Origin of the sequence: Dactylosporangium sp. NPDC049742 (assembly GCF_040674675.1) — a bacterium.
GTDB lineage: Bacteria > Actinomycetota > Actinomycetes > Mycobacteriales > Micromonosporaceae > Dactylosporangium > Dactylosporangium maewongense.
This window is the reverse complement of record NZ_JBFANF010000012.1, coordinates 1-57671: the sequence shown is the minus strand read 5'-3', so window position 1 is coordinate 57671 and position 57671 is coordinate 1. Positions and strand designations below refer to the sequence as shown.

Below are 57671 nucleotides of genomic sequence, written 5' to 3'. Positions count from 1 at the left end.
CGCACCCAAGGAAGGCCCGCGCCGCGACCTGAACACCGACAACGCCGCGGTCGGCGCCTTCCGCCGTGGCGGCGTCCTCGGCGCGATCGGCTTCCTCATCGGCGTGGCGCTGCTGCTCTGGCACGCCCTGCGCGGGCTCTGGCAGGCGGTCGTCCTGCGCCGCCCCGGCGTCCGCCACCCCGCGACCTGGTTCACCGTGGCCGCGGCCGCCGCCGTACCGACGATCATGACCGAGGACTGGGTCATCGGCGGCACCAACGGCGCGATCTGGCTCGTCCTGCTCGCCGGCGAGGTCCGCTCCAAGCACCTCGCCGAGCCCTCCGCGGTCGTCCCGGTCCAGACCCCGTCATCCGCCCCTGCCGAGACTGCGCCGTCGGCCGACAGCGGTCGCGACACGTCCCGGGCCTGATCCGTTCCCGACGGACCGCATCAGCGCGCCGGGACTCTTCATCGCGGTCGTCCCGGCCCGGAACGTTGCAGTCCGCGGACCCGCCGGGTCAGGGGGAACGGTCGCGGCGCATTCAGCGTCCGATCCCGTTTTTCGGTCCAATCCCGGCATTGTGGGGCATTGACCGGCGTCTGTGCAGTGTGAGCGGCCCGGAGGATGCGACATTGCATTCCTCCGGGCCGCAGACGCTTGCGGACGGTGACGGTTACTCGGCGAGCGCGGTCAGCTCGGACCGGAGGGTGCGCAGCGCGCCCGCGAGAAGGCGGGACACGTGCATCTGGGAGATTCCGAGCTGGGCGGCGATCTGCGACTGGGTCAGATTGCCGTGGAACCGCATCGCGATGATCTTCTGCTCGCGCTCGGGCAGCTTGGCCAGGATGGGGCGCAGGGCCTCGCGGTTCTCGACGTTGACCATGTCGGGGTCCTCGCCGCCGAGCAGGTCGCCGAGGCCGTTGGCGCCGGCGTCCGTGTTGTCGCCGGCGGGGGCGTCCAGCGACAGCGCGCGGTACGCCTGCCCGCAGTCCAGGCCCTCGATGATCTCCTCTTCGCTGACGTTGAGGCGGGCGGCGAGGTCAGCGACCGTGGGGGAGCGGCCCAGGTCCTGGGCGAGGTCGCCGGAGACCTTCGAGATCTCCAGGCGCAGCTCCTGCAGGCGGCGGGGCACGCGGACGTCCCAACCCTTGTCCCGGAAGTGGCGCTTGAGCTCGCCGACGATCATCGGGATGGCGTAGCTGGTGAACGCGGCGCCGCGGCCCGGGTCGTAACCGTCGACCGACTTGATCAGGCCCAGGTTGGCGACCTGGACGAGGTCGTCGAACTGCTCGCCACGGTTGCGGAAGCGCCGGGCCAGGTACTCGGCGAGGGGGATGTACAGCTCGATGAGGCGGGCCCGGACGCGGTCGCGGTCGGCGCCGGCCGGCAGGTCGCCGAGCAGGGACAGCAGGGCCTTGGCCTGGGCGTCGTTGGCCCGCGTGCTGCTGCTCTCGGTCGGGGTCTCGTGGCTCTGGGCGATGGCGCGGCTGACGTCCCGGGAGGCGGGGACGGACGGCGCGGACACGGCGGCGGTGCTGGAGACAGAGATCGTCATCGGGATGACCTTTCGGGGCGTTTGACCGGAGCAACGGTGACGGCACGGTCGTCAGAGCCGTGCGGGAAGGGGTTGCGTCACCGTGCCGGGCAGGCGCTGAGCGCACTGAAGCCGGCGCCGGTCGGGAATCGCTCTCGACACCCGTTGTTTGAGTGCCGGTGCAAGACCTGCGAGGTCAGCCGAAGGACCGGCCCGCCGCTGCTGGACGGGAGCCCTAAATCGTCCGTTCGGACGAGGTGACCGAGCCCGACTGTACTAGAGCGATGCGCCAAATGCGAGATGAGCGCTCCCACGGGGGGCGGATAGGGCACATTGTCACTGAATGTGGAGTCTGTCAATACTCTGTGTGTACATTTGGAATGGTTGTGCATTTCAATTCGGTAGTCGATCGGGTCCGTATGCCGATACCGGGGCTGCGTTTTTGCAGCGCGCAAGCTACCGTCTCACCCGTGGCGTGCACCTGATTCAACATTGATCCGTGAGGTGCGGGTCGGGGTGTCGTCGCTAAGGAGTTACACGTGGCATCAGGCACGGTGAAGTGGTTCAACTCGGAGAAGGGCTACGGCTTCATCTCGCAGGACAACGGTGGACCCGATGTGTTCGCGCACTACTCGGCGATCCAGGCCACCGGCTACCGCGAGCTGACCGAGGGTCAGAAGGTCGAGTTCGAGATCACTCAGGGCCAGAAGGGTCCGCAGGCCGACAACATCCGTCCGGTCTGACACACCCTTAGTCGTAGGCCGAGACCCGCTTCACGGCCGAAGGAGTATGCAAGCCCCCGTCCGGTGCGTCCGGCGGGGGCTTTGCGGTTCCTGGACAGGATCGCGGCGGTTCGTGGACACCTGCGGCGGGCGGTTCGTGCGCGGCTGCGGCGGTTCCTGGACGCCGCTGGGTGGTCCGTAGACGCCGCTGGGGCGGTTCCTGGAGGCCGCCGCGGCGCTCCTCGGGCGCCGCGGCGGAAGAAAATTTCAGGCCAGCGCGGTCGGGCGGGCGAAGACCTCGGGAGTGCACGAGTGGGCGTACGCCTGCCGGATCATCCGCAGCGCCCAGTTCATCCTGGGCGAGGCGGTCTCCGGGTGATCACCGAACTCCGTGGCGACCGTCGCGACGCAGCCCTGCACACCGATCTGCCGGAGCGTGGTCGTCACCGCTGCGCGCACGTCAGCCTCCGCCGGAACCTGGGATATCTGCAGCGTGGAGGCGAAGAGTGCTTCAGCGCGGACCGCTTCGAACGTCGACTCCATGGTGGTGACCTCCTGCTCTGTGCTCCCCTGCTGTGGTCCAGCTAACTCCTGACCGGGTGCCGGGATGCTTCGAGTTCGGTTGCTAAACGGTTAGGCCGAACGTCTCCAGCAGCCCGGTGAGCTCTAGCAGCCTGTGGACGGCGGGGCTGGTGCCGATGATGCGCAGATCGCCGTCGACGTCCGACTGGGCGGCGACGAGGACCTGAATACCGGTCGAGTCCATGAACGGCACGCCGGTGAGGTCGAGATCGACCCGGGAGGGCGCGTACGCACGGATGGCGTCGCGCAGCGACTCGATGAGGGTGGGGGCGCTCGTCATGTCGAGCTCGCCGGTGGCGGTCACGAGGACCGCGCCGTCGCCGGCGGGAGAGACCAGTGCGGCGAATGCGGTCACAGTTGCTTCACCACCCTGAGCAGCAGGCCGTCGCCGCCGACGTCGACCGTGTCGGCCAGGCTCGAGACGACCTGGAGGGACGGTTGCGATGGCAAAAGCGCGTCAGGGGCATCCGGCGGAGACGTGACTTCGATCACGCACGCCTTCTCATTGACAGTAGCGCGGACCTGGAAGGCGACGCCCACCCGTACGTGACTGATCACGTTGGCCCAGGTCTCGGAGACGATCAGGCCGATGTCGGCGCGTGCCTGCTCGCCGACGCCCAGGCCGGAGAGCGCGCCGTCCAGCACATGCCTGAGAGTGTTCATACGATCAAGATCGCGTGGCAGGTCGACGGTCAGGCGCAGGTCCACAATCGCAGTGTTACCGCACAGCGGAGATCGGAAACGCGCCGCAGGTCAGCCGGCGTATGCGAACTCGCGGGCGGCCAGCTCCTGGTAGGCGGCGCCGACCATGCCCAGCGCCCAGCTCATGCGGGCGGCGGCGGTCTCCGGGTGCTCACCGAACTCGCCGGCGACGCGGGCGGCGCAGCCCTTGATGCCGAACCGCCGCAGCGTGGAGGTGACCGCGGACCGGATCTGGACCGGCGACGGCTCCTGCGAGGCCTGCAGGGCGGAGGCGAAGAGGGCCTCGGCGCGGACCGTGTCAAACGTGCTGTTCATGTCAACCCCCCGGCTGCTGTGCTTCCCGACTGCAAACAGCGTTTCGCCGGGATGGTGCGGCTTGGTCCGCCGTACGGTTGCCGGAAGGTAGCGTGTCGACTACGGACAGATACTTGCCCTGGAGGGCTTGACGAGCTACGGTCAAGCCAGTCCCGCGGAAGTCGGCAGTCTGTCGCCCGGGGACCACCTTTCTCAGACGCGTGTCACGCCCTCTCGCAGGAAGCCAAGGTCACACGCGTTTCGGCCAGTGTTCTCAGGGACACAAGCCACCTCACACGCCAGTCCCGAGGAGGACGCCCATGGCCCCAACCGAAGTGTTGGATCGATCCGCCAAGCAAAGTCACGCAACGAAGCCTCGCCGTGCCAGAGCGGCGCAGCGCAACCGGGACCACAGCCGGCCCGGAGGTCAGCCCCAGCCGCCCGAGTCGGGTGAGGCCCGGGACGTCGCCGGCATCGCCGACATCGTCCGCGACAAGATGATCCTGAGGGTCGACAGCTACAGCCCCGGCCCCGACGACGTCGCCATCCCGGCGGCGATGGTCCGGCGGTACGGGCTGCGCCACGGCGACGCGATCACCGGCAGCGCCAACGGCTCGACGCTCACCAGGCTCGACACCGTGCACGGCAACGACCCCGAATGGGCCCGCGGCCGGCCCGAGTTCAGCAAGCTGACCGCGCTCTTCCCGCAGGAGCGGCTGCGGCTGGAGACCGGCCCCCGGCAGCTCACCAACCGGCTCATCGACCTGGTCATGCCGATCGGCAAGGGCCAGCGCGCGCTCATCGTGTCGCCGCCCAAGGCCGGCAAGACGATGGTCCTGCAGTCGATCGCCAACGCGATCGCGCACAACAACCCCGAGGTCCACCTCATGGTCCTGCTCATCGACGAGCGGCCCGAAGAGGTCACCGAGATGCAGCGGTCCGTGCAGGGCGAGGTCATCGCCTCGACGTTCGACCGGCCGCCGTCGGAGCACACCGGCATCGCCGAGCTCGCCGCCGAGCGCGCCAAGCGCCTCGTCGAGCTGGGCCACGACGTGGTCCTCCTGCTCGACTCGATCACCCGGCTCGGGCGCGCCTACAACAACTCCGCCCCCGCCTCCGGCCGCATCCTCACCGGCGGCATCGACGCCAACGCGCTCTACCCGCCGAAGCGCCTGCTGGGCGCCGCCCGCAACATCGAGAACGGCGGGTCCCTCACGATCATCGCGTCCGCGCTGGTCGAGACCGGTTCGACCGGCGACACGGTCATCTTCGAGGAGTTCAAGGGCACCGGCAACGCCGAGCTCAAGCTCGACCGCAAGCTCGCCGACCGCCGCGTCTTCCCCGCGATCGACATCGACGCCTCCAGCACCCGCCGCGACGACGTCATCCTGCACCCCGACGAGCTGCTGGCCGTCTCCCGCCTGCGCAAGGCCCTGGCCGCAGCCAACGGCGGCGCGACCGAGCAGCTGCTGGACCGCCTCTCCAAGACCCAGTCCAACGCCGAGTTCCTGACCATGCTCCTGCGCGGCAACGCCACCTGACCCCCACCCGCCGCTACAGAAGGTGACGGCGCGCCCACGATCCAAAGATCAATTTTTCCGTGCGGTGTAGCGTTAGGTATGCAGGACGCCGCCGCCGGTGCCTTCACGATCTGCCAGCGGTGGGGCCGCGCTCGAGAACCCCTCAGCCGTGGCACCGTCCGCCACGCCACCAGCACGACCCGCCGCTCCACGCCGCCCGCGCGAGGGTGGGGTTGGTGAGGGGTAGGACGTTCGCGCCGCCAGCGCGAGGGCCGTTCGGGAGGACGTGCGGGACTTCGCGCCCAGCCAGCGCGAGCGGGGACTCTGGGCGAGAGCGGGCTCCGCAGCGGGCTCTGTCTGGGTGAGGCGAGCGGGCTCCGGGCTTCCGGGTGGAAGCCGGTGGCCCTGGGGCGCGAGAGCGGGTCTCCGGGGCGACAGCGGGCCTCGGGGTGGACGACAGCGGGTCTCCGGGGCGACAGCGCGGGTGCACAGGCGTGAAGGGAGCGGGACGTGCTGTCCACGGGCCGCTGGTCACGTCGCCAGCGCGGCCGTCTGTGAGAGTGCAGCGCGCCGCGTCCACGGGTCGCTGTTTCGCGTCGCTGGCGCGAGGACGTCCGTGAGGCATCGCGCCTGGTCGGCGCGAGTGGCTGGATTCGCACCTGGTTGGCGCCGGCGGCTGCTCCGGGTGTCAGCGCGAGCGGGCTCCGCGCGAGCGGGCTCCGCGCGAGCGGGCTCCGGGTGCCAGTGGGGCTCCGGGTGCCAGCGCGAGCGGGGCGGCACCGAGAGCCTCGGGCCTGCCGAGATCCACGGGCCTGCCGAGATCCACGGGCCTGCCGAGATCCACGGGCCTGCCGAGATCCACGGGCTTGCCGAGATCCAGGGCAACGCGGTGCGGGACCTCCGGGGTGAACAGGGCGGGCGCCACGTCCCAGGGCGTTGGTCGCGTTGTCGATGCGGCAATCAGTGGTTGCCAGCGCGACACCCGCGAAGTGGGCAAGATGACCCCGCGAAGTGGGCAAGCAACCCCGCGAAGGGGCAAGACGCCGCGGCCAATGTTTTGCGGTGCCGGTGTGGGGACGTCCGTGACGACGGCGGGATGCCGCGTCTTCGCGCCCCGCTGGGGCGACGCCGCGTCTTCGCGCTGCCAGTCGATGCCTCGTGCCGATGATCACCGGCTCCGGCGCTGGGGCGTCCGTGAGGGGCAACCTGATCGCGCTCGGTCAGCGCGAGCGTGCTCCGGGCTCAGCCGGGTTCCGGGAGGGTCGGCGTGAGCGAGTGCCCGGGATCAGTCGGGTTCCCGAGGAGCCAGCGGGTGCCAGGGATCAGTTGGGCTCCCGGAAGGGGTCAGCGTGAGCGGGCGCCGGGGGTGAGGCGGACCAGGGCGTCGTCTGCGGACAGGATGCCCAGGGCTGAGGCGTACGCCATCTCGCGGCCCCAGGAAGCGACGTCCGCCGGGGCCAGGTCGGCCACGCCCTCGACGGTTGTCAGGTGTTCGCGCAGGCCCAGCCAGCTCTCCGTCGCGGCCACGCCCTCGGGGGTGGTCTGGTCGGCCCAGTTGAAGTCGACCACGAAGTACTGCGCCAGGTAGACCGCGGCGGCGCCGATGATCGCGCCGGTGACCTGGTCGGGGACCTTGGCGCTGAGTTCGCTGTCGACCCACCACCAGGTGACGAACATGAGCAGCGCGGGCAGGATCGCGCCGAGGAGCAGGGCGCGGCGGGTCTTCGGGGTCAGGCGGGGGGTGGAGAGGCCGCGCGTGCGGGCCTCGGCGACCACGGCGCGGTAGAAGGTGCGGCGCCACCTGCGGGCCTCTGTCCAGCTGTCGAACGCCAGGCTGGTCAGGGTCGTCTCCCCGTTGACCGACAGGTGGTGGACCCGGTCGAGGATCTGCTGCTCGTACGGCGTCAGGCTCCGGCCGTCGCCCTTGCGCAGGCGGGCCGTCGTCTGCACCGGGTCGTCGCCGGTCTCGCGCAGCTCCAGGAAGCCCCGCGCGGCCAGGTCGAGCAGCGTGCTGTCGATCGCGTCCTCGTCGGAACGCCACCGGTTGACCATCAGGCTGACCACCGCCGGCGGCTTCTGCCCCGGCAGGTCGGTGCGCGCCGGCCCGGGCTCGGGCAGCCGGGGACGGGAGCGCCAAAGGGTCACCGCCACCGCGGCGACCCAGATCGCCAGCGCGGCGGGCACGCTGAACTCAAGGAACGGTGGCCAGTCCACGATGATCCTTCCCACGGGGGATGGGGAGATGCCCTCACTCTAGCGGCTCAGCCACCACGACCTTGCCGACCATATGTCCGGATTCCACCATTTCGTGAGCACGTGTGAGCGACGCCGCGTTCAGGCCGTCCAGCCGGGTCGTCAGCGTGGAGCGGATGGTGCCGGCGTCCACGAGTGTGGCGACCCGGTCCAGCAGCTCGTGCTGGGCGATCATGTCCGGGGTCTGGAACAGCGGCCGGGTGAACATCAGCTCCCAGTGGAAGCTGATGCTCTTCGTCTTGAGCGGCAGCAGGTCCAGTCCCTCGGGCTCGTCGATCGCGGTGATCGCCCCGCCGGGCCGGAGGATCTCGGCGAAGCGCTCGATCAGGCCGGGCCGGCCCGTGCTCGGCGAGAAGATGTAGTCCACCTCCGTCGGGAGGTCGTCATGGTGTACGACGTCGTGCGCGCCGAGCGAAAGCGCCCAGTCGCGCGACTCGGCACGGGACGCGGTGCCGATCACGGTCAGGCCGGTCAGGGCCCGCGCCAGCTGGATCATCATCGAGCCGACCCCGCCCGCGGCGCCGAGCACCAGCAGCGTGCCCGTCGACTGTTCCGAGAGGCGGAACCGGTCGAACAGCGTCTCCCACGCCGTGATCGTCGTCAGCGGCAGCGCGGCCGCCGACGCGAAGTCCAGCGAGCGCGGCTTGCGCCCCACGATCCGCTCGTCGACCAGGTGCAGCGCCGAGTTGGTGCCGGGGCGGTCGATGCTGCCCGCGTAGTACACCTCGTCGCCCGGCGCGAAGAGCGTCACCTCGCCGCCCACGGCCACGACCACCCCGGCCGCGTCCCAGCCGAGCACCCGGTCCCCGCCGCCCTTGCGGACCTTGTGGTCCACCGGGTTGACCGAGACCGCCTGCACCCGCACGAGCAGGTCCCGCGGGCCGGGTTCGGGCACTGGCAGCTCGACGTCCCTGAGGCCGTCCGCCGTGCTGATCACGGCCGGCATGTTCGTACTCATGCCGCCGACGCTATCCAGAGCGCCCTAGTTACCCGCAAGGGTGATGAGTTTCCATTGGGTACTGTTGGCCGCGTGCCCGACGACGTCTACGCGGCCTGCTGCCCGTGCCGCGACATGCTCGACCTGCTCGCCAACAAGTGGAGCGCGCTCGCCCTCGGCGCGCTGGAAGACGGGCCGCGGCGCTTCGGTAGCCTACGGACCCGACTGCAGGGCATCAGCCCGAAGGTCCTCACCGTCACCCTGCGCAAGTTGGAGGAGCACGGGTTGATCACCCGGAAGGTGTTCGCCGAGGTGCCGCTGCGGGTCGAGTACGAGCTGACCCCGCTCGGCCGGGACGCGTGCGCGCCGCTCGCGCACCTGCGGACCTGGGTCGAGTCCAACATCCACCGCTTCCCGGCAGCGGCGGCATGATCCTTCCGCTGCTGCCCGAGCTCACCCTCGACCTCGCCGCCGAGGACGCGGGCCTGTTCGACGCCACCGGGGGTGCGTACCGCAGCGACGAGCCCCCGCCGTTCTGGTCGTTCGCGTGGCCCGGCGGGATGGCGCTCGGTCGCTTCCTGCTGGATCAGCCGCTGTACGTGGCCGGCCGCAGCGTCATGGACCTGGGCGCCGGGTCGGGGCTGGTCGGCATCGCCGCGGCCCGAGCCGGCGCCTGCACGGTCACCGCCGTCGACACCGACCCGGCGGCCCTGGCGGCGTGCGCCCGCAACGCCCGGGCCAACGGCGTCGACATCGTCACCTCGTCGGTCCCGGTCGACGCCGAGGTCATCGTCGCCGGCGACGTCTTCTACAGCGGCCCCGTGGCCGAGCGGGTCCTCGGCTACCTGCGCCGCAGCGGCGCGGAGGTCCTGGTCGGCGACCCCGGCCGCGGCTACCTGCCCACCCGCCTGTTCGAGGCGCTCGCCACGTACGAGGTCCCGGTCCGCGTCAAGCTCGAAGACCAGTGCGCGATGCGCACCACCATCTGGCGCCTCCGCTGACCAGCGCGGCGGGCGCTCGGCGGTGGCGAGTGGCTGCACAACGGCCCGGGAGCAGGGAAATCATGCTCCCGGGCCGTTGTAGGCGGGCTACTTCTTGTTGAGGCCGTCGAGGCCCTTGTCGAGGCCTGCCCGGCGGAGTGCGTCGGCGAGGGCGCTGTTCTGCAGGCCACCGCTGTCGCGCTGACGGCCGCCACCGCGGGAGTCGCCGCCGCGGCCGCCCGAGCCGCCGCGCTGGCCTCCGGACCCACCGGACCCACCAGCGCCACCCGAGCCGCCGCCGCGCTGACCGCCGCCGCCCGCGCCACCCGAGCCACCCGAGCCGCGGCCGCCCGAGCTGCGGGGACCGCCGCCCTGGCCGCCGCGGCCGCCGGACGAGCCCGCGCCGCCGGGGCCGCGCTGGCCGCCGGAGGGGCCGCCGCCGGGGGCGCCGGACTGCTGGGCCTCGTCGTCGAGGCGCAGGGTGAGGGAGATGCGCTTGCGGGGGATGTCGACGTCGAGGACCTTGACGCGCACGATGTCGCCGGGCTTGACGACCTCGCGGGGGTCCTTCACGAACGTGTAGGACAGGGCCGACACGTGGACCAGGCCGTCCTGGTGCACGCCGACGTCGACGAAGGCGCCGAACGCCGCCACGTTGGTGACCACGCCTTCCAGCAGCATGCCGGGGGTGAGGTCGGAGATCTTCTCGACGCCGTCGGCGAAGGTGGCGGTCTTGAAGGCTGGGCGGGGGTCGCGGCCCGGCTTCTCCAGCTCCTTGAGGATGTCGGTGACGGTCGGCAGACCGAAGGTGTCGTCGACGAAGTCGGCCGGCTTCAACCGGGCCAGGGCCGTGCCGTTGCCGATGAGGGCCTTCATGTCGGTGCCGGTCGCGGCCAGGATGCGGCGGACCACCGGATACGCCTCGGGGTGGACGCTGGAGGAGTCCAGGGGGTCGTCGCCGTCGGGGATGCGCAGGAAGCCCGCGCACTGCTCGAACGCCTTCGGGCCGAGCCGGGCCACGTCCTTCAGCGCCCGGCGGGAGCGGAAGGGCCCGTTCGCGTCGCGGTGCGCGACGATCGCGTCGGCCAGGCTGCCGCCGATGCCCGAGACGCGGGTCAGCAGGGGCGCGGATGCCGTGTTGACGTCGACGCCGACGCCGTTGACGCAGTCCTCGACCACCGCGTCGAGGGAGCGGGACAGCTTCGACTCGGACAGGTCGTGCTGGTACTGCCCGACGCCGATGGACTTGGGGTCGATCTTCACCAGCTCGGCGAGGGGGTCCTGCAGGCGGCGGGCGATGGAGACGGCGCCGCGCAGCGACACGTCCATGCCGGGGAGCTCCTGCGCGGCGAAGGCCGACGCCGAATACACCGACGCGCCGGCCTCGGAGACCATCACCTTGGTGACGTTGAGCTGCGGGAACTGCTTGACCAGGTCGGCGGCGAGCTTGTCGGTCTCGCGGGAGGCGGTGCCGTTGCCGATCGAGATCAGCTGGACGTCGTGCTTCTGGCAGAGGGCGGCGAGGATCGCGAGCGACTCGTTCCACTTGTTCTGCGGCACGTGCGGGTAGATCGTGTGCGTGTCGACGACCTTGCCGGTGGCGTCGACGACGGCGACCTTCACGCCGGTGCGGAAGCCCGGGTCGAGGCCCATCGTGGCGCGGGTGCCGGCCGGCGCGGCGAGCAGCAGGTCACGGAGGTTGGCGGCGAAGACCCGGACCGCCTCCTCCTCGGCCGCCTGCCACAGGCGCATCCGCAGGTCGATCCCGAGGTGGACGAGGATGCGGGTGCGCCAGGCCCAGCGGACCGTGTCGTTGAGCCACTTGTCGGCGGCCCGGCCCTCGTCGCGGATGCCGAACTTCGAGGCGATCGTCGGCTCGTACAGCGACGGGAGATCGGGATCCTGGGTGGGCTCCAGCACCAGGTCCAGCATCTCCTCCTTCTCGCCGCGGAACATGGCGAGGATGCGGTGCGAGGGCAGCTTGGTGAAGGGCTCGCTGAAGTCGAAGTAGTCGGAGAACTTCGCCCCGTCGGCCTCCTTGCCGTCGCGCATCCTCGACACGAGGCGGCCCTGCCCCCACATCGTCTCGCGCAGCGAGCCGATGAGGTCGGCGTCCTCGGAGAAGCGCTCGACCAGGATCGCCCGCGCCCCGTCGAGGGCCGCGGCGGCGTCGGCGACGCCCTTGTCGGCGTCGACGAAGACCGCGGCGGCGGCGAGCGGGTCGACGGTGGGGTCGGCGAGCAGCCCGTCGGCGAGCGGCTCCAGGCCCGCCTCGCGGGCGATCATCGCCTTGGTCCGCCGCTTCGGCTTGTACGGCAGGTAGATGTCCTCGAGCCGGGCCTTGGAGTCCGCGGCCATGATCTGCGCCAGCAGGGCGTCGTCGAGCTTGCCCTGGGTGCGGATCGACTCGATGATCGCCGTCCGGCGCTCCTCCATCTCCCGGAGGTAGCGCAGCCGCTCCTCCAGGGTGCGCAGCTGGGTGTCGTCGAGCATCTCGGTCGCTTCTTTGCGATACCGGGCGATGAAGGGCACGGTCGCGCCGCCGTCGAGCAGCTCGACCGCGGCGGCCACCTGCCGCTCCCTGACACCGAGCTCTTCGGCGATCCGCGCCTGAATGGAGGTCGTCACGATTCTGCATTCTGCCCCACCCGCCACGCCCGTCGCGAAGGCAGCGCGCCGGTGAAGCCGAACGGGGACCGAGCGTAGCGAGAACAGAGCCCAACGTGACCTGGAAAAAGTCGAAGAGAAAGCGTTATTGACCCTGAGCTGCTTCGTCTCCTGAATAGTTCGACAGGAGGATGCGGATGGGCACGGCCACGGTGATCGCGGCGCGGGACGGTGACCAGCGGGCGCTTGACGCCCTGGTCGCCGAGTACCTGCCGCTGATCTACAACATCGTCGGGCGGGCGTTGCAGGGGCACGCCGACGTCGACGACGTGGTGCAGGAGACCATGCTCCGGATCGTCGACGGGCTGCCGCGGCTGCGCGAGCCGGAGAGCTTCCGGTCGTGGGCCGTCGCCATCGCGATGCACCAGGTCAGGGACCGGCACCGCAGGCAGACCCAGGCGCCGCTGGTCGGTGACTGGGCGGACCCGACCGACACCGCGGACCCGGGCGCAGACTTCGCCGACCTCGCGATCACCAGGCTGCGGCTGTCGGGGCAGCGCCAGGAGGTCGCGGAGGCGACCCGGTGGCTCGACCACGACGACCGGGAGCTGCTGTCGCTGTGGTGGCTGGAGGCCGCCGGGCAGCTGGAGCGCGACGAGGTCGTCGAGGCGCTGCACATCACGAGGCAGCACGCGGCGGTGCGGATCCAGCGGATGAAGGCGCAGCTCGACGCGGCCCGCGCGGTCGTGCGGGCGCTGGCCGTGCGGCCCCGCTGCCCGGAGCTGCAGGCGATCGTGACCAGCTGGGACGGGCGGCCGAGCGCGCTGTGGCGCAAGCGGCTGGCCCGCCACACCCGCGAGTGCCAGCGGTGCGACCGGGCGTGGGCCGACATGGTCGCCGCGGAGCGCCTCCTCGCCGGGATCTCGCTGGTGCCGGTCCCGTTCGTGTTCAGCGCGGCGGCCACGAAGACCGGCGCCCTGGCGACCGGGGCGATCGGCGTCAAGGGGCTCAAGGGGCTGATCCTGGGCTGGTTCGGCGCCGCGAAGCCGGCCCTGGCCGGCGTCGCCGCGACCGTCGCGATCGCGGGGGCGGCCGGCGCCGTCTACGTGGCCACCAGCGGCGAGCAGAAGCCCGCGGTCGTGTCCCAGCCGGGGGAGTCGCCGTCCGCACAGCAGAGCCAGAGCGCCGCCGCGCCGAGCAGCGTGCCACCGTCCAGCGCGGCGCCGAGCAGGAGCGCGAGCGCACCAGCGGCGCTGCCGCCGGCGGTGAAGAGCCCGAAGAAGGGCGTCAGCACCAACGGCAAGGTCAACTTCAACCAGGCGGCCGTCAAGGACATGAAGGCCGGCTGGTACTACAACTGGTCGCCGGCGCCGAGCTTCGGCGCGACCAGCGGCGTCGAGTTCGTGCCGATGGTGTGGGGCACCGCGAACGTCGACGCCGACGTCGCCAAGGCCAAGCAGAACGGCAAGGTGCTGCTCGGGTTCAACGAGCCCGACCTCAAAGAGCAGTCGAACATGAGCCCGGAGCAGGTCCTCGACCTGTGGCCGAAGCTGCAGGCGTCCGGCCTGCGGCTCGGCAGCCCGTCCGTCGCGTACGGCGGCGACACCCCCGGCGGCTGGCTCGACCGCTTCATGAGCGGGGCGAAGCAGCGCGGCTACCGGGTCGACTTCATCACGCTGCACTGGTACGGCGGCGACTTCGGACCGGACGCGCCGAACCAGCTCAAGCGCTACCTGCAGAACGTGTACAACCGGTACAAGCTGCCCATCTGGCTGACCGAGTACGCGCTGATGCGGTTCGAGAACGGCACCGTCTACCCGACCGTTGACCAGCAGGTCAGCTTCGTGAAGAGCTCCACGGCGATGCTCGAGGGACTGTCGTTCGTCGAACGGTATGCCTGGTTCATCCTGTACAGCTCGAAAGCGGGCGACACCGGTCTCTACAGCAACGGCACCACTCCGACCGGGGTGGGCGCCGCCTATCGCGCAGCAGGAGGATGATCATGGACGCGAGATCGGGTGGCGCCGCCACACTGCTCGGTGCGCTCAACGACGCCTGTGAGGATTTCCAGCGGTACGGGCAGCAGGTCGCCGCCACGCACGGCCCCATGCACTGGGAGCTGATCGGTCGCATCGGACCCGGTGAGGCGCCGTTCGCCCTGGTCGGCGTGGTGCTGCGGTACGACCGGACCACCGTCGACCTCGGCGTCGACCTATGGGTGCGGGAGGGCGCGTTCGAGGTCAGCGGCTACGGCACGGTCGACGGCCGGCGGCTGCTCATCGACCTGCCCGACGTGCTGACCGAGGACCTCGACGAGGCGATCGACGTGCTCCGCGAGTACACCCGGCGGCTGTGCTCCTACCGCAACGTGCTGGACGACGTCGCGTAACCGCCGCCGCTCCCGCAGCAGCGTGGCGAGCGCGAACAGGCCCACCGCCGTGGTCGCCGCGCCGCAGGCGGCGAACGTGGCCGGCGCCCCGACGGCCTGCACCAGCGGGGCGCCCAGCAGCGTGCCCAGGGGGGTGGCCACGACGAGCACCGCCCCGCGGGCCGCCAGCACCGGCGGCAGCCGCCCGGGCGGCACCGTGCGCTGGACCAGGGACATGCTGGTCGTCGGGTACGGCGCCCACACGAGCCCGGCCAGCCCGAGCGCGATCATGTGTCCCCACAACGGGAGCGGGAGGCCGAGCGGCATGAGCAGCAGGCCGAAGGCGATCACCACGCCGATCATGACCGGCCACAGTGCCAGCCGCCGCAGGTGGCCGGTGACGACGGCGCCGATGACCGCGCCGACGCCGAACGCCATGTACACCAGCCCGATCTCGTCCACGGAGGACACGAACAGCGGCATCGCGACCGGCAGCGGGCCGAACAGCAGGAAGAACCAGAACGTCAGCACCATCGGCCCGCGCAGGCGCGGATCCCGGCGGATCGCCGCGAAGCCCTCGCTGCGTCCGTCCGCCGTCCTTCCGGCCGCCCCGGTGCCCGGCGTGTCGGCCTTGATCTGCAGGAACGACACGGCCAGGACGGCGAACGTGGCGGCGTCGACCGCCAGGACCGCCGGCGCGCCGAGGAAGGCGATCAGCAGCCCGGCGATCGCCGGCCCGGCCACCGTCGAGGCCTCCACGATGGCGGTGAGCAGCGCGTTCGCCGGCAGGTGCAGCGGGGCCGGCAGGACCTGCGCGATCACGGTGTACCGCCCGGCCGAGCCCCACGCCGACAGCAGCGCCGACAGGGCGAGCAGTGCCACGTACCGGCCGATCGACAGCCCGCCGCAGGTGGACAGCAGCGCGACGGTGCCCAGCAGCGCCGCCCGCAGGGCGCCGTCCCACGCGACGAGCAGCGCGGCGCCGCGGTTGCGCAGCAGCGGCGCGAACACGACCGTGCCGACGGCGCCGGGCAGCGTGAACGCGGCGACGGCGAGCCCGACCCACAGTCCCCGCGCGTCCGCGGGCGCCAGCTGCAGCGCCAGCCACCCGACGGCGACCGCGCTCATGCCGTCACCCAGCGCCGAGAGCACCAGCCCCGGCAGGACCCGGTTGAGCACAGGGTGCCGGATCACCTGTAGATAGGGAGACATCGATTGATTCTCGCCCATGTGCTGGGCATTCTCCAAGAATGATGGTTGGGCGCGTAACGCCCGCCACGCGGGGTATCCGGAGGCCATGGTCAACTTCGGTTACACACTGATGTGTGAGCAGACCGGGCCCAGCGAACTCGTCGACGACGCGGTGCGCGCGGAGGAGGCCGGGTACGACTTCGCGGCCGTCTCGGACCACTTCAACCCGTGGCTCGTCGAGCAGGGACACTCCCCGTTCGCCTGGTCGGTGCTCGGCGCCGCCGCGTACGCCACCCAGAACCTCGAACTGATGACCATGGTGACCTGCCCGACCCGCCGCTACCACCCCGCGGTCGTGGCCCAGCAGGCGGCGACGGTCGGCGCGATGTCACAGGGCCGCTTCACGCTCGGCCTCGGCTCGGGGGAGAACCTCAACGAGCACATCGCCGGCGCGTGGCCGCACCGCACCCAGCGGCACGAGATGCTCGCCGAGGCCATCGAGATCATCAGGCCGCTGCTGGCCGGCGAGACCGTGCACCACGGCGGCACGTACTTCGACGTGCCCGAGGCGCGGCTGTGGGACCGCCCCGACGAGGGCGTGCCGGTCGTCCTGGCCGTCTCCGGCGACGAGTCGATGCACCTGGCGGAGCCGCTCGACGGCACCGTCGCCGTCACGCCCGACGCGTCGCTGCGGCTGCCGGGCCGGCCCGCCTACGGGCAGGTCGCGCTCTGCTACGGGCCCGACGAGTCGGAGTGCCGCAAGCGGGCCCTGGACCAGTGGCGCTGGTTCGGCCTGCAGTGGCCGGTCCTCGCCGAGCTGCCGGACCAGCGCGCGTTCGACGACGCCGCCGCGTTCGTGACGGAGGACGACGTCGCCGCGTCCGTGCCGTGCGGCCCCGACGTGGACCGGCACGTCGCGGCGGTCCGCAAGTACGTCGACGCCGGCTTCACCCACGTCGCGCTGGTCCAGGTCGGCGGCGGCAACCAGGAGGAGTTCCTGACCTGGTCGCGGTCCGAACTCCTCCCGGCGCTGCACGCCGAAGCCGGCACGTAAACCGCCGGCCGCCCCTACACGCCGCCGGGGCGCAGCCGCGGAAGCCTGGAGTCGACGTCCGGCACCGAGTAACCCAACGCGCGCAGGCGGCTCGACACGTCCTCGATCGGCTTGCGGATCTTCTGCGCCGCGGCAAGGAGATGGTTGAGCGGCACCGGCTGGCTCGCGTCCAGCCACGGGCGGGAGCCGTCCAGGTCGGTGCTGGCGAGGAGGAGGTCGTTGGGCTTCACCGAGTCGACCTGGATGCTGCTGAGGTCGACGTCGACGTTGTAGCCCAGCGTCTCCAGCCGCGCCGCGATCTCGTGCACCGGCCGGCGCACCCGGCGGGCCGCCTGCAGCAGGTGCGGCAGCGGCACCTGCTCGTCGAGGTCCAGCCACGGCTGCGAGCCGTCCAGGTCCCGGCTGGTGATCAGCAGGTCGTCGGGCTCCACCTGGTCCAGCGACGGGCCCGCGCCGTGCAGGCTCACCGCGTAGCCGAGGAACGTCAGCCGGGCCGCGATGTCGTGCACGCTGCGCCGGGTCCGCTGCGCCGCCCGCAGGATGCGGATCGTCGGGACCGGCTTCGTCGGGTCCAGCCACGGGTCCGAGCCGTCGAGGTCCTCGCTGGTGATCGTCAGGTCGTCGGGCTCCAGGTGGTCGATGAGGATCGCGTCCGGGTCGACGTCGACGCGGTACCCGACGGCGGCGAGCCTGGTGGCCACGTCGGCGACGTCACGCCCGGTCGCCTCCGTCGCCCGCAGCAGGTGGATCAGCGGCACCGGCCGCGCCGGGTCCAGCCACGGCTGCGAGCTGTCCAGGTCCCGGCTGGCCAGCTGCAGGTCCTCCGGCTCCAGTTTCACGGTCTCCAGGGCGTCGAGGTTGCCCCCGAGCGTGAACCCGAAGGCGCGCAGCCGCGCCACCACCTCCGCCACCGGCCGGCCGGTCCGCTCGGCGGCGCGCAGCACGTGCACCGGCGCCACCTCCTCGTGCAGATCCAGCCACGGTGACGTGCTGTCCAGGTCGCGGGAGATGAGCACCAGGTCGTCGGGCTCGACGGTCAGCGCCTCCCAGCCGGGCTCCAGCGGGTAGCCGAGCAGCGCCAGCCGCGCCGCGGTCTCGTCGGCCGGCAGGTCCACCTTGTGCGCGGCGCGCAGTATGTGCAGCCGCGTCACCGGCTCCCGCGGGTCGAGCCACGGGTGCGAGCCGTCGAGGTCCCGGCTGGCGATCGTCAGGTCCTTCGGGCCGAACTGCTCGATCGGCAGCATGTCCACGTCGACGTCCACGTCGAAGCCCAGCTGCCGCAGCCTCGCCACGATCTCCTGGATGGGGCGGCCCGTCTTGTGTGCCGCCCGCAGCAGATGTACGAGATGCACCGGCTGGTCCGGGTGCATCCAGGGCCGGGTCCCGTCGACGTCGCGGCTGGTGAACACCAGGTCGTCGGGGTCGACGCCCACCTGCGCGGCGCCCACCGACGGCTCGTAGCCCAGCTGGTCGAGCCGGGCCGCGATCTCCGGCGCGCTCCGCCCGGTCTTGCGCGCCGCCCGCACCAGGTGCACCAGCGGCACGATGTCGACCGGGTCCAGCCAGGGGCCGGTGCCGTCGACGTCGACGCTGAGCAGCAGCGCGTCCGACGGCCGGGAGCGCAGCGCCCGCTTCCAGTCCGCACCCGGCTTGAGCACCTTGCGGTAGCGCCCGCCGGCGGCGAGCGCGGTCAGCCGCCACTCGACCAGCTCGTCGGGGCCGCCGACCGGCCCGTCGTTGGCCACGAAGCAGCCGGTGACGGACGCGTCGACGGTCTCGCCGTCCATGTCCCACTTGCCGTGGCCGCGCTCGATCGCCTGCTCGAAGATGAGGTCCGCGACCAGCGGCCGGATCGGCGCCAGGCGGCACAGCCACTCGTAGCCGAGCAGCGTCGTGCCCGGCGCGGTCAGGGCCGGCACCGCCTCCCACAGCAGGCGGTCGACGTCGTCCTCGCGGTACGCCAGGATCTTCGTCCGGTCGACCGACAGCCGCGGCGCGAGGTCCCGGTTCAGGTTGACCACCGCGCCGAAGATCTCCTTGCCGGCGTAGAGGCCGTCGGCGAGCAGCGCGCCGGTGCCCTTGCACCACCACACCCGCGACCCCTCGGCCGCGACCACGCCGATGCCGACGCCCTCCTCGTCCTCGTCCTCGTCGTCGAGGGCGGTCGCCGCCTCCGACAGCTCCCCGGGCGCCCACTGCTGGGTCTCGACGCCGTCGGTCGCGTCGGTGCCGAACTCGGCCACCCACAGCAGCTTGCGCAGCTCCTCCACCGACGCGACGGTCACGCCGTCGCGCAGGTGCAGCCGCACCGTCGTGCCCGAGTCGGTGCCCGGCCCCAGGTCCTGGATGCGGAACAGGCTGCCCGGCCCCGCGATCGACACCCGCAGCCGCTCGCCGGCCTGCCCGTCGCGGCCCATCCGGCAGGTCTCGACGGTCAGCTCGTCGGCGAGCATGAAGTAGCTGAGCACGCCGATGCCGAACCGGCTGTTGGGGAACAGCTGCACCGGCGGGTCGAGCCGGGCCCACTCGGCCTGCTCCTCGAGGAACTCCGGCAGGTCCGCCAGCCGCACGCCGGCCTGCGAGAACACCTCGCTCAGCTCGCGGACGCCCATGCCGATGCCGTTGTCCACGCAGTCCAGGTACGGCCGGCCGGACTCGTCGACGCCCTGCTCGAAGCGGATCCGGCCGCTCCACGCGCCGGGGGCCGCGCCGGTGGTGCGGGCCAGGAACTCGGTGCGCGCCTCCCGGTAGCGGCACGCGTCGAGGGCGTTCTGGTACAGCTCCCGGATCGCCAGGGCGGGGTCGCCGTAGAGCTGCTCGCCCATCAGCAGCTCCCGCACCCGGTCCTCGGCGAGCCGGAACCGCACACCCGCGGACTGGTAGGCCGGGACACCGCCGACGACCGCCGGGCGCACCTCGTCGGTCGCGGCCCGGTTGGGCAGGTGCCGCAGCGCGGCCAGGGAGTCGTCCCGGGCCGCCGCCCGCTGGGCCTCGGCGAGCAGCTGGTTCAGCGTCTCGATGTGGACGCGCAGCGCCACCTCGATCGAGGGGTGGGCGCAGTCGGCGGCGAGCACCAGCGTCGCGCCGCGCAGGTCCCAGCGGGCCGCGTGCACCGTCTCGATCACCTGGCCCGGCGTGACCGGGTCGCCGATGCCGAGGTGCTCGCCGATGACCTCCGGCAGGACCGTCGCCTCGATCGCCAGCCAGCGGGCGATCGTCAGCAGGAACGCGACCAGCCGCTCCCGCGTGCCGTGCCGGTCCTGCGAGACCAGCGCCTCGGGCCGGTCGTGCCGGTTGAGGAACGCCGGGTCGGCGCGGATCGCCCGCAGCAGCTCCGCCAGGCGCTTCTGCGGCTCGTCGTCCAGCGCGCCCGCCAGGTCCTGCGTCTGGCCCTCCGGCCCCCTGATCAGCGCCTCGATCGTCGCCGGCTGATACGCGGCGGGGCGCCGGCCGATCCACCGGTGCAGCAGCCACCAGCCGAGCTCCGCGGCCGCCTCCCGCCGGCCCGCGCGGATCGCGGCGAGGGCGCGGCGGTGCGGCTGCGCGTAGGTCTGGGAGAACCGCTCGAACGCGGCCCGGTCGCTGGACGCGTCCTGGGACGGCTCCAGGTCGCCGGGGTGCACCCCGCGCTCGGCGGCGGCGATGCCGGCCCACAGCGCGTCGTGCAGGAACGGGGTCGTCACCAGCAGGGCCGCCTCGGCGCCGCTGAGCCGCTCGCCCTCCGGCAGGAAGCCGACGAGGCTTTTCACCTGCTCCGACATGCGCAGCGCGAAGTCGCCGTCCTGCCACGGGTCGTCGGGCAGCGCGGCCGCGGACCGTCTGCGCGCCGCGGCGAGCTGGCGCACGAGCGTCACCGCGCGGTCACGGTGGGCCGCGCCGTCGGTCACCCGCCCCCACACCTCGTGCTGTGCAGCAAACGTTTCCCAGCCGTCAGGAGCCATGCGGGAAAACTTACCGGCCAATCGCAACGGACCGCTCCTGTTGGGGCCGAACGGCCGGTCGCGCGTTGTTGCTTTCGCAGGCTACGGTGCAGCGGGCAGTGATGGACGTTGGAAGGAGCACGCCGGGTATGTCCGTTGCTGAAGACGGCAACGAGCAGGAGCAGCCGGGCGGAGCGGCGCAGCGTGCGGACCGGGCGGCGCGGCATCGCGTCCCGCCGACGGCCTCCGCGACCGCGAAGGTCCCCCTCCTGCCGGAGCCGTTCAACCCGGCGAAGCCGACGTTCCCGGCCGGCGCGGCGATCCCCCGCCAGCGGCGCGGCGGCCCCACGGCGATCGCGACCGCCTCGATCCCGGTCACTCCCGTCGAGGACGACCGGCCGGACTTCGACGCCCTCTTCGCGGACGCCCTGGGCGACGAGCCCGAGCCGTCGTCCGAAGCGCCGTCCCCCGACGCCGCCGCTCCTGACACCGTCGATCCTGACACCGTCGATCTTGACGCGGACAGTCCTGACGCGGCCGGTCCGGACACAGATGATCCTGAGCAGGGGGACGACCCGGCGACCGTCGGGACGCTCGCCGGCGAGGTCAGGGCGAGCGCCGCGGAGTCGCTGCCGCCGGTCGACGAAGAACCCCCTGTGCCCCCTGTGCCCGCTGTGCCGGTGGCGCTGGTCAAGCCCGCCGTAGAGGCCCCGGCGCTCGTGGACCCGGCCGCCTTCGATCCGGCCGAGCCCGACCCGGCCGCCGACGAGCCGGAGGATGCCGCTGTACCGGCGGCGCCGCCGGTCGGGGTGGCGCCGGTCCTGCTGGCCGCCGACGACTCGCCGACCGTGGCCGACTACGTGCCGCCGGCCATCGCGATCGTCACCGACGACCCCGCCGACACCGACGACGGCCCCGACTACCGCGGCGCCCGCCGCCGGAACGCCGCCTGGCGCCGGTACCCGGTCGGCGCCGTCGCCGTCGCCGTCCTCATCCTGCTGGTCACCGCCGCCGTCGTCCTGCAGCTGGTCAGCAGCGGCGACCACGGCACCCCGGTCTCCGCCGACGCCAGCCCGCAGCGCTACCCGGGCATCGGCGGCCTGCCGGAGCTGACCCGCGACGCCGGCGCGTCACCGTCCGCGTCACCGTCGGCCGCCCGGTCGTCGGCGAGCCCGACGCCGAGCAGGTCGAAGTCCCTGGCACCCGCCGGCCCGCCGCCGAGCGCCTCGGCGTCCCCGTCGAAGCCGGCCAGCTCCGCCCCGCCGCCACCGCCCCAGGTGACGACGGGCCAGCTCGTCGGCGTCGGCTCGCGCCTGTGCCTGGAGTACCGCTCCGGCCAGAACAACCAGGCCGTCATCGACGCCTGCGACCGGGCCGGCTCGCGCAACACCAACCAGCGCTGGACGATCCGGTCGGACGGCAGCATCCGCGCCGACGGCGGCTGCCTCGACGTCGCCAACGCCGGCAAGGGCAACGGCAACGCCGTCCAGCTCTACTCCTGCAACGGCACCGTCGCCCAGCAGTGGACCTTCCGCGGCGACACGCTGGTCAACCCCAACTCGGGCCGCTGCCTCGACGTCGCCAACGGCGGCACCGGCGCCGGCACGCAGGTCATCATCTGGGACTGCACCGGCGCCGCCAACCAGCGGTGGACCCGCCAGCCCTTCTGACGCGCCTACCGTCACCGGGACGGTCTGGGGATCAGGAGGGTCGCCGCGGTGGCCGCGAGGGCGGCGACGGCGAGGGCCAGGTCGGTGGCCGCGGCCGCCGACGGGGACGGGACCAGGGACAGGTAGACGCTGCCGAAGGTGGCGACGCCCAGGACGGCGGCGAGCTGGGTGACGGTGGCGACGACACCGCTGGCGTCGCCGGCGAGCGCCGGGGGGACGTGGGTCAGGGCGACCCCGATCAAGGGGCTGAAGGCGGCGCCCAGGCACAGGCCGTAGAGGGCGCTCACCGAGAGGTAGGCGACGCCCAGCGGGCGCTCGTCGCGGATGGTCCAGGCCATCCAGGCGTACGTGACGGCGACGACGACCAGGGCCACGGTGATCGCGGGGCGGTGCCAGGACGCCGGGAGGCGGCGCCAGTTCAGGCTGCTGAGACCGAAGGCCAGGGCGGCGGGGACCAGGACCAGGCCGGCCTTCGCGGGACCGTAGCCCAGGTCCGACTGGGTGTGCAGGCCGAGCGTGAAGAGGAAGCCGGCGTAGGAGGCCATCACGGCCAGGATCGCCAGGGCCGCCGGCACCAGGCCCGGTGAGCGCAGGACCACGCCCGAGATGAGCGGCGCCGGGCTGCGGCGCTGGACCAGCGCGAACGCGGCGAAGAGGGCGGCGCTCAGGGCGAGACTGGCCCAGGTCCACGCGGGCCAGCCGGATTCGTGGCCCAGGACGAGCGGCAGGACCAGGGTGAACACCGCGGCGGCGAGGGTCAGCACGCCGAGCGGGTCCAGCCGGCGGGTGTCGGTGCCGGGGTCGGTGGGCAGGTGGCGGCGGCCGAGCAGGAGCAGGGTCACGCCGATGGGGACGTTGACCAGGAAGACGGGGCGCCAGGCGGTGCCGAAGAGGTCGGCGCCGGTGAGGAAGCCGCCGGCGGACTGGCCGACGACGGCCGCCCCGGCGAGGACGGCGCCGTAGAGGCCGAGGGCGCGGGTGCGGGCGGGGCCGGCGAAGGTGCGCTGGATGATGCTGAACACCTGCGGCACCATCAGGGCGGCCGCCATCCCCTGCAGCAGGCGGCAGGCGATCAGCGCGCCGGTCGACGGGGCGAGGCCGCACAGCAGCGACGCGGCGGTGAAGCCGGCCAGGCCGGCCCGGAAGGTGCGGCCGTGGCCGTGGCGGCCACCGAGGCGGGCGCCGGTGACGAGCAGGACGGCGTAGGCGATGGCGTAGCCGGCGATGACCAGCTGCAGGCCGGCGCCGGAGGCGCCGAGGTCGGTGCGGATCGACGGCACCGCCACGTTGACGATCGAGACGTCGAGGACGGCCATGAACTGCCCGCCGAGGATGGTCGCCAGGAGCACGCCACCGGTCCGTGCGGTGGCCGGCGGGCTGTCGGTCAGAACGGTCATGGAGCCACCCTCCGGCGGCGCCGCTGCCGGTGAGGAGAGCCCGCTCATCCTGGTACCGGCAGCACCTGGCACCGGGATGGGCACCGCCCGAAGATGGAGGCATGACGACGTCCCGCGCCGAGCTGGCCGCGTTCCTGCGCTCGCGACGGGCCAGGATCGGCCCCGCCGACGTGGGCCTGCCGCCGGGCTTCCGGCGCAGGACGCCGGGGCTGCGCCGGGAGGAGCTGGCGCAGCTCGCCGGGGTGGGCGTCACCTGGTACACGTGGCTGGAGCAGGGCCGCCCGATCAACGCGAGCGTGCAGGTCCTGGACGCGATCGCGCGCACGCTGCGGCTCGACGAGGCCGAGCGGGAGCACCTGTACCGGCTGGCCGACGTCCCCGCGTTCACCGCGCAGCCCGCCGGCTGCCCCCTCGAGCCGCAGGTGCAGCTGATCCTGGACAGCCTGACGCTGCCCGCCTGTGTCTACAACGGACGGTACGACCTGCTCGCCTGGAATCCCGTTTATGCCGGTCTCTTTCCGGATCTCGTGCGCCGGAAAGGAAGCGAGCGAAATGCCTTATGGCATTTGTACACAACGTCGAAATGCTGCATGCCGTTCGTGAACCTGGCCGACGAGCTGCCGTTGATGACGGCGACGATGCGGGCCAACTTCGCCCGGCACATCGGCGAGCCGGCCTGGGAGAAATTCGTGCGCGACCTGTCCGCGGCCAGCCCGGCGTTCGCGGCGGCGTGGCAGTCGCACGACGTGGCGGTGCCCGGCAGCCGGTTGAAGGTCTTCCGCCACGGGGACGTCGGTGACCTGCGGCTTTCCACTTCCAGCATGCTGCTCGCCGGGACGCCCGAGGCGCGGCTCATCGTCTACACCCCGGCCGACGAGGCGACCGCGGCCGGGCTGGTGAGGCTTCCCGGGCTGCGTCCGTTGACCGGCGCGTGTACCAGGCATGGTGTGGCTCTATCCCGGGACGCCCTGCGCGGCTAGTTTGTTAGGTAACACAACGAACCACCGCACGGGCCGGTCGACTCCTCGGCGGGATGACCCCGGTCCCATTACGCACAGCGGTTTCGGCGAACCGTTTTGCGCAGCGACCTGTGTCCACCCCGCACAAGGAGCTCCGTGTTCACCCAACGCCGGCGCGCGGCACGCGCGCTATTCAGCCTTGCCTGTTTATCCCTGACCACGACCGCGGCCGTCGCCCTCCCGGCTGTCGCCTCCGCTGAAACCGTTCAGGCGCCCCAGGTGCCGCAGGCGCAGGCCGTCGAACCGTTCGACGTGCTCGTCTTCTCCAAGACCGCCGGGTTCCGGCACGACGCCATCCCCGCCGGCATCACCGCCATCCAGCAGCTCGGTGCCGCCAACGGCTTCACCGTCGACACCACCGAGGACGCCGGCGCGTTCACCGACGCCAACCTCGCCAAGTACGAGGTCGTCGTCTGGCTGTCCACCACCGGCGACGTGCTCGACGCCACCCAGCAGGCCGCGTTCGAGCGCTACATCAAGGCCGGCGGCGGCTACGCCGGCGTCCACGCCGCGAGCGACACCGAGTACGACTGGCCCTGGTACGGCGAGCTCGTCGGCGCCTACTTCACCAGCCACCCGGCGCAGCAGCAGGCGACCATCAAGGTCGAGGACCCGGTGCACCCGTCCACAAAGGACCTGCCGGACCGCTGGAGCCGCTACGACGAGTGGTACAACTTCCGCGCCAACCCCCGCGGCAAGGTGCACGTCCTGGCCAGCCTCGACGAGACCAGCTACACGCCGGGGACCGGGGCCATGGGCGCGGACCACCCGTTCTCGTGGTGCCGCGACTACGACGGCGGGCGCTCCTGGTACACCGGCGCAGGCCACACCCAGGAGTCCTACAGCGACCCGCTGTTCCTCTCGCACCTGCTCGGCGGCATCGAGACCGCCGCGGGCGTGCTGAAGTCGGACTGCAGCGCCACGCTGACCAGCAGCTTCGAGAAGGTCACGCTGGACAGCAACACCAACAACCCGATGGAGCTCGCGCCCGCATCGGACGGTCGCGTGTTCTACATCGAGCGGGACGGCCGGGTGCAGATCGTCAAGCCCGACACCCACACCACCGTCACGGCCGCCACGATCCCGGTGTTCACCGGCAACGAGGACGGCCTGCTCGGCATCACCCTGGACCCGGGCTTCGCCCAGAACCACTGGGTCTACCTGTACTACGCGCCCAACGGCGGCGGCCCGCGCAACGTGCTGAGCCGCTTCACGGCCGTCGGTGACACGATCGACCTGAGCAGCGAGAAGCAGCTGCTGCAGGTCGACACGCAGCGCAACACGTGCTGCCACGCCGGCGGGACCATGACGTTCGACAGCGCCGGCAACCTGTACCTCGCGACCGGCGACAACACGAACCCGTTCGAGTCCGACGGTTACGCCCCGATCGACGAGCGGGCCGGCCGGCAGGACTACGACGCGCAGCGCTCCGCCGGCAACACCAACGACCTGCGCGGCAAGGTCATCCGGATCAAGCCGCAGGCCGACGGCACCTACACGGTCCCGCAGGGCAACCTGTTCCCGGCCGGCACGGCCAAGACCCGGCCCGAGATCTACGCGATGGGTTTCCGTAACCCGTTCCGTATCGGCGTCGACCCGAAGACCAACACGCTCTACGTCGGCGACTACGGCCCCGACGCCGGCCAGCCCAACCCGAACCGCGGCCCCGGCAACACCGTCGAGTGGAACATCGTCGGGCAGCCCGGCAACTACGGCTGGCCGTACTGCACCGGCGCGAACGTGCCCTACCGCGACTGGACGTTCCCGTCCGGCCCGGCCGGCCCGGCGTTCGACTGCGCCGCACCGGTCAACAACTCGCCCAACAACACCGGTCTGACGAACCTGCCGCCGGTCATCGCGGCGACCGTCGACTACGACTACGACGCCAACCCGCGCTTCCCCGAGATCGGTGGCGGCGGCGCGCCGATGGGCGGCCCCGTCTACCGCTACAACGCCGAGTCCACCTCCGAGACGAAGTGGCCGGCGTACTACGACGGCAAGGCCATCTTCGGCGAGTGGAACCAGAACAAGCTGTACACGATGCAGGTCAGCGCCGACGGCAAGTCCCTTGTGGACATCAACCAGCTGCTGGCCGGCATGAGCACGATCCGGCCGATGGACATGGAGTTCGGCGCCGACGGCTCGCTCTACCTCATCGAGTGGGGCACCGGCTTCGGCGGCAACAACGACGACTCCGGCGTCTACCGCATCGACTACATCGCCGGTGACCGGGCCCCGATCGCCCAGGCGGCGGCCAACCCGACCAGCGGCCCCGCGCCCCTGGCGGTGAACTTCTCCAGCGCCGGCTCCCGCGACCCCGACGGGCAGCAGATCACGTTCGCGTGGGCGTTCGGCGACGGCGGCACGTCCACCGAGCCCAACCCGACCCACACGTACACGAGCAACGGCAACTTCACCGCCCAGCTGACGGTCACCGACTCGGAGGGCCGCAGCGGCACCGCGAACGTGCCCGTCACCGTCGGCAACACCGCGCCGAAGGTCACCATCACGCTGCCGCCCGACGGCGGCTTCTACGAGTGGGGCGACCAGGTCGCGTTCACCGTCACCGTCACCGACCCGGAGGACGGCACGGTCGACTGCTCGAAGGTCCAGGTCCAGTACCTGCTGGGCCACGACGAGCACGCCCACCCGCTCAACCAGCTGACCGGTTGCAGCGGCACCGTCCAGACGTCCCTGGCGAGCGGGCACGGCGCAGACGCCGACGTGTTCGCCGTCATCGAGGCGTCCTATGTGGACAAGGGTGGCGCCGGCGGTGCCGCTCCGCTCACCGGGCGGTCGCTGGTGCAGCTGCAGCCGAAGCGCAAGCAGGCCGAGTACTTCGCGGCCACCGGGCGGGTGCCGGGCTCGACCGCCGGCGGCGACCCGGGCGTGCGCACCGAGACGACCGGTGACCCGCAGGGCGGCTTCCAGAACATCGGCTTCGTCGAGGAGGGCGACTGGTTCTCCTTCGCCCCGGCCAACCTCACCGGCATCACCCAGATGCGGATCCGCGCCGCCTCCAACAACGCCAGCGGCGGCACGATCCAGGTCCGCACCGGCGCGCTCGACGGTCCCGTGGTGGGCTCCGTCGCGGTGCCGGGCACGGGCGGCTGGCAGACCTATGTGGACCTGACCCTCGACGTCACCCCGAGCACCTCCAGTGGGCCGCTGTACTTCATCGCCACCGGATCGGGCGCGGGCTACAACGTGAACTGGGTCGACTTCATCGGCCGCGGCGTGACGGACAACGCGCCGCCGGTGGTCACCGCGACCGCCGCCCCGCCGACCGGGACCGCGCCGTTCAACGTCGCGTTCACCGGCTCCGCCACCGACGCCGAGGGCGACACGCCGCTGACCTACGCGTGGGACTTCGGTGACGGCGGCTCGGCCACGACCGCGAACGCGAACCACACCTACACGGCACCCGGCACCTTCACCGCCACGCTGACGGTCACCGACGCGCGCGGAGCGAAGGGCTACAAGAGCGTCACCGTCAAGGCGGAGGCGCCGAACACGTCCTGCTTCGGCGCGAAGTCCGACGACTTCCTCGGGTCCTCGCTGGACCGTGCGAAGTGGACGGTCGTCCGGGAGAACCAGACGTTCTCCGTCGCGGGCGGCTCGCTGATCCTGCCGACCGGCGCCGGCGACCTCTACGGCGCCCGCAACGACGCGACCAACCTGGTGCTGCAGCCGGCACCCGGCGGCGCGTGGCAGGCCACCACCAAGGTCACCCTGACCGCGGCGGAGAACTACCAGCAGGCGGGCCTGATCGTCTACGGCGACGACGACAACTACGCCAAGGTCGACCTGCTCTACAGCGGCTCCCGCCGGGTCGAGTTCATCCGGGAGAGCGCCGGCACGCCACGCAACGAGAGCGCCGACGCGATCAACGCCCAGGCCGGTGACACGTACTACGTGCGGATCGCCTCCGACGGCACCAACCTGACCGCGTCCTACTCCACCGACGGCACCACGTTCACCCCGGTCGGACGGTCCGCGGCGCTCGCCGGGATCGCCAACCCGAAGGTCGGCCTGTTCGCGCTCAACGGCGGCACCACCGCGCCGGTCGTGAACGCGAGCTTCGACTACTTCCAGCTGGTCCCGGACGAGCCGGCCGGCGCGGTCAACCCGAACGACGAGTTCACCGGGTCCACTCTGGACCACTGCCGGTGGAACGCCATCGTGCGGGAGGACTCCACGAAGTACCGGGTGAGCAACGGCGCGCTGCAGATCGACGTCCCCAACGGCGACGTCTACGGTTCCGACAACTCCAACCCGTCCAACTTCATCCTGCAGAAGGCGCCCACGGGTGACTTCACGCTGGACACGAAGATCGACGGATCGCTGTTCAACGAGCAGTACCAGCAGGGCGGCCTGATCGTCTACGGCGACGACGACAACTACGTCAAGTTCGACTTCGTCGCGGACAACCAGGCGGGTCAGACGGTCTCGCGGCGCATCGAGTTCCGCAGCGAGATCGCCGGGGCCGTGCAGAACCCGCAGCCCGGGGCGAACAACCTGACCGCCGCGGTCTGGTACCTGCGGCTGGCCAAGGTCGGTAACGTCTACACCGCCTCGTACTCGGCGGACGGCGTCACCTACACCGCGCTGGAGCCGCTCACCAACGCCGCGGTGGCGAACAGTGCCAAGGTGGGCCTGTACACCCTCGGCGCCGGGCAGAAGGCGTCGAAGCCGGCATCGTTCGACTACTTCCGGATCAGCACCGCCGTGGTGGACACGACGGCGCCCGTCGCCACGTCCACTGTGGATGGTCCGCAGTCGAACGGCTGGTACACCGGGCCGGTCACCGTGACCCTCGCGGCGACCGACAACGCCGGCGGCTCGGGTGTCGACAAGATCGAGTACCAGGTCGACGCCGACAGCACCTGGACGGCCTACACCGCCCCGGTCGCGGTCAGCGGTGACGGCACGCACAGCGTCAAGTTCCGCGCGTCCGACAAGGCCGGCAACGTCTCCGCCGTGCAGACGGCGGCCGTGAAGATCGACGCGACCGCGCCGGTCACCACGGCGGCGTTCGCGCCGGCGTCCGACGCCGGCTGGCACAACGGGGCCACCCCGGTGACCCTCGCGGCCACCGACGCCGGCTCCGGCGTGACGAAGGTGGAGTGGTCCCTGGACGGCGGCCCCTGGACGCCGTACACGACGCCGGTCAACGTCACCGGCAACGGCCAGCACGAGCTGCTCTACAAGGCCACCGACGCGGCCGGCAACGCGGAGACGCTCAAGTCGGCGATCCTGAAGATCGACGGCACCGCGCCGACGGTCATCGTCGCCGGCCTCGCCGACGGCCAGCTCTACGGCGACAGCCAGGACGTCCGCGTCACCTGGCAGGCCATCGACCCGGTCTCCGGGATCAGGTCCGTCACCGGCTCGCTGGACGGCGGCGCCTACCAGACCGGCACCCTGCAGGCGATGTACGAGCTCGACCTCGGCCTGCACGAGCTGGTCGTCGTCGGCACCGACAACGCCGGCAACGCCACCACCAGCACCGTCCGGTTCTTCGTCACCACCTCGTTCCGGGACATGCAGAACCTGCTGGACCGGTTCAAGGCTACGAGCCGGCTGACCAACAAGGCGTACACCCAGCTGTCGGACCAGCTCGCGAAGGTCCGCAAGTTCGAGGCGAACGGCAACGACACGAAGGCGCTGAAGGAACTGGCGACCTTCCGTGGCCTGCTGACCGCCAAGCTGGTGCCCGAGGCCGAGGTGCGCGACACGCTGATCCGCGACGCGGACGCGATGACGTTGCGGCTCGGCGGTACCCCGCCCAGCAACGCCGGCGTGAAGGCCAACGCCGGTAAGTCCCTGCAGGGCACGGGCCGGCTCGACGTGGACCCGAGCCGGGTGAAGAAGAACGGCAAGCTGTGAAGGTTGTGCTCGCGCTGCTGATGATGGCGGCGTTGACGTTCGCCCCCGGCGACCTCAGTCTCGAGGTCGCCGGGGACGGCGCCGAGGGGGTGACCGTCCGCGCGTTGAGCGCGGACGGCCGCCCCGCCGAGGGCGACATCCGTCTGGTGCTGACCGCCTCGGCGGACGGCGGCCGGACGGTGGGTCCGCTGCAGCTGAACGCTGCGGCGGAGGGGCGTGGCTTCTACACCTCGGGCCCGGTGCTCTCACCGGGCACGTGGACCGTCAAGGTCACCGGGCCGGGCGCGAACCCGGTCTCGGCCACGGCGGTCGTGACGTCGCGCCTCGCACAGTCGCCGCCACCCGCGTCCGCAGCGGCTGCCGCCGCTCCGGAACGGGAGTCCTCCCACCTCTGGTGGTGGGGGCTGGCGGCGGCCGTGGCGGTGGGGGCGTTCGCGGTGACGGCCGTCGTGCGGCTGCGGCGCTCCAACTGACCACCGATCACGACCGACAGCAACAACAGTCCGGCACCCGCCGCTGACCAGCCCGTCAGCGGCTCGTGCAGGACCAGCACGCCGAGGGCGACCGCGGCGAGCGGCTCGACGAGGGCCACGACCGCCGCGGTCGTGGCCCTCACGACCGTCAGGCCCGCGAAGAACAGCGCGTAGGCGAGGGCGGTCGGCACCGCCCCGAGAAACGCCAGCAGCGCCACCGTCTCTCCGGTCCCGCCCCTGGTCGGCAGCAGGCCCTCCAGCAGCGCCAGGGGCAGCAGCACCACGGTGCCGACCGCGAAGCCGCCGAGCGCCGAGTCGAACGGGTCCTCCTTGCCCGCCCGGTTGAGCAGCGTGACGCCGGCGTAGCCGGCCGCGGACACGAACGCCACGGCGAGGCCCGCCGCGTCCACGGTGTCGACGCCCACCAGCAGCACGAGGCCGGTCACCGCGAGGGCGACGGTCGGGACGCTGACGCGCTCCTTGAAGAGGACCCGGTCGCCGATCGCGACCAGCACCGGCCCCGATCCGAGCACGACGACCGTGGCGACGGCGACGCCGGTGAGGTCGATCGCCACGTAGTACGCCGTCTGGTAGAGCGCCATGCCCAGCCCGTTGACGACCAGCCGGCGCTTGTTGAGTGGTTTTTGTCCGTTTTGCTGGAATGGCCGAATGGCCGCGAGCAATGCGATGCCGCCGAGGTACCGCCAGAACGTGACCGCGATCGGGCCGAGTCCGCTGCGGTCGTACAGAACGGCGGCGACAAACCCGCCGACACCCCAGGCCAGTCCCGCGAATGCGATACAGAGTAGTCCTCTGTTATGTCCCATTTATGTCTTACTCCCGAATTGTCGTGACGCTGCCAGAGCTGGGGATTCGGGCAGCCGTCACCGGCGCCGCGGCGCGAGGCCGTGGCGCTTCTCCGGGTCGTTCGCCTGCCCGCTAGCGGATGGGCGGCGAAAGCACGACACGCAAGCACATGGCGGGCACGTTAGCGATCACCCACCGGCGGGACACCCGATTTACCAGCCACGATCACGTTCTGGTGACAACTAGCCGACTGCGCCGTGGTGATCATCACTGTCCGTCGCCGGGTCACCCCTGCTGACCGGGCCTTTTACGCGTGGACGTGACAATTCGTGTCCGGGTTTTCATCGGATTGTCACCCTTCGATGGGTCGCTCTGCCCGGGTCATGACCTTTACGCTGTAGCGACACGCACAGCCGGAGGTCGCGCCGTGGCTCTTTCCGCACCCGCCACGCACGGGTCATCCTCGGGTCAGGGCCTGCCCTGGACCCTCGACGGCGGCAGGGGCATCCTCGGTCTCGACCCCGTCACCGGCGCCCTCGTGGTCTGGGCCGCACTGATGGGCGTCATCGTGCTGTTCATCCTCTTCGCCGCGATCCTGTCCCGCTGGAGCCTGGCCCGCATCGACCGGGCCGAGCGCCGGGCCGAGGTCGCCGAGGCCGACGCCAGCCTCAGCCCCGCCGAGCGCGCCCGCCTCCGGGTCGAGGCCGGCGAGCTGATCCGCCAGGCCGCCGCGACCGCCGCCGCCGCGAAGCGCGCCCAGATCGAGGTCGGCGAGGCCCAGGCCCGCGCCCTCGCCGCGCAGCAGGCCCGCGAGGTGGCCTGGACGACGTTCGACGTGGCGCAGAAGGCATACGAGGAGGCCCTGAACGCGGCCGCCGCGGCCACCTCCGGCGACGGCGCCGACGAGGACGAGGAGGGCAAGCGCGAGGTGTCCCGCGCCGCCCTGGCCGCCTTCAAGCGCGGCGACATCACCGTCGACGCCCTGGAGTCCGTCTTCAAGGGCGCGTCCGGCTGGGACCCGCTGCACGAGCTGCAGGCCCGCGAGATCGAGCTGCGCCGCTCCGCCGAGAGCCGGGCCCGCCGCCTGTACGACGCGGCCGCCGCGGCCGAGCGCGCCGCCGTGAAGGCCGCGGACGTGGCGGTCGTCGCCGCCCAGGCCCTGACCGAGGAGGCCGCGGGGGTCGCCGAGGAGGCGGCCGAGCTGCGCGACACGCTCGACGCCGCCCGCCAGTCCGCGATCACCGCCTCCACCGTCACCCGCAAGCAGCGCCGCGTCCCGCAGCAGCGCACGAAGAACGCCCGCGTCACCGACACCGCCCGCCCGGGCACCGACCCCGCGGCCACCCCCGACCCCGACCGCACCCAGGACATCCGCGCCGTCCTCGAGGCCCGCAACGCCTCGCTGACCGAGGCCGCCTGAGACCGGCCGCGCCGGCGGATGCCCGCCTCCATCCGGCGCGATGCGCCCTCGTGCCTGGCGAGGGAGCGGCCGGGGACCGTGCGGTCGGCGCTGCGGCGGATGACGCGGTGGGGGAGAAGCCGCCCGGAGGCTTGTAGAACGAGCGTTCAGTGTCGCAGCATTGAGGACATGGGTGAGCTGGTTGCGCTGCCCAAGTCGGGCGACGTGTTTGAGGACGTGCGGGGAGACGACCGCACCATGCGGGTGACGTGTCATCCGATGCGCGGCACGGTGGTGGTGTCGCTGTGGGTGGACAAGATCTGTCGGGCGTCGTTTCAGCTGGCCGAGGGCGACCTGCCCAGGTTGCGGGCCGCCCTCGACGCCATGCAGTTCAACGCCGAGCCGATGGTGGTCAAGGAGGCGAGCGCCTGAGGCGGGCCTCAGCGCAGGTGCAGGACCATGCTCGGGGACGGGTGCTCCAGGACCGTCCGGCCGGGCTGGGGGACGCCGGTGGCCGGGTCCAGCTCCAGCAGCGTGACGGTGTCCGAGTGCTGGTTGGCCACGGCGAGCGCGCCGTCGAGCAGGGCGAAGTGGCGGGGCCAGGTGCCGCCGGTCGAGACCTCGTCGAGCGGTGACAGGCCGTCGGCGGTCACGGCGAACGTGGTGATGGTGTCGTTGCCCCGGTTGGCGACGTAGAGGCGCGTGCCGTCGGCCGACAGCAGCAGCTCGCTGGGGAAGTTGTCGCCCGCGGGCGGGACCAGCACCGACGGCTGGACGTCGAGGACCTCGAACCCGCGGTCCAGCACGGCGACCGTCGAGGCGAGCTCGTTGGCGACGAAGGCCCGGCCGTCGGGGTGCAGGACCAGGTGCCGCGGCCCGCTGCCCGGCGGGGTGACGGACGTGGCGCGCTGCCGCTCCAGGACGCCCGAGGACGTCAGGCGGTAGTGGACGATCTCGTCGAGGCCGAGGTCCACCACGTACACCATGGAATCGCGCACGGTCACCTGATGGGCGTGCGGCGCGCTCTGCCGGTCCGGGTGCACGCTGCTGCCGGTGTGCTGCACGAGATCGGTGCGCGAGGCCAGGCCGCCGTCGGCGTCGAGGGCGAAGACGGAGAGGCTGCCGCCCTGGTAGTTCGCGGACAGGACGAACCCGCCGGCGACCGCGAGGTGGCACGGCGAGGCGCCGCCCGTCGGCAGCGAGCCCAGCGGGGTGCCGTCGAGGCGGAACGCGGCGACGTGGCCCTCGTCCAGCTCGGCCACCGTGTAGATGACACCGCCGTCGGCGGAGGCGGCCAGGTATGAGGGCGACGACGCGCGGATCGGCGGCGCCGACGGTTTGAAGTCGTCGTCGAAGAACGAGATCTGGTCGGCGTAGGAGCCGATGAGCACTGGCACCTTTCCAACCCTAACGGGGCCTGAGGGTAGGGGCAGCACCACCACAAACAGCGGGGCTGCCCGGCTCGTTCCGGGGGCCCGCGCTCGCGAGGCTTGACGCATGACGCTGCTGGCCGACCGCACCTCAGACTTCACGACACTGTCCCGCCACATCCGTGCGGCCGGTCTGCTCGACCGCCGCCCCGGCTACTACGCCCTGCGGTTCACCCTGGTGGGTGCCCTCTACGCCGGTGGGTGGGCCGCTCTCGCCCTCATCGGCTCGTCCTGGTGGGCGCTGCTGGCCGCCGCGCTGCTCGCCGTCGCGTTCGCCCAGGTGGCGCTGGTCGCCCACGACCTGGCGCACAAGCAGGTGTTCCGCACGTCCAGGATCTCGGAGATCCTCGGCATGCTGGTGGGCAACCTCGGCATCGGGATGAGCTACGGCTGGTGGATGAACAAGCACACCCGCCACCACGCCAACCCCAACCACGAGGAGCACGACCCCGACGTCGCGCCCGACATCCTGGTCTGGTCGACCCGGCAGGCGCGCGAGGCCAAGGGCCTGGCCCGGCTCATCGGCGGCTGGCAGGCGGTGCTGTTCTTCCCGCTGCTCCTGCTGGAAGGGTTCAACCTGCACGTGTCCAGCGCCCGCGCGATCGGCAGGACCAAGCGCTCCAAGCTCGAGGGTTTCCTGCTGTACGGCCACTTCGCCGCCTACCTGGTGGCCGTCTTCGCGCTGCTGTCGCCCGGGATCGCGGTCGCGTTCATCGCGGTCCACCAGGGGCTGTTCGGCCTGTACCTGGGGCTGACCTTCGCGCCGAACCACAAGGGCATGCCGACCCTGACCGGCGACGACGAGCTGGACTTCCTGCGCAAGCAGGTGCTCACCTCCCGCAACGTGCGCGGCGGGGTCCTGGTCGACGTGCTGCTCGGCGGCCTGAACTACCAGATCGAGCACCACCTGTTCCCCAACATGCCGACCCCGAACCTGCGCAAGGCGCAGCCGATCGTGGAGCGGTACTGCGCGGAGATCGGCGTGCCGTACCTGTCGGCGACGTTCGTCGACTCCTACTCGCAGGCGCTGCGCCACCTGCACGCCGCCGGGGCGCCGCTGCGGAAGTGAGGAAGGGCCGGCGGATGACCGCCGGCCCTTCTCATGTGGACGGTCGGCGGGTGACCGCCGGCCGTTCCGTGCGGACGGTCGGCGGGCGACCGCCGGCCGTTCCTCGTGCGAGGACGGTCAGCTGCCGCCGAGCAGCCCGCCGACCAGCGGGAGGTTGCCGCCGGCGATGCCGTTGAGCAGCGGCAGCCCGCCGACCACCGGCAGCGCCTCCTCCGAAGCACCCGCCGAGGCCGAGGCCGAAGCGCCGGCGGAGTGCCGCGGGGCGTACGCCGAGGCGTGCCGCGGCGCGTAGGTCTTCTCGGTGACGAGCGGCAGCTGGCTCGCGGCCTGCGGCAGCGCGCCGGTCGTGGGCACGAGGCGGTTCGCGACCGCGGTGGTGCTGACGCCCGGGGTCGGGCCGACGCCGCCGATCACCGGGACGCCGGTGATCGAGTCGTTCTTCAGCACGTCGCTGCCGCCGAGCGGGAGCTCGCCGATGGGCAGGCCCGAGTCCGCCTCCGTGCCCGAGATCCGCTGGACCCGCTGGTTGCCCGAGCGCTTGCCGCCGGTGCCGACCGGGAGGGCGAGGTCGTCGACGGGCTTGAGCGTGCCCTGCACCGGCAGCCCGCCGACCAGCGGGAGGCCGCCCGTGCCGCCGCCGAGGCCGCCGACCAGCGGCAGCCCGCCGGCGGTGTTGCCCAGCGGGAGGCTCGTGGCCTCGCCCGGGAACGCGGTACGGGTGTCGGCGATCGACGTGCCGTGCAGCGTGTCACCGGCGGCGACCGGTACACCGGAAACCCCCGGCAGACCGAACTGCTGCAGCGAACCGACCAGCGGCAGCGCGGCCACCGAGTCCTCGGCCGGCAGCTGGTTCGGCGCCGACTGCAGGGTGGAGACCTTGCTCGACGTCGCGCGGGGCAGCCCCAGCATCTCGGTCGGGATCATGTCCAGCACGCTCGGCAGCTGGGGGCTGCTCAGCTGCGTGGAGGTGGTGCGGCGGCCCGCCTGCGTGCCGCTGTCCGCGCTCGTGTCGATGCGGGAGCCGTGCGCCTCGAGCTGCAGCGACTGGTTGTTGGGGCCGCCGGCGGGCGACAAGAGATCGTCCAGCTGGCCGGGCACCAGGGCGTCATCGGCGTGTGCGGCACCGGCACCGAGCAGCAAAATGCCGCCGGCCACACCGACGGTGCCGACCGCCCGGCGAAACCACGTGTTCATCCTCGTTAACCAATCTGGTCGACAAATCCGATCGCCTGTTCAACGACCAACCCGGACAAAGTGACGCGGCAGTTGTCGATCGAGCGGGACCCCGGGCGTTGGTGATCTTCGTTAGGATCGCCCCGTGGAGTCCGAATCGTGGTTGATGCGCCGGCTCCGCAGCGGCCTTCCCCACGCCCAGGCGATCACCCGTCCGTGGTGGGTCGAGCCCTTCTCGGATCCGCGCCGCCCCCCTCGGCTCGCGGCCACGAAACACATCGTCGTCTGCGGTGACGACCCCCTCGCGTATCGCCTGATCGAGGAGCTGATCCACCAGTACGGGGTGCACGTCACCGCGATCCTGCCGAGCGTCGACCGGCGGCACGGGCCCGACATCGCCCGCCTGCTGCGCGAGCGCGGCGGCCGGGTCATCGAGGCCGCGAACCCCGACCGGGACGCGTTCGAGCTCGCGGGGCTGGCGACCGCCGACGCGCTCGCGCTGGTCAAGCAGGACGACATCGGCAACCTCGACGCGGCGCTGCAGGCCCAGGAGATCAACCCCGGGCTGCGGTTGGTCATCCGGATGTTCAACCTGCGCCTCGGGCAGAGCGTCCGGCGCAACTTCGCGGACCTCCGCGTCCTGTCCGACGCGCAGATGGCGGCGCCCGCGTTCGTGTCGGAGGCGCTCGGCGAGGTCGCCCCGGTGCACGTCCGCGTCGCGCGCCGCACCCTCTTCGTCGCGCGCCGCCCGGAGGTGCGGGCGGAGGACGTGATCTGCGGGCTGGCGGTGACCGAGGGCGACGGCGAGCCGGTGCTGCTCCCCGCCGACCAGGGCGCCGCGGACCTCGTGCTGGCCGTCGCGACCGGCGAGCCCGTCAGCACCGTCGTCGCCCGCGAGGACGACATCCGCCAACTGCGCCGGCGGCGGCGCTGGCGGTGGCTGCGCAACCCGTTCCGCGCGTACCAGGGACTCGTCGGCCGCCGGCTCTGGACGACCTCACTGATCATGGTCGGGCTGCTCGCCGCGGGCACCGCGATCATCGCGAGCTTCAGGGACGTCCCGTGGTGGGACGCGGCCTACGTGACGCTGCTGTCCGAGCTCGTCGGCGCCGGCCCCGACCTGGACGCGCGCTGGCCCGAGAAGCTCGTCACGGTCCTGCTGAGCCTGGTCAGCATCGCGCTGGTGCCGGTCATCACCGCCGCGGTCGTCGAGACGATCGTCAACGCGAAGCTCGCCATCGCGCTCGGCCGGCTGCGGGAGCCGCTGTCGGACCACGTCGTGCTCGTCGGGCTCGGCAACGTCGGCACCCGCGTCATGCACGCGTTCGTCGACCTGGGCGTGCCCGTCGTCGTCATCGACCGCAACGAGAACGCCCGCGGCGCCCAGTCCGCCCGCGACCGCGGCGTGCCGTTCATCGTCGGCGACGCCAGCCGCGTCGCGACGCTGCGGGCCGCGTCGGTGGACACCAGCCGGGCGCTGGTCGTGGTCTCCACCGACGACCAGGCCAACCTGGAGGCGGCCCTGGAGAGCCGCGAGCTCAAGCCCGACCTGCGGGTCGTGCTGCGGCTCTTCGACGGCGCGTTCGCGCACCGGGTGCAGCAGGCGTTCGGCATCACCGCCTCGCGGAGCGTGTCGTTCCTCGCGGCCCCGGCCTTCGCGGCGGCGCTGCTGGAGCGCGAGGTGATCGGCACCATCCCCGTCGACCGCAAGGTGCTGCTGCTGGCCGAGGTGCCGGTGGTCGCCGCCTCCGACCTCGACGGCGGGCCGGTCGGCTCCGCGGAGGACGTCGGCGAGGTCCGGTTGCTGGCGGTCACCACCGACGACGGACGGCAGACCCTCTGGAGCCCACCGCCGAACTACGTGCTGTGCGCCGGTGACCTGCTCATCGTGGTGGCGACCCGGGTGGGGCTGGGCAACCTTTTGGCTCAGACCGGCGGGACGGTCGACCCAACTCCCTGACTTCCCGCCTCCTCCACACCGGATCCGTCGTTGAATGAGGCGGATCGCCCGATTTACCCCTAACAGTCCGGGCGGTTCCTTCATGCGGACCATCGGGAGGATCGCGCTCATGCGCCGTAGGGTTTTGCTGGTCACCGGGGCGTGCGCCATCGTGGCGCTCGCCGGGGCGGGCGTCGCGGCCGCGACCTCGTTCGCCCCCGCACAGAAGCCGGCGACGGCGTCCGCGTTCGCGGCGCCCGCGCACGACAATCCCGCCGCCACGGTGTCGGGCGTCATCGAGCCGATCGCCGGCGACGCGTCGACGTTCCGCTACCCCGGCGCCGACTACGTGAAGGTCCACTTCTCCCGGCTGCAGCTCAAGCCCGGCGACACGGTCAAGGTCAGCGACGCGACCGGCGGCGAGGTCCACCGGTACAGCGCGGCCCAGCTCCGCGACATGGACAACTGGACGATGTCCGTCTCGGGTGAGTCGGCCACGGTCAGCGTCGAGCGGGCCGGCGACCCGCTGGGCATCAAGTCGAAGCTCGCCGGCCTCGGCCTGAGCGTGGACAAGATCGCCCGCGGCCAGACCCCCTCCGAGCAGGCCGCCGCCGAGCGGCTGGCCGCCGCGGCGCCGCACACGGAGAGCATCTGCGACAGCGACGAGAAGGAGAACGCCGCCTGCTACAAGTCGGCCGACCCCGTCGCGTACGCCAACTCCAAGCCGGTCGCGCGGATCCTCATCCAGGGCGTCGAGCTGTGCACCGCGTGGCGGGTCGGCGCGAAGAACCGCATGATGACCAACGCGCACTGCTTCACCACCACCCGCGAGGCCCGCAACACCGAGGTGTGGTTCAACTACGAGTGCGCGCAGTGCGGCGGCGGCCCCACCCTGCGCCCGGTCAAGGTCATGGCCGACCAGGTCCTCGCCACCGACGACGTCCTGGACTACACCCTCTTCACGGTCCGCAACTTCGACGCGGTCGCGCGCTTCGGCTACCTCCAGATGGACGACCGCGCCCCCGTCCGCGGCGAGGAGCTCTACATCCCGCAGCACCCGCGCGGCATGCCGACCGTGATCACCACGTACGACAGCAGCGAGCGCTCCGGCAACTGCGCCGTCGCCAACCCCGCGTACAACGGCTACGACGTCGACACCGACATGTCGTACTACTGCGACACCGACGGCGGCTCGTCCGGCTCGCCCGTCATCTCCCGCCGCACCAACAAGGTCATCGCCCTGCACCACTTCGGCGGCTGCCCCAACTCCGGCGTCCGCATGGACCGCATCGCGGCGGACATCAGGAACCTCGTGTAAAGGTCCTGTGCAGGGTCCGGGCGCCGTTCCCGCCGTCGGGTAGCGTCTTCCGACATGCGGAACGTGCGCCCGGCCCTGTGGTTCGACCTGGTGCTCCTGGCACTCTTCGCCGCGATCACCGTCGCGCTCGCGCTCCGGACGCCGCTGCTGTCGCTCGACCTCGCCGTCCGCGACCTCGTCGACGCGCACCGCCCCTCGTGGGCCTACTGGACCGCCCGCGTCTTCAACTACCTCGGCCAGGGCGGCCAGGTCCTCACCCCCCTGGCCGTGCTGGCCGCGCTGTTCGTCGGCTGGCGCACCCACTCCGTGCGCCCCGCGCTGCCGGTCATCGGCGGTTTCGTCATCATGTACCCGACGATCGGCCCGCTGAAGCTGTGGACCGACCGGCTCGCGGCCAGCTCCGACTACCCGGACCACCCCGAGTACCTGTTCCACGTGGACACGGGCCTGTCCTACCCCTCGGGGCACGTGGTCAACGCCATCGTCTGGTACGGCGTGCTGGCCATCCTCCTCGGCGGCCTGCTCCGCCCGGGCCAGCTGCGCGCCATCCGCTACGGCGCCCCGGCGATCGTGCTCTTCACCACGACCTACCTGAGCTTCCACTGGGTCACCGACGGCCTCGCCGCCATCTGCCTGGGCCTCGTCCTCGACCGCATCCTGCAACGGGTCCCATGGGACACGATCCCGCTGCCGCGCCGGCTCGCCGGCTGGTCAGGCCCGGTTCAGGACACCCAGGCGCCGGAGCGCATGACGCGGGTGACGTGAAGGGCGTCGTCCAGGAGGACGAGGTCGGCGCGCTGGCCGGGGCGCAGGGTGCCCAGGTCGTCGGCGAGGCCGATGGCGGCGGCGGGGGTGGCCGAGGCCATCCGGGAGGCGTCGACGAGGGACAGGCCGGCGCCCGCGGCGCGGCGGAAGGCGGCGTCCATCGTCAGCGTGCTGCCGGCGATCGAGCCGTCGCGGGTGAGGCGGGCCACGCCGTCGGCGACGGCGACGCTCTGGCCGCCCAGCTCGTACTCGCCGTCGGGCATGCCGGCGGCGGCCATCGCGTCGGTGATGAGGGCGGCGCGGGCGGGGCCGGTGACGGAGGCGGCGAACGCGAGGGTGCCGTCGTGGAGGTGTACGCCGTCCGCCACGAACTCGCACGTGACCGGCGCGGCGCCGAGAAGGGCGAAGACCGGGCCGGGCTGGCGGTGGTGCGGCGGGCGCATGCCGTTGAAGACGTGGGTGCCGACCGTCGCGCCGGCGTCGACGCCCGCGAGGGTCTCCTCCCAGGTGGCGTCGGTGTGGCCGAGGGCGGCGACGACGCCGCGGGAGACCAGGAGCTTGATGGCGTCCAGGGCGCCGGGCAGCTCGGGGGCGACGGTGACCATGCGCACGGCGCCCTCGCCCGCGTCGATGAGCGAGTTGAGCTCGTCCAGCGAAGGGTGGCGCAGGTGCGCCGGGTTCTGCGCGCCGCACCGCGCCTGCGACAGGTACGGGCCCTCGAAGTGCACGCCGGCCAGGACGCCCTCGCCCACCAGCGGCGCGAACGCCTTCGTGGCGGACAGCATCAGGTCGGGGGGCGAGGTGACGAGGCTCGCCAGCATCGTCGTGGTGCCGTGGCCGAGGTGGTACGCGGCGGCGACGCGGGCCGCCTCGGGGTCGCCGGTGGTGAACGTGGCGCCGCCGCCGCCGTGGACGTGGATGTCGACGAACCCGGGCACCACCGTGCCGGCCGTCGCGTCGGCCGCGCCGGTGAAGGCCTGCCCGACCTCGGCGATGCGGTCGCCCTCGACCCGGACGAAGCCGTTGTCGATGACGCGGTCGCCCGCGATCACCCGTACGCCGGACACCACCGTCATGCCGTTCCTCCTGTGCTGTCGTTGCGCTGGTCTTGCAGTGCGTCCAGGGCGAGCAGGGCGGCGCCGAGGCAGCCGGCCTCGTCGCCGAGCGCGGCGCGGGTGATCTCCGGCTCGCGGTGGAACGTGACGCGGGCGTGGACCCCCGCCCGCAGCGGGGCGAGCAGTGCCTCGCCCGCCTCGGCGAGGCCGCCGCCGAGGACGATGACCGCCGGGTCGAACAGGGCGATGCCCGTCATCAGGCCGTCCGCCAGGGCGTCGATGGTCTCCTGCCACACCGCGACGGCGGCCGGCTCGCCCTCCGCGGCCAGCCGGGCCACGTCCTCGGCGGTGGCCGGACGGCCGGCGTGCTCGCCGTACCGGCGACCGACGGCCGACGCGGAGGCGATCGACTCCAGGCAGCCGCGCTGCCCGCACCCGCACATCGGCCCGCCGGGGCGCACCACGATGTGGCCGATCTCGCCCGCGGCGCCGTGCGCGCCCGTGTAGACCTGTCCGTGCACGACGTTCGCCGCGGCGATGCCGGTGCCGATGGGGATGACCAGCACGTACGAGTGGCCGCGCCCGGCGCCCAGCCGCGCCTCGGCGAGCCCGCCGGCGCGCACGTCGTGACCCAGCGCGGCGGGCAGGCCGAGCCGCTCCTCCAGCAGCGCCTTCAGCGGCACGTCGCGGAAGCCGAGGTTGGCGGCCCAGACGGCGATCCCGTTGCGCTCGTCGATCACGCCCGGGACGGCGAGGCCGGCGGCCCGCGGGTCGAGCCCCTTCGCGCGCGCGGTGGCGGCGAGGCCCTCGGCGATGTCGAGGATCGTCGCGATGACCGCCTCGGCCCCCCGCTCGCGGCCGGTCGCGTGCCGCTCGGCGTGCAGGACCTGGTGTGTCGCCTCACCCTCGGCGCCGACCAGCGCACACTTGATCCCGGTGCCCCCGACATCGAGGGCGATCACGGTCTGCGTCATGTGTAGCTCGTCCTCGCGCTGATCGATGTGGCATGAAGCCGGGCGGGTTCGCGCATCATTGCGCACAGTCGGGCAGGCTGGCAACCGTACCCCTCGGGTTAGTTTGAGCAGTTGCCTTTGCGTTTACCCGTAGTTTCGCGCATTATTGTGCACACATCTCGCACCGTACGCGCAGGGAGGGGCTCGTGGACCGCTACGCGCGCTGGAATGCGCTCCTCGAGATCCTCACCGACAGCGGGCGCATCAGCGTGGAGGACGCGGCCGAGCGCCTCGACGTCTCGCAGGCCACGATCCGCCGCGACTTCGACCAGCTGGCGCAGCAGCAGATGATCACCCGCACCCGCGGCGGGGCGGTCGCCAACGGCGTCTCCTACGACCTGCCGCTGCGGTACAAGACGGCGAAGCACGCACCCGAGAAGCAGCGCATCGGCGCGGCCGCGGCCGCCCTGGTCTCGCCCGGCATGGTCGTCGCCCTCAACGGCGGCACGACGACCACCGAGGTCGCCCGCGCGCTCGCGGTGCGCCCCGAGCTCACCGGCGGCGTCGACGACGCCCAGCTCACCGTGGTCACCAACGCCCTCAACATCGCCAACGAGCTGCTCGTGCGCTCCCGCATGAAGATCGTCGTGACCGGCGGCGTGGTCCGCCCGCAGTCCTTCGAGCTCGTCGGCCCGCTCGGCGGCAACATCCTGCGCGACGTCACCCTCGACATCGCCCTGCTCGGCGTCGACGCGCTCGACGTCACCCTCGGCGCCGCCGCCCACCACGAGGGCGAGGCCGCGATGAACAGCCTCATGGTCGCCCGCGCCCGCCGCGTCGTGATCATCGCCGACAGCTCGAAGCTCGGCGGTCACGCGTTCGCCCGGATCTGCCCGATCGACCGCATCGACACCCTGGTCACCGACTTCAACGCCACCCCCGAGACCCTGGCCGCCTTCGCCGCCGCCGGCGTCAAGATCGTGACCGCCTGACCCCTCCCGCCGGTACTGTGGGGCGATGCAGCGCGACGACCTCACCGCCGCCCGGGTCCCAGCGCAGCCCCCGACCCAGGACCCCGACGACTTCGTCGACACCGACGTGTCGGACCCCGACGCGGACCCTGACACGGGCCCCGATCTCGCGACGGCCGAGGAGCCCCCGGAGCTCGACGACCGCAGCAAGGCGATCCTCGCCTTCGAGCGCCGGTGGTGGCGCCAGGCGGGCGCCAAGGAGCAGGCCATCCACGACACCTTCAACCTGTCGGCGACCCGCTACTACCAGCTGCTGAACGCGCTCCTCGACGACCCGCTGGCCCTGGCCCACGACCCTGTCGTCGTCCAGCGCCTCCGCCGCCTCCGCGCCTCCCGCTCCCGCCGCCGCTGACCGCCCGCCGCGTTTCGCGGTCGCTGGGCGCTCGCCGCTGCCGCGGCGTTCAGCGGGCCTGTTGCTGTTCGGCGTAGGCGGCGAGCCAGGCGACCTGGACCGGGTCCAGGGAGGGGCGGACGCGGTCGCGGGCGAGGGCCACGTGGACGGCGGTGACCTCGGTGGCCTCCAGCGACTCGCGCATGGCGGCCAGGGCGGACTCGCGGATGAGGGCGGCGCAGTCGGCGGCGGAGAAGCGGTCCAGCGACGCGGCCAGGGCGGGCAGGTCGACGTCGGCCGCGAGGGGGACGGACTTCGCGGCGGCGCGGAGGATCTCGGTGCGGGCGTCGGCGTCCGGGGGCGGGACGAAGACCAGGCGTTCGAGGCGGCCGGGGCGCAGCAGGGCCGGGTCGACCAGGTCGGGGCGGTTGGTGGCGCCGATGACGACGACGTTGCGCAGGGACTCGACGCCGTCGAGCTCGGTGAGGAGGGCGGCGACGACCCGGTCGGTGGTGCCGCCGTCGGTGGCCTGGCCGCGGGTCGGGGCGAGGGCGTCGACCTCGTCGAGGAAGACGAGGGTGGGGGCCGCCTCGCGGGCGCGGCGGAAGAGCTCGCGGACCGCGCGCTCGCTCTCGCCGACCCACTTCGACAGCAGCTCGGCGCCCTTCACCGACAGGACGTTGGCCTTGCCGGTGCCGGCGATCGCCTTGACCAGGTACGTCTTGCCGCAGCCCGGCGGGCCGTAGAGCAGGACGCCGCGGGGCGGCTCGATGCCGAGGCGGGAGAACGCGTCCGGGTAGGACAGCGGCCACAGCACGGACTCGGTCAGGGTCTGCTTGACCTCGACCATGTCGCCGACGTCGTCCAGGGTGACCTTGGCGAGCTCCAGCGACGACTCGGCCATCGACGTGGGGCGCACGACCTCGAGGGCGGCCTCGAAGTCCGCCATCAGCACGCCGGTGCCGTCCCCGTCGCGGCGGTGACGCAGCGCCGCTCGTACACCGGCCTCACGCGACAACGCGGCGAGGTCCGCCGCCACGAAGCCGGGGGTGCGGGCCGCGATGTCGTCGAGCCGGACGTCGCCGTCGAGCGGCATGCCACGGGTGAGGACGGCGAGCTGCTCGCGGCGCAGGGCCGCGTCGGGGAGCGGGACGGCGATGCCGTGGGCGAGCAGGGCGGGGGAGTGCAGGGACGGGTCGACGGCCTCGGGGCGGCTGGTCGTGCAGACGACGGCCTCGCCCTCGCGGACGAGCTCGCCGATCAGCTGGCGGAAGACCGTCGACAGCGGGCCCGGCTGGTCGCGCGGCGCGAGGGCCTCCACGTCGGCGACGAGCAGGATCGCCGGGCGGGCGGCCCGCACCTCGCCGGCGGCCTCCCGCAGCCGGGTGGCGGCGGCGTTGTTGGTGAGCGCCGCCAGCTCCGGCGCCCACAGCGGCACGACCCGGGCCCCGACGCTCGCCGCGACGGCGTGCACCACGGCGGACTTGCCGGAGCCGGCCGGGCCGGTGATCAGTACCCCCAGCGTCACCGTCGTGCCGAGCCTCGCCAGGACCTCGCCGTGGTGGAAGCCGAGGTCCAGCAGCTCGCCCAGCTGCTCGGCCTGCGCCCTGAGGCCGGGCAGGTCGTCGAGCGCGACCGCCTCCGGCGCGGCGGCCGGCGGCGCGACAGGAACGAGGCCGCCGGGCGCGTGGGTGGCGTGTCCGTGGTGCCAGCCGACGGCGGTGTCCATGGTGACCAGCGCGCCCGCGCCGGGGCCGGCGGCGACGACGGTGAGCAGGGCGCTGGTCCAGCCGTAGCCGACGGTGTTCTTCAGGCTGCGCCGCGCCGCCTCGAACACGCCGGGGTCCAGCGAGGTCAGCGACACGTCCTGCGGCAGCAGGGAGACGTTGTCGCCGACGGTGACGACCTTGCCCAGCAGCGCGAGCCGCAGCATCTCCGGCGACACGACCCCGACGATCTCCGGCGGCCCGGACAGGGTCACCGACGCCGCGGCCCGCAGCGGCGCCGCCGCGACCGTCACCTGGCCGCCGTCGCGCAGGCCCAGGTTGCCCAGCAGGAGGTCGTCGGCGTAGAGCAGGGCGCGGCTGGCGCTGGCCTCGGCGACCGCGGCGATCCCGGCGGACTCGCGGCGGCCGGTGAGCGCGATCGGGTCCCCGGCGCGCAGGCCCAGCGCGGCGAGGACCTCGGGGTGGAGCCGGACCACGCCGCGGCGGGCGTCCAGGGCCGCGGGGCGCAGGCTGGCGGTGAGCGTCAAGGTCGCGGCCACGCACCGAGCGTATAACTCGCCCGCTTGCTGTGAACCTGCTGAGGAATTCGACATCGCGCAACATGTGTTGCGTACGTTTGGCCGATGCGTCTCTTACCGCGTCTCAACCGGCGCAGGGTCATCGCCGGCTCGGTGGCCGCCCTGCTGCTGGTCGGCCTGGTCGGCTGGGCGGTCGTCCCCTCGCCCGCCACGTTCAGCACCCAGGAACAGCGCATCACCGTGCGCACCGGGCCCGACGACGCGACCGAGGTGACCCTCGACACGACGCTGTACCTGCCGAAGAAGAGCGGCAAGAAGCCCGCCATCCTGCTGGCGCACGGGTTCGGCGGCACCAAGCGGAGCGTGAAGTCCGACGCCGAGGACTTCGCCGACCTCGGCTACGCCGTGCTCACCTGGACCGCCCAGGGCTTCGGCAACTCCACTGGCGAGATCCACCTCGACAGCCCCGACTGGGAGGTCAAGGACGCCCAGCGGCTGCTGGACTGGCTCGCCGCCCGGCCCGACATCCAGACCGACGCGTCCGGCGACCCGCGGGTGGCGGCGGTCGGCGGCTCGTACGGTGGAGCCCTCGCCCTCCTGCTCGCCGCGCACGACAAGCGGGTCGACGCGATCGTGCCCATGATCACGTGGAACGACCTGTCGCGGGCCTTCCTGCCCGAGGCCACCGGCAAGGACCCGTCCGGCGGCGTGTTCAAGAAGCAGTGGGCCGGGCTGTTCTTCGGCTCCGGCAACGCGCTGACCGACAGCTCGGCGCTGACGAGCCAGGCCGCCCCGCAGCGGACCCCGACCGGCGACGCCCAGTGCGGACGGTTCGCGAAGGACGTCTGCGAGGCGTACCTCGACATCGCCACCACCGGGGAGGCCGACAAGGACGCGATCGCGCTGCTGCGCCGGTCCAGCCCGGCGTCCGTGCTCGACCAGATCAAGGCGCCCACGCTGCTCGTACAGGGGCAGGTCGACACCCTGTTCCCGCTCAGCGAGAGCGACGCCAACGCCCGCGGCATCGCCGCCGCCGGCACCCCGGTGCGGGTCGCGTGGTTCACCGGCGGGCACGACGGCGGCACCGGGCCGCAGTCCGAGGTCGACCGGCTGCGGTACCTGACCGCGCAGTGGCTCGACCACTACGTCAAGGGCAACGGCGAGGCGCCGCCGACCAGCTTCACCTACTCGCGCGTGTCGGGCCTCAACGCCCGGGGCCGCGGGCTGGTCACGACCGCGTCGTCGACGTCGACCTACCCCGGCACCGGCGGCACCTCCACCGCGAGCGTCGCCCTGATCGGCGTGCCGACGAGCATCGCCAACCCGCCCAACGGCACCCCGTCCGCGATCTCCTCGCTGCCGATCGCCAACATCGCGAGCCTGCTCGGCAACGGCGTGTCCGCCGAGATCCCCGGCCAGCACGCCGACTACACCTCCGCGCCGCTGCCCGACACCCTCGACGTCGCGGGCGCGCCCACGGTCCGCATCCGGGCCGCGTCGCCGACCGGCGAGGCCGTGCTCTTCGTCAAGCTCTACGACGTGCCCGCCAAGGGCGCCCCGTCGATCCCGGACGGGCTCATCGCGCCGGTGCGCCTCACCGGGCTGCCGAAGGACATCGCCGACGCGCAGCCGATCGCCGTGACGCTGCCCGCGGTCGTGCACCGGTTCGAGGCCGGCAGCCGGGTCCGGGTCACCGTCGCCGCCGCCGACAGCGCGTACTGGTCGCCGCCGGACCCGCTCGTCTACCAGGTCGCCGTCGACGGCGCGCTGACCCTGCCCGACGTGGCCGGCACGCCGATCGCCAACCCCGACGTCATCTGGCGCTACGTCCTCGCCGCGCTCGTCGCCCTCATCGTGGTCGGGCTCGCCGTCGCGATCCTGGTCGCCCGCGCCCGCGCCCGGCGGATCGAGCGCCGCATCGACCCCGAGCACGTGAACACGCCGCTCGTCGTGCGGGGGCTGCGCAAGACGTACGGTGACTTCGTCGCCGTCGCGAAGGTCGACTTCACCGTCCAGCGCGGGCAGGTGGTCGGCCTCCTCGGCCCCAACGGCGCCGGCAAGACCACATCGCTGCGGGTCCTGATGGGGCTGACCCGGCCGAGCCAGGGCGAGATCCTCGTCTTCGGCCACCAGCTCCTGCCGGGCGCGCCGGTGCTGTCCCGGGTCGGCGCCCTGGTGGAGGGGCCCGGCTTCCTGCCGCACCTCACCGGTCTGCAGAATCTCCACCTGTACTGGGCGGCGACCGGCCGGCCGCTCGACGACGCCCACTTCGACGAGGCGTTCGACATCGCCGGCCTCGGCACCGCCGTCAACCGGCGGGTCAAGACCTACAGCCACGGGATGCGCCAGCGCCTCGCCATCGCGCAGGCCATGCTCGGCCTCCCCGAGCTGCTCGTCCTCGACGAACCCACCGACGGGCTCGACCCGCCGCAGATCGCCGAGATGCGCAAGGTCCTGCGCCGGTACGCGACCGGCGGCCGCGCCGTCCTGGTCTCCAGCCACCTCCTCGCCGAGGTCGAGCAGACCTGCACCGACGTCGTCGTCATGCACCGGGGTGAGGTCGTGGCCACCGGCAAGGTCGACGACATCGTCGGCGACTCGCCGACCGTCCAGATCGACGTCTCCGACGTGGACGCCGCCACGAAGGTCCTCGACGAGCTCGACGGCGTCCGCACGGTCATCCCGGCCGGCAGCAACGGCGGCCTGGTCGTCGACATCGACGGCGTGCCGCGCTCGGAGGTCGTCGCGGCGCTGGTCCGGGCCGGCGTCGGCGTCGACCGGGTGACGCCGCGGCGGCGGCTCGAAGACGCGTTCCTGTCGCTCGTCGGCGGCGACACCAAGGCCAGTGGAGAGCGGTCATGAGTACTTCTTCGTCAGGTGTCGACGTGGTCGGCGGTGCGCCGGGGTACCGGCCGGGGGCGACCCTCTCGCTGTGGACGGAGATCCGCCGCCAGGCGGCCCGCCGCCGCACGCAGATGGCGCTCGGCTTCATGGTCCTGCTGCCGCTGATCATCCTGGTCGCCTTCCAGCTCGACAGCGGCGGCGACGACGAGGGCGGCAACAACGGCGAGTTCTCCCGCCTCGCCGACCTCGCGACCGGCGGCGGGGCCAACTTCACCCTCTTCACCCTGCTCGTCTCGTCCGGCTTCCTGCTGGTCGTCGTCGTGGCGCTCTTCTGCGGCGACACGGTGGCGAGCGAGGCGTCGTGGGGGAGCCTGCGGTACCTGCTGGCGATGCCCGTCCCGCGGGCCCGGCTGCTCGGCGTCAAGGTGACCGCGGCGCTGCTCTACTGCCTCCTCGCCGTGCTGGTCCTGGTCGGCACCGCGATGCTGGCGGGCACCCTGCGCTACGGCTGGGCCCCGCTCAACGCCCCCATCGGCGGGGAGATCGCCGCCGGCACGAGCGTCGTCCGCCTGCTGGAGATCGTCGGCTACCTGTGCGTGTCGCTCCTGGTCGTCGCCTCGCTCGCGTTCCTGCTCTCCGTCTCCACCGACGCCCCGCTCGGCGCCGTCGGCGGCGCGGTGCTGCTGCAGATCCTGTCCAGCATCCTGGACCAGATCACCGCCCTCGGAAACCTCCGCAACTTCCTGCCCACCCACTACAACGACGCCTGGCTCGGCCTGCTCTCCACCCCGTTGCAGACCGACGACATCGTGAAGGGCTGCATCGCCTCCCTCGCCTACGCCACCGTCTTCTTCTCCCTCGCGTGGTGGCGCTTTCTGCGAAAAGACGTGGTGAGCTGAATGCGTCTCGCGTACTGACCGGTAGGGTGCCGGTCCATGCGAACCTCGGCGCTCCGCGGTGCCTGGCTTCTCGTCCTCGGCCTCGCGGCGCTCTCCGGCACCCTCTACTACGACCAGGCCAACGTGGCGGCCTGGACCTCCTACGTCGCCTCCACCAACGCGATGAGCGGCCCCGCCGAGGTCTTCACCGCCCAGATCTTCACCCTCATCGGCGCCCTGGCGTCGGCCTCGGCCGCGTCGCTGGTCGCCGTCTGCGCCCTGCTCTTCGCCACCGGCCGCACCTTCGGCCACTGGGCCCTGCGCCTGACCGTGGTGCTGACCCTGGTCCTGCTGTCGCTGGTCGCGGTGGTCGTCGTGGTCGCCACCCTGACGGGCGACCCGCCGGCCGCCGTCATCGACACCCCCATCTGGCTCCTGGCCGCCGAGTGGCTCGCCGTCCTGACCGCCCTGGCCGGCGCCGCCATCACCACCTCGACGCTCTGGGGCTTCACCCCCGCCACCGACCCCTTCTGACCGCGGGCCTGCGCACGGCGTACCAGCGACGGGAAACGGCTAGGCGAGCGGCCTCCGGTAGCCCGGGATCGTGGTCATCGGGGGCCGGTCCGGGTGGGCGACCGGGTGGTCGGCGGGGGTGACCGTGCCGGCGCGCCGGACGAACTGGGTGAGGGTCGGCCAGACCGGGGCGCCGGGGGTGACCCGGGTGTGGATGGTGTGCAGGATCGTGGCGGCCATGCGGCCCAGGGCCGCGGTGTCCTGGTGACCGTGGGTGCGCTGGCCGAGGTCGACCTGTGCGACCGCGTCCAGGCCGGCGGTGCGGTAGGTGTCGATGAGCAGGCCGGTCTCGACGCCGTAGCCCGCGGCGAAGGGCAGGGACTCCAGCAGGGAGCGGCGGGCCGCGTACTCGCCGGCGAGGGGCTGCACGACGCCGGCCAGGGCGGGGAAGTAGGCGTTGAGCAGCGGGCGGGCGGCGAGCTCGGTGACGCGCCCGCCGCCGCCGGCCGAGACGTCCAGGAGGGGGCGGTCGTAGAAGGCCTTCACCATCTGGGTGGCCGGGTCGTCCAGCAGCGGGCCGAGGAGGCCGGTGACGAAGTGCGGCCGGAAGTCGGTGAGGTCGGCGTCGACGTACACCAGGATGTCACCGGTGGCGACGGCCAGGGCCTTCCAGAGCACCTCACCCTTCCCGGGGCGGGAGCCGGTCCCGGGGAGGATGTCGTCGCGGTGGTGGACGGTGGCGCCGGCCTGGCGGGCGACCTCGGCGGTCCGGTCGACGGAGCCCGAGTCGACCACGATCACCTCGTCGACGAGGGGCATGAGGGTGCGCGCGCCGGTGACGATCTCGGCGACGGTCGGCTCCTCGTCCAGCGCCGGCAGCACGACGCTGATCCGGGTGTCGCCCTTGCGGTCGTAGAGGTCGGTGAGGGGCCAGTCGCGCCACGTCGAGGTGCGCTTGGCGAACCAGTCCGCCGCGTCGGGATGCATGAGTGAAACCGTAGTCAGGTCCATCTCGTGAGATGACTCATACAACGGCACCCGTGTCGGCCCTTACACTCGAATGCGAACCACGCGAACAGCACGTCACAACTGAATACCTCATCCAGAGGGGCAGAGGGATACGGCCCGATGAAGCCCCGGCAACCCCTGCGACACGTCTCGACGCTGAGGCCAGTCGCGGTAGGTGCCAAATCCGTCCCGGTGCGCAAGGCCATGCACCTGGGAAAGATGAGAGGAAGGCCTCCATGACCTCGACGCTCGGCGTCTTCACCGACTCTCCCGCCCGCCACCTGGTCTGCCGTGGCTGCGGCGCCCAGTTCCCGCTCGCTGCGCAGCACGCCTGTTACGAGTGTTTCGGCCCGCTCGAGGTGGGCTACGACGCCGAGGCGCTCGCCCGGGTCACCCGCGAGCAGATCGAAGCCGGCCCCCAGAACATCTGGCGCTATGCGCCGCTGCTGCCGGTCGGCACCGACCCCGCCAGCCGCGTGAGCCTCGACCCGGGGCTGACCCCGCTGGTCAAGGCGGATCTGCTGGCCAAGGAGCTCGGCATCACCGGCGCGCTGTGGGTGAAGGACGACTCGGCCAACCCGACCCACTCGTTCAAGGACCGGGTCGTCTCGGTGGCGCTGACGGCGGCGAAGGCGCTGGGGTTCACCCGCTACTCGTGCGCCTCCACCGGCAACCTGGCCAACTCGGTCGCCGCGCACGCGGCGCGCGCCGGGGTGCCGTCGACGGTGTTCATCCCGTCGGACCTGGAGCCCGGCAAGGTCGTCATGAGCGCCGTGTACGGCGGTGACGTCGTGGCGATCGAGGGCTCCTACGACGACGTCAACCGGCTGTGCTCGGAGCTGACCGAGACCGACGAGTTCGAGGACACGGCGTTCGTCAACGTCAACGTGCGGCCGTTCTACGCCGAGGGGTCCAAGACGCTCGGGTATGAGGTCGCGGAGCAGCTCGGCTGGCGGATCCCGGCGCAGGTCGTGATCCCGATGGCCAGCGGCGAGCTGCTGACGAAGATCGACAAGGCGTTCAGCGAGCTGGTGGAGATCGGGCTCGTGCCCGACACGGAGTGGACGGTGTTCGGCGCGCAGTCCGCCGGCTGCAACCCGATCGCGGTGGCGCTGCACAAGGGCACCGACGAGATCGTGCCGGTGAAGCCGACGGGCATCGCCAAGTCGCTCAACATCGGCGACCCGGCGGCCGGCGTCTACGCGCTGGAGTCGGTGCGGCGCACCGGCGGCTGGATGGAGTACGTCGACGACGACGAGATCCGCGCCGGCATCGAGCTGCTCGCCCGCACGACCGGCGTGTTCGCCGAGACCGCCGGCGGGGTCACCACCGCGGTGCTGAAGAAGCTGGTCGAGACCGGCAGGCTCGACCCGTCGAAGGAGACGGTCGTCTTCAACACCGGCGACGGGCTGAAGACCCTCGACGCGGTCGCCGGCACGGTCGGCCCGACGCACCGGGTCAAGCCCTCGCTGAAGTCCGTCCGCGAGGCCGGGCTGGTGAGCTGAGGTCCGGGCCAGTTCGGCTGAGGGCTGATTTTTTCGCGCAACCCACCGGCGCCGTGACGGACGGTATCGGTTCGGGTGCGGCCGAGAGAGCGCTTTCACTCCTTGGACGAGGGGTGACTCAGCCGATCGACGGAGTTGGTCGCGACGCAGTGTGATCGCGCTCAAGCCGTGCGTCTAGAAGCCACCCGGCGAGGGACTTGACGACCTCAGGACCGCGCGCCAGGATGCTCGGTGCGGGAGGACGTGTCGCCGCGAGGCCCGGACCCTGGTCCAGGCCCGCGACCACAACACCGGAGGTGTTGGCGAGCGTCCTCTCGACCATTTCCACCGGTCCCCATATATCTGTTGTCCGTCGATGCGCCTCTGCGCCACGCTGGCGGGCATGAGTCAGGACCTCAGCATCGTCGAGCTGGACGCCGATGACCCGGCGGCGGTCGACGCGGCCTTCACCATCGGTAACGAGGCGATCCTCGCCGACCTGCCGGACTTCCCGCCGAGTTGTCGCGCCGAGCACGAGGTCCGGGTCCGCCTGCCGATGCCGGGCACGGACCGGCACACGTTCCTGGCGTATCGCGACGGTCTCGCGGTCGGCCTCGTACAGGCGGATTTCCCGATATTCGACAATCTGAACAAATCGTTCCTCGACGTGCTGGTCCTGAAGGAGCACCGGCGGCGGGGCGTCGGGCGGGCGCTGTTCCGGCACGCGGTCGGCTTCGGCCTGGCCCGTGGCCGCACCACGGTGATGGGGTTCAGCGTGATCACCGACGCCGGTGACGCGCCGACCGGCTCCTCGGCGCCGTTCGCCGCGGCGCTCGGCCTGGACAACAAGCTCATGGACGTGCGCCGCCGGCTCGACCTGTCGACCGCCGACGATGCCGAGCTGGCGAGGCTGCTCGCCACGAGCTGGCCGAAGGCGGCCGGCTACAGCACCGTGCAGTGGGGCAACACGCCGCCCGAGGAGCTGCTCGAGGACATGGCGCTGCTGGACAGCTCCTTCCTCGACGAGGCGCCGAAGGGTGACCTCGACCTGGAGGCGGAGAAGGTCGACGCCGATCGTCTGCGGCGGGTGTACGAGACGCGCGCCCGCTACGGTGCGCGCCCGTACGAGACCGGCGTCATCCACGACGCGACCGGCCGGCTCGTCGCGTTGAGCGCGCTACGGCTGAGCAAGACCGTCGACTGGCACGCATGGCAGCAGATCACCCTGGTGGACCCGGCGCACCGGGGGCACCGGCTCGGCCTGATCTCCAAGCTGGTCAACCTGCAGACCATGCGCGCCCAGGAGCCGGCGGTCCGGATCGTCGACACGTTCAACGCCGAGGTCAACTCGCACATGATCGCGATCAACGAGGCGATGGGTTTCCGCGCGCTCGACCGGTGGGCCAACTGGCAGGCGTCAGTCGCGTGAGCGGTCCTCGTACATGGCGAGGAAGATCGAATAAGGTCGGCCGTGGGTGCGCTCGCGGCCGGCGTATTCGTCGAGCAGCGTCTGGAAGCGGTCCTGCAGCTCCTGCCACTCCGCCGGGGTGAGCCGCAGCCCGAGCCGGGCGAAGTTGACCGTGTCGGCCTGACCGTCCAGCAGCGCCAGCTCGTCGTTGAACGCGTCGAGCATCGCCCGGTTGGTGCCCGTGCCCTGGTCGCCGAGGCTGAGCTGCCACGACTTGGTCGTCGACAGGTAGGGCACCTCGCGCGTGCCGCGCGGCCCGCGGCGCTCCTCCTGGGGCACCAGGAACCCCGTCGCGACCAGCGTCCGGACGTGGTGCAGCACGGTCGCCGGGTTGGCGTCGAGCCGCTCGGCGATCTCCTTGTTGGTGAGCGCACGGTCCAGGCAGAGCCGGATGATGCGCAGGCGGACGCCGGAGGCGAGTGCCTTGGCCTCCGCGTCGGTCGCTGGTCGCCGCATCGTCCGAGTCTAGCGATTGACTTTTCCCAATCAGTCATCGACAGTGGGTCCGTGAGACTCGGCCTGCTCCGCGATCACGACTTCCGGCTGCTCTTCACCGCCGACACCATCAGCCAGGTCGGCACCCAGGTGACCCTGCTCGCGCTACCGCTCGTCGCCGTGCTCACGCTCGACGCGACCGCGCTGGAGGTCGGGGTCCTCGCCGCCTGCGAGACCGCCGCGTTCCTGCTGGTCGGACTGCCCGCCGGGGCTCTCGTGGACCGGCTCCGGCGGCGCGAGACGATGATCGTCGCCGACCTCCTGCGGGCGGTCCTGCTCGCCTCCGTGCCGCTGGCGTGGTGGAGCGACACGTTGCGGATGCCGCAGCTGTACGTGGTGGGCCTGCTCTGCGGGGTGTGCACGGTCTTCTTCGACGTGGGGTACCAGAGCTACCTGCCGTTCCTGGTCGGCAAGGACCGCCTGGTCGAGGGCAACGCGATCCTGGAGATGGTGCGCTCCACCTCCCAGATCGGCGGCCCGAGCGTCGCCGGCGGCCTGGTCAAGGTGCTCGGCGGCCCGCTCGCCCTCGCCACCGACGCGGCCAGCTACGTGCTGTCGGCGCTGTTCCTGTGGCGGATCCGCAAGATCGAGGAGCGCCCGGCCCGCAAGCCCGACGCGCACCTCGGCCGGGAGATCCTGGAGGGCCTCCGGTTCGTCGTGGGCAACCGCCTGCTGCGGGCGATCTCCATGTGCACAGGCACCGGCAACTTCTTCGGCGCCATGTACGGCGCGATGCTGATCGTCTACTTCGCCCGGGACCTGGCCCTGTCTCCGGCGGTCATCGGCCTGTGGTTCAGCGTCACCGGGCTCGGCGCGCTGGCCGGCGCGTTCCTGGTCGGGCCGTTCGTGCGCTGGTTCGGGCAGGGGCCGGCGATGTGGATCTCCATGCTCGCCGCGTCCCTCGGCGAGCTGCTGGTGCCGCTCGCGCGCGACGACTGGCGGCTGTGGCTCGCGGCGGCGGGCAGCATCGTCTTCGGCATCGGCGTCGTGGTCTACAACGTGACCCAGGTCAGCTTCCGGCAGACGATCACGCCCGACGACCTGCTCGGCCGGATGAACGCCACGATGCGGTTCATCGTCTGGGGCACGATGCCGATCGGCGGGCTCGTCGGCGGCGCGCTCGGCACCGTCATCGGCGTGCACGAGACCATCTGGGTGGCGTGCGCCGGAATGCTGGTATCGGTGGTGCCGCTCGTTCTGTCACCCTTGCGGAAGCTCCGCGAGTTGACGTCCGCACCTTCCGCGGGCACGGAAGCAGTGCGGAAGTAGGCCGATCTTGCGGTGGTGACGGGTTGCGTGGTTCCAGTCGCGGCTTCCGGTCACCATCGCAAGGTCGGCGCTTCCTCGGTTCCTCGCAGTTTGGTCTGACGTTTTACAATTCATGAACCGGACTATTCGACGCATGCCGATGTACTAGCCCTTTGTCGGACCATCCAAGAAAGGTCCCATCGGAAACCTTTTGCGTGCGCATGAACCGTGACCTTGCTGTCCGATTTGGGGCTGTCGGGTCTCGGGTTATCTCGTGTACCGTCCGTTTCGGTCGTCGATCCTCGCGCCGGTGCCACGCTCATGGCCCGGCGTGCCGGCCGAGGACCTCAAGGCTGGTCCCCACAGCCAGCCGGAGTACGAAGAGGGACCGAAGCAGAGGAAGTGCACCGTGGCACAGGGCACCGTCAAGTGGTTCAACAGCGAAAAGGGCTATGGCTTCATCGCGGTCGACGGGGGGCAGGACGTCTTCGTCCACTTCTCCGCGATCGAGATGGATGGCTACAAATCGCTGGAAGACGGACAGCGCGTCGAGTTCGAGATCGCGCAGGGTCAGAAGGGCCCGCAGGCCGAGAAGGTTCGTCACCTCGCCTGACAGATCGTTCGTCCACCCCCGCCGGGGCACCGTCCTCATTGATGAGGAACGGTGCCCTGCGTCTTTTCCGCCATTGTTCGTGCCATTCATGCCTGATTTGTTGGTGTTTGCGCGCTTCGACCACCCTGGCCGTCACCTCGGGTTTGCTTGCACTCGACGGGCCAGAGTGCTAAACAGGAGTTGGCACTCGCAACAGGTGAGTGCCAACGGTCGGGGCGGTGCAGCGCCTGGGCGCGGGAGCGTCGAGGAGCTGGTCGTCGCGGGCTCATCCGGCCCGACCATTGAGGATCCCGCTGGGTCCTTGAAGGTGCGAAAGCAGGCGGTGAGCCGCCGGCCCCACGTGGGTCGCGAGGCGTAGCCGGAGTGTCCAGGAGGACAACGCCGAATGGCCAAGATTATCGCGTTCGACGAGGAAGCGCGCCGCGGCCTCGAGCGGGGCATGAACACCCTCGCCGACGCCGTCAAGGTGACGCTGGGCCCCAAGGGCCGCAACGTCGTCCTCGAGAAGAAGTG

General features: G+C 72.0%; 44 protein-coding genes and 1 riboswitch (1 of these 45 running past the window's edge). Of the genes, 25 read left to right on the top strand and 19 right to left on the bottom strand.

What is annotated here, in order from left to right:
• Positions 1–409, top strand: partial view of a hypothetical protein gene (locus tag AB0J72_RS17435; protein WP_363399791.1) — the final stretch only. 1250 nt of this gene lie to the left of the window's left edge; 409 of the gene's 1659 nt are visible here — the last part of the coding sequence; the start codon falls outside the window, past its left edge; the stop codon is at positions 407–409.
• Between the two features lie 244 nt (positions 410–653).
• Here AB0J72_RS17435 and AB0J72_RS17430 read toward each other — a convergent pair whose 3' ends face one another.
• The gene (locus AB0J72_RS17430) at positions 654–1535 is read right to left on the bottom strand and encodes an RNA polymerase sigma factor SigF (RefSeq protein WP_363399789.1); all 882 of its coding nucleotides are present in this window, start codon (positions 1533–1535) and stop codon (positions 654–656) included.
• A gap of 518 nt (positions 1536–2053) precedes the next feature.
• Here AB0J72_RS17430 and AB0J72_RS17425 point away from each other — a divergent pair.
• Positions 2054–2257 (top strand): cold-shock protein, encoded by a 204-nt coding sequence (locus AB0J72_RS17425; RefSeq protein WP_033363591.1) that lies wholly within the window; start codon positions 2054–2056, stop codon positions 2255–2257.
• Positions 2258–2503: 246 nt separating this feature from the next.
• On the opposite strand, the gene AB0J72_RS17420 is transcribed toward AB0J72_RS17425, so the two are convergent.
• The 4 genes from AB0J72_RS17420 to AB0J72_RS17405 form a co-directional block, all read right to left on the bottom strand.
• Complete coding sequence (locus tag AB0J72_RS17420) at positions 2504–2779, bottom strand: hypothetical protein (RefSeq protein ID WP_363399786.1); 276 nt, start codon at positions 2777–2779, stop codon at positions 2504–2506.
• A gap of 82 nt (positions 2780–2861) precedes the next feature.
• A complete protein-coding gene (locus AB0J72_RS17415) occupies positions 2862–3173 on the bottom strand; it encodes an STAS domain-containing protein (RefSeq protein ID WP_363399784.1) in 312 nt (103 codons plus the stop codon).
• On the bottom strand, positions 3170–3526 hold the full coding sequence (locus AB0J72_RS17410) for an ATP-binding protein (RefSeq protein WP_363399782.1): 357 nt from the start codon (positions 3524–3526) through the stop codon (positions 3170–3172). The genes AB0J72_RS17415 and AB0J72_RS17410 overlap by 4 nt, the downstream gene beginning before the upstream one ends.
• 45 nt (positions 3527–3571) lie before the next feature.
• Positions 3572–3835, bottom strand: coding sequence for a hypothetical protein (locus AB0J72_RS17405; protein ID WP_363399780.1), 264 nt, complete (start codon positions 3833–3835; stop codon positions 3572–3574).
• Between the two features lie 299 nt (positions 3836–4134).
• On the opposite strand from AB0J72_RS17405, the gene rho reads away from it, so the two are divergent.
• Entirely contained in the window at positions 4135–5355 is a 1221-nt protein-coding gene (gene rho, locus AB0J72_RS17400; protein WP_363399778.1) for a transcription termination factor Rho, read from the top strand.
• Between the two features lie 1323 nt (positions 5356–6678).
• Here rho and AB0J72_RS17395 read toward each other — a convergent pair.
• Entirely contained in the window at positions 6679–7548 is an 870-nt protein-coding gene (locus AB0J72_RS17395) for a hypothetical protein (RefSeq protein WP_363399776.1), read from the bottom strand.
• Positions 7549–7582: 34 nt separating this feature from the next.
• Entirely contained in the window at positions 7583–8545 is a 963-nt protein-coding gene (locus AB0J72_RS17390) for a zinc-binding alcohol dehydrogenase family protein (protein WP_363399774.1), read from the bottom strand.
• Between the two features lie 72 nt (positions 8546–8617).
• On the opposite strand from AB0J72_RS17390, the gene AB0J72_RS17385 reads away from it, so the two are divergent.
• Positions 8618–8956 (top strand): helix-turn-helix domain-containing protein, encoded by a 339-nt coding sequence (locus tag AB0J72_RS17385; protein ID WP_344515169.1) that lies wholly within the window; start codon positions 8618–8620, stop codon positions 8954–8956.
• A complete protein-coding gene (locus AB0J72_RS17380; RefSeq protein ID WP_363399771.1) occupies positions 8953–9525 on the top strand; it encodes a 50S ribosomal protein L11 methyltransferase in 573 nt (190 codons plus the stop codon). Before AB0J72_RS17385 ends, AB0J72_RS17380 begins: the two co-directional genes overlap by 4 nt.
• A gap of 87 nt (positions 9526–9612) precedes the next feature.
• Here the strand turns inward: AB0J72_RS17380 and AB0J72_RS17375 are convergent, their stop codons facing one another.
• Positions 9613–12132, bottom strand: a complete 2520-nt coding sequence (locus AB0J72_RS17375) for a Tex family protein (RefSeq protein WP_363399769.1) — start codon at positions 12130–12132, stop codon at positions 9613–9615.
• Positions 12133–12308: 176 nt separating this feature from the next.
• Here AB0J72_RS17375 and AB0J72_RS17370 point away from each other — a divergent pair, with 176 nt between their 5' ends.
• Positions 12309–14111, top strand: a complete 1803-nt coding sequence (locus AB0J72_RS17370; protein WP_363399767.1) for a sigma-70 family RNA polymerase sigma factor — start codon at positions 12309–12311, stop codon at positions 14109–14111.
• A gap of 212 nt (positions 14112–14323) precedes the next feature.
• On the opposite strand, the gene AB0J72_RS17365 is transcribed toward AB0J72_RS17370, so the two are convergent.
• The gene (locus AB0J72_RS17365) at positions 14324–15691 is read right to left on the bottom strand and encodes an MFS transporter (protein ID WP_363399765.1); all 1368 of its coding nucleotides are present in this window, start codon (positions 15689–15691) and stop codon (positions 14324–14326) included.
• 85 nt (positions 15692–15776) lie between these two features.
• On the opposite strand from AB0J72_RS17365, the gene AB0J72_RS17360 reads away from it, so the two are divergent.
• Positions 15777–16724: a TIGR03557 family F420-dependent LLM class oxidoreductase gene (locus AB0J72_RS17360; RefSeq protein ID WP_363399763.1), complete on the top strand. Its 948-nt coding sequence runs from the start codon at positions 15777–15779 to the stop codon at positions 16722–16724.
• A gap of 14 nt (positions 16725–16738) precedes the next feature.
• Here AB0J72_RS17360 and AB0J72_RS17355 read toward each other — a convergent pair whose 3' ends face one another.
• Positions 16739–20611 (bottom strand): hypothetical protein, encoded by a 3873-nt coding sequence (locus AB0J72_RS17355; RefSeq protein WP_363399761.1) that lies wholly within the window; start codon positions 20609–20611, stop codon positions 16739–16741.
• Positions 20612–20793: 182 nt separating this feature from the next.
• On the opposite strand from AB0J72_RS17355, the gene AB0J72_RS17350 reads away from it, so the two are divergent.
• Entirely contained in the window at positions 20794–22314 is a 1521-nt protein-coding gene (locus AB0J72_RS17350; protein WP_363399759.1) for a ricin-type beta-trefoil lectin domain protein, read from the top strand.
• An 11-nt stretch (positions 22315–22325) separates the two neighbouring features.
• Here the strand turns inward: AB0J72_RS17350 and AB0J72_RS17345 are convergent, their stop codons facing one another.
• The gene (locus AB0J72_RS17345; protein ID WP_363399757.1) at positions 22326–23711 is read right to left on the bottom strand and encodes an MFS transporter; all 1386 of its coding nucleotides are present in this window, start codon (positions 23709–23711) and stop codon (positions 22326–22328) included.
• A 101-nt stretch (positions 23712–23812) separates the two neighbouring features.
• Here AB0J72_RS17345 and AB0J72_RS17340 point away from each other — a divergent pair, with 101 nt between their 5' ends.
• Positions 23813–24691, top strand: coding sequence for a helix-turn-helix transcriptional regulator (locus AB0J72_RS17340; RefSeq protein ID WP_363399755.1), 879 nt, complete (start codon positions 23813–23815; stop codon positions 24689–24691).
• 258 nt (positions 24692–24949) lie between these two features.
• Positions 24950–30619, top strand: coding sequence for a ThuA domain-containing protein (locus tag AB0J72_RS17335; RefSeq protein WP_363399753.1), 5670 nt, complete (start codon positions 24950–24952; stop codon positions 30617–30619).
• Between the two features lie 223 nt (positions 30620–30842).
• On the opposite strand, the gene AB0J72_RS17330 is transcribed toward AB0J72_RS17335, so the two are convergent.
• Positions 30843–31919 (bottom strand): EamA family transporter, encoded by a 1077-nt coding sequence (locus AB0J72_RS17330; protein ID WP_363399751.1) that lies wholly within the window; start codon positions 31917–31919, stop codon positions 30843–30845.
• A gap of 407 nt (positions 31920–32326) precedes the next feature.
• On the opposite strand from AB0J72_RS17330, the gene AB0J72_RS17325 reads away from it, so the two are divergent.
• Entirely contained in the window at positions 32327–33319 is a 993-nt protein-coding gene (locus AB0J72_RS17325; protein WP_363399749.1) for a hypothetical protein, read from the top strand.
• A gap of 168 nt (positions 33320–33487) precedes the next feature.
• Positions 33488–33730 carry a hypothetical protein gene (locus tag AB0J72_RS17320; protein WP_360570880.1) on the top strand — a complete coding sequence of 81 codons (243 nt, stop codon included), beginning with the start codon at positions 33488–33490 and terminating at the stop codon, positions 33728–33730.
• Positions 33731–33738: 8 nt separating this feature from the next.
• Here AB0J72_RS17320 and AB0J72_RS17315 read toward each other — a convergent pair whose 3' ends face one another.
• A complete protein-coding gene (locus AB0J72_RS17315; RefSeq protein WP_363399746.1) occupies positions 33739–34695 on the bottom strand; it encodes a lactonase family protein in 957 nt (318 codons plus the stop codon).
• Positions 34696–34795: 100 nt separating this feature from the next.
• Here AB0J72_RS17315 and AB0J72_RS17310 point away from each other — a divergent pair, with 100 nt between their 5' ends.
• Positions 34796–35797: an acyl-CoA desaturase gene (locus AB0J72_RS17310; RefSeq protein WP_363399744.1), complete on the top strand. Its 1002-nt coding sequence runs from the start codon at positions 34796–34798 to the stop codon at positions 35795–35797.
• Positions 35798–35914: 117 nt separating this feature from the next.
• On the opposite strand, the gene AB0J72_RS17305 is transcribed toward AB0J72_RS17310, so the two are convergent.
• Entirely contained in the window at positions 35915–36991 is a 1077-nt protein-coding gene (locus AB0J72_RS17305; RefSeq protein ID WP_363399742.1) for a hypothetical protein, read from the bottom strand.
• 124 nt (positions 36992–37115) lie between these two features.
• Between AB0J72_RS17305 and AB0J72_RS17300 the strand changes: the two genes are divergently transcribed.
• The 3 genes from AB0J72_RS17300 to AB0J72_RS17290 all read left to right on the top strand — a co-directional run bounded on the left by AB0J72_RS17300 (position 37116) and on the right by AB0J72_RS17290 (position 40992).
• The gene (locus AB0J72_RS17300; RefSeq protein ID WP_363399740.1) at positions 37116–38930 is read left to right on the top strand and encodes an NAD-binding protein; all 1815 of its coding nucleotides are present in this window, start codon (positions 37116–37118) and stop codon (positions 38928–38930) included.
• 109 nt (positions 38931–39039) lie between these two features.
• A complete protein-coding gene (locus AB0J72_RS17295) occupies positions 39040–40227 on the top strand; it encodes a serine protease (RefSeq protein WP_363399738.1) in 1188 nt (395 codons plus the stop codon).
• A 54-nt stretch (positions 40228–40281) separates the two neighbouring features.
• Positions 40282–40992, top strand: a complete 711-nt coding sequence (locus AB0J72_RS17290) for a phosphatase PAP2 family protein (RefSeq protein ID WP_363399736.1) — start codon at positions 40282–40284, stop codon at positions 40990–40992.
• Here the strand turns inward: AB0J72_RS17290 and nagA are convergent.
• Complete coding sequence (nagA, locus tag AB0J72_RS17285) at positions 40950–42068, bottom strand: N-acetylglucosamine-6-phosphate deacetylase (protein ID WP_363399734.1); 1119 nt, start codon at positions 42066–42068, stop codon at positions 40950–40952. The two genes, AB0J72_RS17290 and nagA, sit on opposite strands and share 43 nt — an antisense overlap.
• Positions 42065–43021, bottom strand: coding sequence for an ROK family protein (locus AB0J72_RS17280; RefSeq protein WP_360570896.1), 957 nt, complete (start codon positions 43019–43021; stop codon positions 42065–42067). Before AB0J72_RS17280 ends, nagA begins: the two co-directional genes overlap by 4 nt.
• Before the next feature lie 185 nt (positions 43022–43206).
• Between AB0J72_RS17280 and AB0J72_RS17275 the strand changes: the two genes are divergently transcribed.
• Positions 43207–43992, top strand: a complete 786-nt coding sequence (locus tag AB0J72_RS17275; protein WP_344514276.1) for a DeoR/GlpR family DNA-binding transcription regulator — start codon at positions 43207–43209, stop codon at positions 43990–43992.
• 25 nt (positions 43993–44017) lie between these two features.
• The gene (locus AB0J72_RS17270; RefSeq protein ID WP_363399731.1) at positions 44018–44383 is read left to right on the top strand and encodes a DUF3263 domain-containing protein; all 366 of its coding nucleotides are present in this window, start codon (positions 44018–44020) and stop codon (positions 44381–44383) included.
• A 49-nt stretch (positions 44384–44432) separates the two neighbouring features.
• On the opposite strand, the gene AB0J72_RS17265 is transcribed toward AB0J72_RS17270, so the two are convergent.
• Positions 44433–46628 (bottom strand): AAA family ATPase, encoded by a 2196-nt coding sequence (locus tag AB0J72_RS17265; protein ID WP_363399729.1) that lies wholly within the window; start codon positions 46626–46628, stop codon positions 44433–44435.
• 84 nt (positions 46629–46712) lie between these two features.
• On the opposite strand from AB0J72_RS17265, the gene AB0J72_RS17260 reads away from it, so the two are divergent.
• The 3 genes from AB0J72_RS17260 to AB0J72_RS17250 are packed head-to-tail and all read left to right on the top strand — an operon-like array spanning position 46713 to position 50863.
• Positions 46713–49469 (top strand): alpha/beta fold hydrolase, encoded by a 2757-nt coding sequence (locus AB0J72_RS17260; RefSeq protein ID WP_363399727.1) that lies wholly within the window; start codon positions 46713–46715, stop codon positions 49467–49469.
• Positions 49466–50350 carry an ABC transporter permease gene (locus tag AB0J72_RS17255; RefSeq protein ID WP_360570904.1) on the top strand — a complete coding sequence of 295 codons (885 nt, stop codon included), beginning with the start codon at positions 49466–49468 and terminating at the stop codon, positions 50348–50350. Before AB0J72_RS17260 ends, AB0J72_RS17255 begins: the two co-directional genes overlap by 4 nt.
• Positions 50351–50386: 36 nt before the next feature.
• On the top strand, positions 50387–50863 hold the full coding sequence (locus tag AB0J72_RS17250) for a hypothetical protein (RefSeq protein ID WP_363399724.1): 477 nt from the start codon (positions 50387–50389) through the stop codon (positions 50861–50863).
• A 39-nt stretch (positions 50864–50902) separates the two neighbouring features.
• Here the strand turns inward: AB0J72_RS17250 and AB0J72_RS17245 are convergent, their stop codons facing one another.
• Positions 50903–51829 carry a glucosyl-3-phosphoglycerate synthase gene (locus AB0J72_RS17245; RefSeq protein WP_363399722.1) on the bottom strand — a complete coding sequence of 309 codons (927 nt, stop codon included), beginning with the start codon at positions 51827–51829 and terminating at the stop codon, positions 50903–50905.
• 108 nt (positions 51830–51937) lie between these two features.
• Positions 51938–52076, top strand: a riboswitch (SAM riboswitch).
• A 10-nt stretch (positions 52077–52086) separates the two neighbouring features.
• Here AB0J72_RS17245 and thrC point away from each other — a divergent pair.
• Positions 52087–53355 (top strand): threonine synthase, encoded by a 1269-nt coding sequence (gene thrC, locus AB0J72_RS17240; protein ID WP_363399720.1) that lies wholly within the window; start codon positions 52087–52089, stop codon positions 53353–53355.
• 382 nt (positions 53356–53737) lie between these two features.
• Positions 53738–54763 (top strand): GNAT family N-acetyltransferase, encoded by a 1026-nt coding sequence (locus AB0J72_RS17235; protein ID WP_363399718.1) that lies wholly within the window; start codon positions 53738–53740, stop codon positions 54761–54763.
• Here the strand turns inward: AB0J72_RS17235 and AB0J72_RS17230 are convergent.
• Positions 54752–55258 carry a helix-turn-helix domain-containing protein gene (locus AB0J72_RS17230; protein ID WP_363399716.1) on the bottom strand — a complete coding sequence of 169 codons (507 nt, stop codon included), beginning with the start codon at positions 55256–55258 and terminating at the stop codon, positions 54752–54754. The genes AB0J72_RS17235 and AB0J72_RS17230 overlap by 12 nt on opposite strands.
• A 51-nt stretch (positions 55259–55309) precedes the next feature.
• Between AB0J72_RS17230 and AB0J72_RS17225 the strand changes: the two genes are divergently transcribed.
• Positions 55310–56566 (top strand): MFS transporter, encoded by a 1257-nt coding sequence (locus AB0J72_RS17225; RefSeq protein WP_363399714.1) that lies wholly within the window; start codon positions 55310–55312, stop codon positions 56564–56566.
• 388 nt (positions 56567–56954) lie between these two features.
• Entirely contained in the window at positions 56955–57158 is a 204-nt protein-coding gene (locus tag AB0J72_RS17220; RefSeq protein ID WP_203848689.1) for a cold-shock protein, read from the top strand.
• Positions 57159–57671: the final 513 nt, after the last annotated feature.

Coding starts and splice junctions, on each gene's coding strand:
- AB0J72_RS17430 (WP_363399789.1), bottom strand. CDS start 1,535: ATGACGATCTCTGTCTCCAGCACCGCCGCCGTGTCCGCGCCGTCCGTC.
- AB0J72_RS17420 (WP_363399786.1), bottom strand. CDS start 2,779: ATGGAGTCGACGTTCGAAGCGGTCCGCGCTGAAGCACTCTTCGCCTCC.
- AB0J72_RS17405 (WP_363399780.1), bottom strand. CDS start 3,835: ATGAACAGCACGTTTGACACGGTCCGCGCCGAGGCCCTCTTCGCCTCC.
- rho (WP_363399778.1), top strand. CDS start 4,135: ATGGCCCCAACCGAAGTGTTGGATCGATCCGCCAAGCAAAGTCACGCA.
- AB0J72_RS17390 (WP_363399774.1), bottom strand. CDS start 8,545: ATGAGTACGAACATGCCGGCCGTGATCAGCACGGCGGACGGCCTCAGG.
- AB0J72_RS17380 (WP_363399771.1), top strand. CDS start 8,953: ATGATCCTTCCGCTGCTGCCCGAGCTCACCCTCGACCTCGCCGCCGAG.
- AB0J72_RS17370 (WP_363399767.1), top strand. CDS start 12,309: ATGGGCACGGCCACGGTGATCGCGGCGCGGGACGGTGACCAGCGGGCG.
- AB0J72_RS17365 (WP_363399765.1), bottom strand. CDS start 15,691: ATGTCTCCCTATCTACAGGTGATCCGGCACCCTGTGCTCAACCGGGTC.
- AB0J72_RS17360 (WP_363399763.1), top strand. CDS start 15,777: ATGGTCAACTTCGGTTACACACTGATGTGTGAGCAGACCGGGCCCAGC.
- AB0J72_RS17350 (WP_363399759.1), top strand. CDS start 20,794: ATGTCCGTTGCTGAAGACGGCAACGAGCAGGAGCAGCCGGGCGGAGCG.
- AB0J72_RS17345 (WP_363399757.1), bottom strand. CDS start 23,711: ATGACCGTTCTGACCGACAGCCCGCCGGCCACCGCACGGACCGGTGGC.
- AB0J72_RS17340 (WP_363399755.1), top strand. CDS start 23,813: ATGACGACGTCCCGCGCCGAGCTGGCCGCGTTCCTGCGCTCGCGACGG.
- AB0J72_RS17330 (WP_363399751.1), bottom strand. CDS start 31,919: ATGGGACATAACAGAGGACTACTCTGTATCGCATTCGCGGGACTGGCC.
- AB0J72_RS17320 (WP_360570880.1), top strand. CDS start 33,488: ATGGGTGAGCTGGTTGCGCTGCCCAAGTCGGGCGACGTGTTTGAGGAC.
- AB0J72_RS17310 (WP_363399744.1), top strand. CDS start 34,796: ATGACGCTGCTGGCCGACCGCACCTCAGACTTCACGACACTGTCCCGC.
- AB0J72_RS17305 (WP_363399742.1), bottom strand. CDS start 36,991: ATGAACACGTGGTTTCGCCGGGCGGTCGGCACCGTCGGTGTGGCCGGC.
- AB0J72_RS17295 (WP_363399738.1), top strand. CDS start 39,040: ATGCGCCGTAGGGTTTTGCTGGTCACCGGGGCGTGCGCCATCGTGGCG.
- AB0J72_RS17290 (WP_363399736.1), top strand. CDS start 40,282: ATGCGGAACGTGCGCCCGGCCCTGTGGTTCGACCTGGTGCTCCTGGCA.
- nagA (WP_363399734.1), bottom strand. CDS start 42,068: ATGACGGTGGTGTCCGGCGTACGGGTGATCGCGGGCGACCGCGTCATC.
- AB0J72_RS17280 (WP_360570896.1), bottom strand. CDS start 43,021: ATGACGCAGACCGTGATCGCCCTCGATGTCGGGGGCACCGGGATCAAG.
- AB0J72_RS17270 (WP_363399731.1), top strand. CDS start 44,018: ATGCAGCGCGACGACCTCACCGCCGCCCGGGTCCCAGCGCAGCCCCCG.
- AB0J72_RS17260 (WP_363399727.1), top strand. CDS start 46,713: ATGCGTCTCTTACCGCGTCTCAACCGGCGCAGGGTCATCGCCGGCTCG.
- AB0J72_RS17255 (WP_360570904.1), top strand. CDS start 49,466: ATGAGTACTTCTTCGTCAGGTGTCGACGTGGTCGGCGGTGCGCCGGGG.
- AB0J72_RS17250 (WP_363399724.1), top strand. CDS start 50,387: ATGCGAACCTCGGCGCTCCGCGGTGCCTGGCTTCTCGTCCTCGGCCTC.
- AB0J72_RS17245 (WP_363399722.1), bottom strand. CDS start 51,829: ATGCATCCCGACGCGGCGGACTGGTTCGCCAAGCGCACCTCGACGTGG.
- thrC (WP_363399720.1), top strand. CDS start 52,087: ATGACCTCGACGCTCGGCGTCTTCACCGACTCTCCCGCCCGCCACCTG.
- AB0J72_RS17235 (WP_363399718.1), top strand. CDS start 53,738: ATGAGTCAGGACCTCAGCATCGTCGAGCTGGACGCCGATGACCCGGCG.
- AB0J72_RS17230 (WP_363399716.1), bottom strand. CDS start 55,258: ATGCGGCGACCAGCGACCGACGCGGAGGCCAAGGCACTCGCCTCCGGC.